Below are 57671 nucleotides of genomic sequence, written 5' to 3'. Positions count from 1 at the left end.
GGAGAACTTCTCCTTCGGGATGAAGCCGGTCTCCTCGAGCAGCGGGAGATAGCAGTAGGCGTCCGAGTCGATCTGGATGCCTGGATAGCGGTTCCAGTACCAGACGCCACCGAAGTCGCCGCCCAGTTCCAGGATTTTGAAGTCGGAGATCCCCTTCTTCTGTAACCGGTCCGCGGCGATCAGTCCCGAGAAGCCGCCACCGAGGATCACCACCTCGATCTCAAGGTCGATCGGCGTGCGGGGCGTGAGCGGCGTGTGCGGATCGGCTTCGTAGAACTCGGCGAACTCGTCACCGGACTCGACGTACTGCTTCTGGCCGTCAGTGCGCAGCCGCCGGTCCCGCTCGGCGAGATACTTCTCGCGAAGCGCCTCCTGATCGACCTCGGGGGTGATCGTCGGCGCACAGTGATCCAGGGGCGATCGGTACATGAGAGATCCTCGGTCCTGCTCGTGGTCACGGTCGGGAACGGCGGGTCCGGTCATGGCCGGCTCCGCGGGATTTCGATCGGCCGGGTCGGTATGTCCACGGCGCGGCTGCTCAGCGTTCCGGCCGGAGGGCCAGGACGCTGCCCTCGGCGTCCGCCGAGACGTACAGGGTGCCGTCCGGGCCGGCGGCGATACCGGCGAACGGGCCCTGCGGCCCCGAGAACGGCGGCTGCCCGCGCAGCGGCTTGGGGGTGACGCCGGGCGGGGCACCCACGGGGAGGTCACGCGCGATCGTGGTGCGCGCCCCGGTGCCCGGGTCGACGTCTAGCAGCGTCTTGGCGCCGGCGTCGACGATCAGCAACCGCCCGCCCCGGGCCAGGATGCCCTGCGGCGTGTCCAGACCGTCGACGACGGTCTCCGCGCGTGGGCCGCCGACCGAGACGATCCGCCCGGCGCCGGCCTCGGACACCAGGCAGGCCCCGTCGGAGCCGAAGGTCACGCCGACCGGCTTGTCCAGTCCGGTGGCGAGGACCTCGATCTCGCCGGCTCGGACAGCCAGCACCCGGCCGCGGCCGAACTCGGCCGCCACCACCGCGCCGTCCGGCGCGATCGCGACACCGTAGGGCTGGTCCAAGCCCTCCGCCAGCACCTCGCTCACGAATTCCGCGGGCCGGAAGCGCGCGATCGTGCCATTGCCCGTGGTGACGATGAATTCGCCAGGCCCGGTGGTGGTCACCCCGCGGACGAAGCCGGGGCTGCCGGGGCTGAACAGCATGCCGACGGTTCGCGGGGAGCCGCCCGGGCTCAGCGCGTAGAAGAACGGACCGTCGGCGATGTAAAGGGTGCCGTCCGTGTCGAGGGTCAGGTCCAGCGGCCAGTTCAGGCCCCCGGGCAGCGTGGTCCGGGTCTCGCCGCCGCCCAGCACCTCCGTGATCTCTCCGGTGAAGTTCGAGACGAACAGCCGGCCGTCGAGAAAGGTGCAGTTGTCGAGGCCGGGCTGGAGTTTGGCGAGCACCTCCCGATCGCCCGAGCGCGGGTCGATGCGCAGCACCTCGCCGGTGTGTACCTGGGTGGACACGATGAATCCGGCGTCGTCGAACTTCACCGAGTCCGGCACACCCAGGTCGCCGGCGACCCGCTGCGGCTCGCCGCCGTCGGGGTGAATACGCCAGATGTCGTTGGTGGCCATGGCCGGGTAGTAAAGAAAGCCGTCCGGGCCGACCTCCATGGCGTTCGGCATGCCCAGGTTGTCCGCGAGCACCCGGGGCGCGCCGCCACCGAGCGGCAGCTCCATCAGCCGGCCGCCGGGGCGGCACTCGTTCACGAACAGGCGGTCCTGGTACACGGTGATGCCGTTGACGGCGGGCATGTCCTCGCCCACGACCCGGACCCGGCCGTCGGTGCCGAGGACGCTCACCCGGTCGTCCATGTACTCGGTCGCGTAGATGTTGCCGGCCGAGTCGAACGCGACGTCGTCCGGGCCGACGATGTCGCCGCCCTTGGGGCTGACGGCCTCCACCGCCCCGGTGTCGACGTCCAGCGCGCTGATCTGACTGCCGGTCACCTGGGCTATGTATATGCGGCCGTCGGGACCGGTGCGCAGCCCGTTCGCACCGAAAAGCCTGCTCGTCGGCGTAAGTCGGTCCAAGGTCCAACCCGCCGCGAGGGTGGTCGGAGCAAGGCTGGTGTAGCGCGCCCCTTGAGCCAAGGTTGAGACCCCCTGTACTGAGGACATCGGTGTCCGCGAGACGTGTCCGCCGCCTGCCGTCGGATGGCAGGCGCGCGGACCACCTCTGTACTGGTTATGTGTCTGGTTTATGACCGTATATCTTTACAAGGATAGCAATGCTGGCCGCCATCCTCAACAGCCATCTCGAGAACAGCGGCGCCTGGTCAGAACGACCCATTGTTTGCTGAAAAGCTAATGGGTGGAAGGCGTCGCCTCCTGTAGCACACCCTCGTCGACCAGGCGCTCGATTTCCCCCTCGTCGAGGCCGAGCAGCTCGCGGGCGATCCGGCGGGTGTGCTCGCCGAGCATCGGCGCGGGGCGCAGCTCGACGTCCGGGATGTTCCGGAAGTGCGCGGGGGTGTTCTCGCTGGGCATCGGCCGCGGGATCAGCGGGTGCCGCGCGGTGCGGAACGCCCCGCGCGCCCGGAGGTGCTCGTCGTCCAGCAGCTCCGTGAGCCGCAGCATCATCCCGGCCGGCACGCCCGCCGCCTGGAGCTCGGACGCCGCGACGCGGGGCGGGCGCAGGCGGGTCCACGCCGCGATCAGCTCGTCGATCTCCTCCGAGCGGGCGAGGCGGTCCTGCGTGGTCGCGAACCGCGGGTCCGCGGCGAGGGACGGGCCACCGATCACCGCGGCGAGCCGGTGCCAGTCCGCGGAGTCCCGCACGTCGACGACGACCCACTCGTCGTCACCGCCGCACGGGTAAACGCCCCGCGGCGCGTGCCGCTGCGAGCCCTCGGCCCGGCCGAGCGACGCCGCGGCGTACAGGTCGGGATTCTGGCCGAGGATGACCTCGGCCTGGGCGACGCTCACGGTCCCGCCACGGCCGGTGCTGCGCCGCCGGACGAGCAGAGCCAGGACGCCGATCGCCGCGACCCGGGCCGCGACGTGGTCCGGGTAGATCGTCGACGCGTCGGCGAAGCCGCCCGAATCACCGGCGAAGCCGCCCGGATCACCGGCGAAACCGTCCGGGTCGTCGGAGGTGTCGTCCCGCCACAGCAGGCTGATACCGGTCGCGGCGCGCACGAGGGGGCCGTAGCCGAGCCAGTCGCCCCACGGGCCGTCCGCCCCGAAGGCGCTGGAATCGGCCACCACCAGCCGCGGGTTGACCCGGTGCAGCTCGGCCACACCGAGCCCCAGCTTCTCCATCGTCCCCGGCTTGAAGTTCGACAGCACGACGTCGGACTGCCGCGCGAGCTCCAGGAACAGCGCCCGGCCACGCGGGTGGCGCAGGTCCAGCCCCAGGCTCGCCTTGTTGCGGTTGCCCCAGGCGAAGACGGGGCTGATCGGCTCCACGGTGAGCGACTGCCGCGAGCCGTCGGGGAACGCCGCGCTCTCGATCTTGATCACCTCGGCCCCCATGTCGGCCAGGAGCCGCCCACTCTCCCCACCCACGACGATCACGCCGAGATCGAGCACCCGGAGTCCGTCGAGCGGCCGGCGCGACGCGGGAGGCGCCTGAGGCGCAGGAGGCGCAGGGGGCTCGGTGGTGCCGGCCGCATCGGGTCCCGCCACCGCCGCCGGACGATCACCGGGGGCCCCGCTGTCCGGCGGCTCACCCGCCGGTTCAGCCGCCGACTCACCGGCCCGCAGTGCCGGTGTGCGCAGGCCGGCCCGGTGGCCGTCGATCCCGAGCAGACAGTCCGGGACGAGCATCTCCCCCTCCGGCGTGGCGACGCCGGTGAACGTGCGGCGGGCGGCGAAGTGGTCCGCGCGCAGGACCCCGGTGAGGTCGAGCACCGCCGCCGCGGGAATCCCCAGCCGCTGGAGCTCGGCCGCGACCTCGTCGCGTTTCCGGTTGGCGAGCAGGCGACCGATCTCGGGATGCAGGACGTCCGCGACGGCGAAGCGCCGGGACATGTCCGCCAGCTCCGGGTCCGCGAACCGGGCGGGACGGCCCATCCACTCGAACACGGCCCGCCACTGCCGGGGCTTGAGGATGCACAGCCGGACGTAGCCGTCCGCGCAGCGGAACACCGGATAGAGATGGCCGGCGGCCGGGCGGCCCCGGGGGCCGTCGGAGGTGGGGATGCCGCTCGTCGCGGAACCCGCCATCCCGTAGCCGGGGTCGATGACCTGGACGGCGGTCTCGAAGACCGACACCTCCACGTCGTCGCCGACACCGGTGACCAGCCGGTTGTGGTGGGCGAGCAGCGCCGACCACGCCGCGACCAGCGCCGAGGACTCCGTGGGCAGGGCGGCCGGTGGGAGCAGCGGTGGCCGGCCGGGCAACCCCGAGCGGGAGAGGAAGCCGGCGAGCGCGGCGTGCACGGCATCGGTGCCGGCCCAGTCCCGGTAGGGCCCGGACCGGCCGAACTCGGTGACGGAGACGACGACGAGCGCGGGAAACCGGCGCCGGAACTCACCCGCGTCGAGGCCCAGACTGTCCGGGAGCGACTCGGTGAGCCCCTCGATGACGATGTCGCTCCTCGCGAGCAGGCCCAGTAACCGCTCGCGGCCGCCGGCCGCCGCGAGATCGAGCGCCAGGGCGCGCTTGTTGAAGTTGTGCGTCTCGTGCCGGACGTCCGTACCGGGCGCCCGACCAGGAGCGTCGAGGGTTCCGGCCGGCTCGACCCGGACGACGTCGGCGCCGAGGTCGCCGAGCACCCGCGAGGCGAGCTCCGCGCCGCCGCGGCACAGGTCGACGACCCGGACGCCGGCCAAGGGCAGCTCGGCGCCGCCGCCCGACAGCCCCGTCACGGTCGCTGCCCCGTCCGGTCGGGCGGGGACCCGGCGCTGCTCTCCGGGGCGAAGCACGGCAGGGCGCCGCCCTCGCAGTCGAGGAACCGCACCCGGACCGGCAGGCCGACGGCCACCTGGTCCGGATCACAGTCCACGATGTTGGTCAGCATCGTCCACTCGCCGTCGACCTCGACGGTGGCGAGGACGAACGGGGTCGCGAAGTCCGGGGACAGCGCCCGGTGCACGACCGTGTGGGCCACGACCCGGCCCGTCCCGGTGCTCTCCACGTAGTGCCAGCCGGGCTCGCCGCATCCCGGGCACAGGCGTTCGGGGGGGAAGTACCGGATCCCGCAACCGCCGCAGTAGGGGACGAGCAGGCGATGCTTCGCTGCGGCGGACCAGAACTCGACGGAGAGCTCGGAGGGCGTGGGTGTCGATCGTGTCATTTCAGGCCTTCCCCAGGACGACGACCTCGTAGTGCCGGGTGCCGGACCCGGCGTTCGCCACGACGGCGACCTCGGCCCCCGGCACCTGGTGGACCGCCGTGCCGCGGATCTGCCGGACCGCCTCGGCCACCTTCAGCGTCATGTGCTGGGTTCCGTTCCAGGAGTAGGACAGGCAGCCACCCTCGGGGTTGGTCGGGTACCGGCCGTCGAGGGCGATGTGCCCGTCGTCGACGAACGCCCCGCCCTCCCCCTCGCCGCACAGCCCGATCACCTCGAGCTGCCTGAGGAGCTCGAACGAGTTGGGGTCGTAGAGGGCGAGCACGTCGGCGTCCCGCGCTGTGACGCCCGCGGCCCCGAACGCCCGCTGCGCCGCGGCGGCGCCCAGCCGGCCCACCGTCCGGTAGTCCAGCGGCGGCATGCCGTGGTTCCCGGCGAACTCCATCCCGGCCCCGAGCACGGCGACCGGCTGGTGGGGCAGATCGCGCGCCCGTTCCAGCGAGGTGAGCACGACGGCTCCGCCGCCCTCACCGGTGATGCACACGTCGAGCAGGTGGAACGGCGTCGCCACCAGGGGCGAGGCCAGGATGTCGTCGACCGTGTACGGGCCCTTCCCGTACATCATCGCCTCGGGATTCGACGAGCCGTTGTTCCGGATCGTGGCGGCGACGGTCGCCAGCTGCTCCGGGGTGGTCCCGAACCGGCGGATGTACCCCTGGGCGACCAGGGCGAACAGGGGAATGGAGTAGGCGCCCCAGACGTCGACGAACTCGACCTCCGCCACCGCCACGCCCACCGGCCCGCGGCCGCCGAACCTGCCCGACAACCCGCCGCCGACGACGGCGACGTCGCACAGGCCCGCGGCGATCGCGGCAGCGGCCTTCATCACGCCGCGGGCACCGGCCGTGTCGAGCATCCCCTCGCCGACCCAGTTGAGTGACCGCCCCAGCGAGCGCGACCACGAGGCGCTCTCGTCGACCGTCCCGCCGGGGCCGGGCCAGTCCGCGGCGACCCCGTCGACGTCCGCGGGCCGCAGGCCGGCGTCGGCGATCGCGCCGAAGACGGCCTCCTGCGCGAGATCGAGTGCGGTGCGGTGCGGCAGCCGACGCGCCTGTTCGGTGGCGTGCAGCCCGACGATCGCGACGTCACGCAGTGCCATCTGAGCCCGCCTCCTCGCGGCCGAGCCACTCCCGGGCCCGCGTGTAATGACTCATCTCGCGTTCGACCAGGAGCGCCGTCGCGTGCGCGAGCTCAGTGCCGCTCGACGCGAGGTGGATGCTGCCCTCGACGGTCCATTTCCCGCCGTCCTTACCGGCGAGCCAGGCCCGCGCGGTCAGCGGCCGGTTGATCGGCACCGGCTTGCGGTAGGTGACGCTCAGCGCCCCCGTCACCGCGAGCTGTTCCATCTGCACGGCGAGGTGGCCCACGATCTCGACGAACACGCCCGAGATCCAGCCCCCGTGCGCCACGCCCGGGCCGCCCTCGTGCTCCGGGCCGCAGCGCAGGCGGTAGTGGGCCGACCCGTCCGCGGCCAGCGTCTCTTCTTCCATCCCCATCCGGCAGCGCCCGAGCTGCCGGCAGGGGGGACACAGGACTGCGAACAGGTCGTCGCCGACCGGTTTCCAGTTCGGTTCGGTTCCGTTCGGCTGCACTGTCAGCTCTTCCGGCTGCTCCGTCAGCTCTTTCGGCTGCTCTGTCAACGTGACCGCCCTACCACTCGACCGGGAGCGACTCCGGGGCCCGCACGAGCAGGCCGGACTTCCATGGCAGTTCCTCGACCGGCACGCCCAGCCGCAGCGAGGGGAACCGGCGCAGCAACGCGGCCAGCGCGACCTGCAGCTCCATCCGGCCCAGCTGGGCTCCGAGGCAGTAGTGCGCGCCGTACCCGAAGGCAAGGTGATGGTTGGGGTGACGAGTGAGATCCAGTTCGTCCGGATGGTCGAAGACGGCCTCGTCACGGTTCGCGGACTGCGCGAACACGATCACGGCCTCGCCGGCCGACACCGTGACGTCGCCCAGCTGGACGTCCTCGGTGGCCACCCGGGGGTTGTTGCCGCCGGTGGACAGCTGGACGTGTCGCAGCAGCTCCTCCACCGCGCCGGGTATCAGCTCGGGCCGCGCACGCAGCGCCTCCCAGTGCCCGGGCTCGGTGAGCAGCACGTAGATGAAGTTGGACAGCTCACTCGCGGTGGTCTCGTGACCGGCGATCAGCAGGGTGATGCCGATGTCGATCAGCTCCTCCTCGCTGAGCCGATCCTCGTCGTCCCGCGCGGCGACCAGAGCACCCAGCAGGTCGTCCGTCGGGTGCGCCCGGCGGAGGGCCACCAGCTCGGCGAGGTAGCCCGCGAGCCTCGCCCGGGCGTCGACGACCTGTTCCTCGGTGTAGGCGGTCGTCGACAGCATGACGTCGGCGAACTCACGGAACCGGTGCTGATCTTCCGGCGGCACGCCGAGCATCTCGCAGATCAGCGTGACCGGCAGCGGCAGGGCGAAGCCCCGAACGAGATCGGCGGGCGGCCCCGATCGCTCGATCTGCTCCAGGTGTGCCTCGACGATCTCCTGGGCACGAGGGCGTAACTGCTCGACGCGACGGCCGGTGAAGGCTCTGGAGATCAGCAGGCGTAACCGGGTGTGCTCCGGCGGGTCCATGCTCAGCAGCGCGGACGGCTGCGCCGGCCGCGGGGTGGTCCGTGGGACGTCCTCCCGACCGACGGCCGCGGCGCGGCTGAGTCGCGGGTCGGAGAGCGCCTGCTTCATGTCGTCATAGCGGGTGACCAGCCATCCCTCGCCGCCGTAGGGCAGCCGTACCCGGGCGACCGGCTCCTCCCGGCGGATCTTCGCCCACAGGGGATGGACTTCGAGGCCGGCCGATGGACCGAAAGGGAACCGGTGGACCTCGGTGTCGTCGGGCACGGCTTTCCTCCGTTCTCGCCGTCGCAACACAGACAGATCAGGTAAGTGGACAGGGCTCGCGGATCGTCAGGTTCGGGTCCGGGTCAGGACCCACCGGCGGCGCGCGGGAGCCGGCGACCGTCCGACTGCTCCGAGTCGTCGGTCACGAAACCGGAATCCGGGTCAAGGGAGGATTGGGCCGGGTGCACTACGCCCGGACCGGGAAGTTCACCGTGCTGAGCTGTCACCGGCGGCACGGTGCTGAGGAAATCACCCCGGCGTCCTGCCGTGGTTCACCGGCACGCAGCCACGACGCACGGCACCTTACGGAACCAGAATGCTGCCTGCTCTTTGTCAAACTCCGGCGGAAAACACGCAGCCGCCAGCAAACACCGCGCCGGCGCCCGTCAGTTCTGCGCGATCCGGAACTCGCCCACCACTGCGACCGGAGACGGAGTCGCCCTTTCCGACACCGCCTGCCGACTCGCCGAGGGCCGCCCCCTGGATGGCCGCAGCCGCCGACCAGATTATAAACGATCTTCGGACGCTAACATTGACAAGATTAGAAGCCTTATCTCGATGTGTCTACTCCCATCTCGACACCCGGCGCGGATCCCGCGGACAGGAGCTGACCGGATGGAAGGTTGACCAGGCCGCAGGCAACCTCACCCTGGCCGCGCAGCCAGAATCGTTCCAGCAGGTCAGGAGCACTTTCCGACGATTTCACCGAGGACCGCGCGCGAGCTCACCGGCGTCGGGCGAGCGCGCAGCACGAGGGTCTCCGGCCCCGCTCGCAGTTGGCGGCCGGCCGGACTTCGAGCGGGTGAACGGGGCCTGGAACGGCGGAGCCCACCGCCACCCGACAAGCTCCGTGTACGGACCACTTTCGGAGCAACAAACAGGCCCGGGCTGGCCTGAATCTGCTTTGCGACAAGCAATGGAGCGTCCGGACGGATGAGGGCCTGCGCGGCAACTAAATACAAAGACGCAGTTGACAGGCCGTAGGGGCCGGTGGGATATATCGGTACCGACGTGGCGCGACGGGAGGCGGCGCAGATGGCTCGACCGATGGAGGGCGTCCGAGTGCTGGAGGTCGCCCAATACACTTTCGTCCCCGCCTCCGGAGCGGTTCTGGCCGACTGGGGCGCGGACGTGATCAAGGTCGAACACGCCGAGTACGGCGACGCCCAACGCGGGCTGATCCGGCTGCTGGGTCTCGATGTCTCCAGCAACGGAAACGCGTTCTTTCCCATCATGGAGGCCCCCAACCGCGGCAAACGCAGCATCGGGCTCGCGCTCGAAAAGCCCGGCGCGCGCGTCGTTCTGGAGAAGCTCGTCGCGCGGGCCGACGTGTTCGTGACGAACTTCCTGCCCAGGTCACGGTCCCGACTGAAGATCGACCTCGAGGACATCAGGGCAATCAATCCCAACATCATCTATGTGCGGGGCAGCGGTTTCGGCCAGCGTGGCCCGGAGCGTGACAAGGGCGGGTACGACGGCACCGCGTTCTGGGCCCGGGGCGGCAGCGCGTCGGGCGTCACCCCACCCGGAGCCGAGCGGATGACGAAGATGCCAGCCGGCGCCTACGGCGATTCGATGGGCGGGCTGACGATCGCCGGCGGCATCGCCGCGGCCCTCTACCGGCGCGCGGCGACCGGTGAGCCCTCGGTGGTGGACGTGTCCCTGCTCGGCGTCGGAGCATGGACCACCCAGTTCTCGGTGAACCTGGCCCTGCTGGCCGGCGGACCGCTGCCGGACGTCGAGGAGCCCCGGCACGGCGCGCCGACGAACCCGCTGATCGGCGCCTTCCGGACCGCGGACGACCGGTGGCTCCAGCTGTCGATGCTCCAGCCGGGGGTGTACTGGCCGGAGTTCTGCACGGTCGTCGGGCGCCCGGAGCTCGCCGAGGACGAACGGTTCAACTCGACCGAGAAGATCATGGCGAACGCCGCGGAGGCCGCCGATCTGGTGGCCGAGATCATCGCCTCCCTGACCTACTCCGAATGGCTCAAAACCGTCGAGGGGATGAAGGGCCAGTGGGCCGTGGTCCAGGACGCCTGGGGCGTCGGCCAGGACGTTTCGCTGCGCGCCAACGGCAACATAGGAACCCTCGTCGACGCCGAGGGCAGGAACCGTGAACTCGTCGCGAACCCCGTCCAGTTCGACGAGACACCCGCAGACCTCGGCCGCGCGCCGCGCTTCGCCGAGCACACCGACGAGATCCTGCAGGAGCTGGGTTGGTCGGAGGAGGAGATGATCCAGCTGAAGATCGACGGCGTGGCAACCTGACCCGGGCCGCGGGAAAGTCCGAGGTATCACCCACCCGATCAGCACCAGGCCCCCGGCCTGCGCCCGGTCGGCGAACTCCGCGCATTCGCCCACTACTCGCCGCCTGCCGCCGAGAAACCCGCCACGCACCGCACCGTAAGCACCGATCACATGATCGGAAGCACTGCCGTCACCCATCCGACACCGAAAACTCTCCACGGAGAGGCTCACCGCAACCCACACCGGTTCCCGGGCCGTTTCAGAATGTGCCGGCAGACGCCGACGTCGATGTCGCTCCCCGCCGGGCCCTGCCCGCCGTGCGCTGTGTCCTGACCCCGCCGCCAGACAACGGGATCGCATCCAGAACACCCGGATCAGACCGGAACAAACCCATCCCGAATCGCACCACGACTCGGCGGACTCATCGGTGGTTGACTTCCGCCTGGGCCGCGGGCCGGCGTGCCCGTGTACCCAGAACCTGATTCCGGTGTGCCGCCGCGCGCATCACCGAATGTGTGGCGGCAGCGGTCCGCTCGCCTCAGCCCGTCAACTCGGAGCATCGCCACCTGCATATTTCTCCAGATTCCGCTTGTGAAACGGACAGGCGGTCCGTACCGTGGCCGTTCATATCGGACCGGAGGTCCGATTCGACAGATCGACCGGCCGGGGACCCGGCCGCACCGCCAGGCGGGTGCGGCCCGGCGGCCTGCGATCTCGCCACGAACCACACCGTCCCGGCCGACGGAAGTACAGATCACCTATCGCGAGACGAGGGACATCAACATGCGGAATTCGGGGATCCTGCTCGGCAGGTCGGCATGCGGACGGCAACCGCGACAGCCGGTGGGCGTGCGCTTAGCCGCGTTAGGAGCTTTAGGTGCTCTGGCCGCGAGCCTGTTCCTCGCCGGTTGCGGCGACAGCGACGACAACGGGAGCAGCGGGACGGCGGGCGACACCGGGACCGCCGCCGAAGTTCTGGGCCCGGTGGCGCAGGCAAAAGGTGACCCGGTGAAGATCGGAATCATCTCGGACGGCAAGGGCCCCGCCGCGGACCTCTCCTACGAGTTCAAGGTCTCCGAGGCGACCGTCAAATACCTCAACGAACACCGCTCCGGAATCGCGGGCCGGCCCATCGAGCTGGTGGAGTGCGAGGCGCTGGCCGACCCGGCCAAGGCCACCGACTGCGCGAACCGGATGGTCGAGGAGAACGTCGCCGCCGTCGTCGTCGGCTCGGCCGGGGCCGGGGAGCAGATCTGGGAGCCGCTGCACGCCGCGCACGTCCCGGTGATGTTCTACACCGCCAACGGCGCCGGGTCGCTGGGCGACCGCGAGTCGACCTTCGTCCTGGCCGACCAGTTCTTCCCCCTGGTGACCCTGCCGGTCAAGGTCGCCAAGGACGAGGGCGCCAAGAAGGTGACGGCCATCGCGATCGACCTGCCCATCACCAAAGGCCTCTTCCAGATCATCAGGCCTCAGCTCGAGCAGCAGGGCCTCGCGCTCGACGTCATCCTGATCCCGCCGGGCACCGCCGACATGACGCCGCAGATGCAGAGCATCATCAGCGGCGATCCCGGGATCGTGCACGTGGTCGGCAGCGACGCCTTCTGCATCAGCGCCTTCAACGGACTGCGCGCGGTCGGGTACGACGGGCCGCGCACGGCCATCGCGCACTGCGTCAGCGACGCGACCCGGGAAGCCGTACCCGGCGACTTCCTGGAAGGCATGACGATCACCGCGACCGCCCCGATCGGCTCGGACGACCCGGCGATCCGCCTCTTCAACGCCGTGGTGGAGACCTACGGCAAGGACATCGACGTCACCGAGGCCGGCGCCGCGGCCATGTACCTCACGGTCTCCGCCTTCCACTCCGCGCTCGAGGGGATCACGGGCGACATCACCCCGGCCACCGTCACGGCCAAGATCAAGGCAATGCCGGAGAAGGACCTGCCGGGCGCGACCGGACTGCGGTTCCGGTGCAACGGCAAGGCGTATCCGGCATCCCCGTCGGAATGCTCCCGAGGCGGTCTCCTGACGACCCTGGACGAGAAGGGCCGGCCCACCACGTACGAGGCGGTCGGAGTGACGCCGATCGAGGACTGAGACGACGGCCAGCTCGCTGTCACAGCCCTCGACCGGGACGACGTCGGGAGATCGTCATGGATCATGTCGCCTCGCTCCTCCTCGGGCTCGGCAACGGAGGGGTGTTCGCGGCGTTGGCCGTGGCACTCGTGCTGACCTACCGCAGCTCGGGTGTCATCAACTTCGCGACCGGAGCGATCGCTTCCTACGTCGCCTACACGTACGCCTGGCTACGGGACGGCGAGCTGCTCGTGCTCGTGCCCGGCCTGCCGACGTCGGTCGGCCTCGGCAGGCCGCTGGGCTTCGCCGCGGCGGCGCCGATCGCCCTCGCGATCGGCGCGCTGCTCGGCGCGCTGCTCTACCTGCTGGTGTTCCGACAGCTGCGCGAGGCACCGCCGCTGGCCAGAGCGGTCGCCTCCCTGGGTGTTCTCCTCGTGATCCAGTCGCTGTTGGTGATCCGGGTCGGCGTGGCACCGGTGAGCGTCAAGACGATCTTCCCGGGAGAGCGCTGGCGGCTCGGCTCGTTGACCGTGCTCTCCGACCGCTTCTACCTCGCGTTGTCAGTGCTGGTGCTGACCCTCGCGCTGACCGCCGTCTACCGCTTCACCCGCTTCGGGCTGCTCACCCGGGCGACCGCCGAGTCGCAGACCGGCGCGTACGTGAGCGGCGTGAACCCCGACCGGGTGGCCCTGCTCAACTGGATGATCAGCAGCGCGGTCGCCGGCGCGGCCGGGATCCTCATCGCCCCGTTGACCCCGCTCGCGCCGGCCACCTACACCCTGTTCGTCGTTCCGGCGCTGGCCGCCACGGTCGTCGGTGGCTTCCAGCATCTGCTTCCGGCCGCCGCCGCCGGGCTTGCCATCGGCATGCTCCAGGCGGAGGCGATCGCGCTGGCCGCAGACCACTCCTGGCTGCCGCAGAGCGGGTCGGCGGAGCTGGTGCCGCTGGTGGTGATCCTGGTGGCGCTGCTGGCCACCGGACGGGGCCTGCCCGTGCGTGGCACTCTCGTCCGCCAGCCCCTCGGCCGGGCGCCCCGGCCACGTTCGCTGCTCCTGCCGACCGTCATCGGCACCCTGATCGGCGTCATCGCGCTGCTCGCCACCGACGGAACCTGGCGCAGCGCCGTCATCGGCACGTTCATCGCGGCCGTCATCGGCCTGTCCCTCGTCGTCGTCACCGGCTACGCCGGCCAGGTGTCGCTGGCCCAGCTCGCCCTCGCCGGCAGCGCCGCCTTCACCCTGTCCGGCCTCACCCGGAGCTGGCATGTGCCGTTCCCGTTCGCGCCGCTGCTGGCCGCCCTGGTCGCCGCCGTCCTCGGTGTGCTCGTCGGGCTGCCCGCCCTGCGGCTGCGCGGCCTGACCCTCGGGGTCGTCACCCTCGCCCTCGCCCACGCCATCGAGGCCGTCTGGTTCCGCAACACCGACATCGTCAGCGCCAGCGGCGCCCTGGTGACCCAGCCCTCGCTGTTCGGCCTCGACCTGAGCATCGGCACCGGTCACGCGTTCCCCCGCATCCAGTTCGGTCTGCTCTGCCTGGCCGTGCTCGTCGCCACCGCGTGGGGCGTCGCCCGCCTGCGGAGAAGCGCGCTGGGGTCGGCCATGCTCGCCGTCCGCGCCAACGAGCGGTCCGCGGCCGGCATCGGCGTGAACGTCGTGCTCATCAAGGTCGTGAGCTTCGCGCTGGCGTCCTTCATCGCCGGTCTCGGCGGCAGCCTGCTCGCCTACCGGCAGAGCACGGTCACCTACGAATCGTTCACCGCGATCAGTGGCCTGACTCTGCTGTCGACGGCGTACCTCGCCGGAGTGACCTCGGTGTACGGCGGCATTCTCGCCGGTGTGACGGCCGGGACCGGCATCATCTTCATCGCCCTGGACCGGTGGGTCGACCTCGGGGACTGGTTCCCCGTCCTCTCCGGGCTCGGGGTGGTCGCCGTCGTCCTCGTCCACCCCGAGGGGGCGGCCAGCGCCGGCCACCACCTCGCCGACCGCCTGGCCCGCCTTCGCGGCGGACGGAGCCGGAGCGGCGGAAAGCCGGCACCGTCCGCGCCGGCACAGAGCGTGGCAGCGGGGGACGTGGCAGTACAGGACATGGCGGCGCAGCACGCTCCGACCGGGGGGAAGCCGGCGGCGGTCGCAATGGCGGACGCGACCTCGGGGACGGCAGCTGCCCCGGAAGCCGGCACCGCTGTGGACGCGGCGGCGGAAGGGGCGCCGGGTCTCGACGTCACCGGGCTCACCGTGCGCTACGGCGGCACGGTCGCGGTCTCGGACGTCTCGCTGGGGGTGCCAGCCGGGCGGATCGTCGGCCTGATCGGCCCGAACGGCGCGGGCAAGACCAGCGTGATCGACGCGGTCACCGGCTTCACCCGAGCTCAGGGCGAGGTGCGGTTCGGCGGGCAGCGCATCGACCAGCTGGCGCCGCACCAGCTCGTGCGGCGCGGCCTGGCCCGGACCTTCCAGTCCCTCGAGCTCTACGACGACCTCACCGTCGAGGAGAACGTCGGCGCCGCTTTGTTCGGCACCCGCGGCGAGGGGCTGCACCGTGCCCTGCACGCCGCGCTCGACCTCGTCGGCATCGGTGACCGGGCCGACCGGCCCGCCGGTGAGCTCAGCCAGGGTGAACGCCAGTTGGTCTCGATCGCCCGTGCCTGTGCCACCGGCCCCCGGATCCTCCTGCTCGACGAACCGGCCGCGGGACTCGACTCCACCGAGACCGCGTGGCTCGGCAGGCGCATCCAGGCGATCGGCCGGTCCGGCGTCGGGCTGCTGCTCGTCGACCACGACATCGCCCTCGTGCTCGGCGTCTGCGACTACATCTACGTGCTCGACTTCGGAACGGTCATCGCCGAAGGCACCCCGGCCGAGATCCGCGCCAGCCGGGCCGTCGCCGATGCCTACCTCGGCACCACCCACGACACCCCAGCGGTGATCTCGTGAGCTCGTCGTGAACCCCGTCCAGTTCGACGAGACGCCCGCGGAACTCGGCCGCGCGTCACGCTTCGCCGAGCACACCGACGAAATCCTGTGGGAGCTGGGTTGGTCGGACGACGAGATGATCCAGCTGAAGATCGACGGCGTGACGACCTGACCCGGGCCGCGGGAATGCCAGAGGTACGACCTACCCGATCAGCATCGGGTAGGCGGAAGCATCTCTCCGGAAAGACCCTCCCAGGAACCCGGACCGGTTCCTGGGCTGTTCCAGGGTGCGTCGGCCGACGCCGATGCCGGAGCCGTCCGCTATCGGGCTCCGCCCTGCGCGCGCTGTTTCCCGGCCCCACCGCCGGACAATGGCGCGCACCCCGCCCGGAACCAGACCGGAAGCCGGCCCGACTCCGATAACGCGACCGCTACCCGGCGGACTCGTCCACGGGCGCATCACCCGCGCCCAGTATCCGGGCAGCCGCCGTCGCCGTGCTGATCGCCGAACGGCCACCGGCAGCGATCCGTCCGCCTCGGCTCGCCCGTGCAGACCATCGTCACCTGCGTCTTTCTTCGGATTCCGCTTGTGAGGCGGACCGGTGGTCCGTACGGTGGCTCCCTGCATACCGGACCGGCGGTCCGATTCGACGGGATCGGCTGGCCGGGAACTCGACCGTGCCGGCGGCGGGTGACCCGGGGACCTGTGGTCTCGCCACGAACCACACCGTCCCGGCCGGCGGCGGTACAGCACACCCAACGCGAGACGAGGGACATCAACATGCAGAAGTCGGGGATCCTGCTCGATAGGTTGACGCGCAGGCGGCAACCGGGACAGCCGGTAGGCGTGCGCTTAGCCGCGTTAGGGGCGTTAGGCGCCCTGGCCGGGAGCCTGTTCCTCGCCGGCTGCGGTGACAGTGACGACAACGGGGGCGGCGGGACGGCGGGCGACACCGGGACCACCGCCGAGATCCTGGGCCCGGTGGCCCAGGCAAAGGGCGACCCGGTGAAGATCGGTATCGTCTCGGACGGGCAGGGCCCCGCCGCGGACCTGTCCTACGAGTTCACCACCGCCGAGGCCACCGTCAAGTACCTCAACGAGCACGGCTCCGGCATCGCGGGCCGGCCCATCGAACTCGTGCAGTGCGAGGCGCTGGCCGACCCGGGCAAGGCCACCGACTGCGCGAACCGGATGATCGAAGAGGACGTCACCGCCGTCGTCATGGGCTCCTCCGGGGCCGGGGAGCAGATCTGGGAGCCCCTGCACGCCGCGCACGTACCGTCGATGTCCTATACCGCCAACGGCGCCAAGTCGTTGGCTGACGGCGATTCGACCTTCGCCCTCAGTGACCAGTTCTTTCCCCTGGTCACCATGCCGATCACGGTGGCCAAGGACGAGGGCGCCAAGAAGGTGACGGTCATCGCGATCGACCTGCCCGTCACCACCGGTCTCTACCAGCTCACCAGGCCTCAGTTCGAGCAGCAGGGCATCGCGCTCGACGTCATCCTGGTCCCGCCGGGCACCGCCGACATGACGCCGCAGATGCAGAGCATCGTCGGCGGCGACCCCGGGATCGTGCAGGTGGTGGGCAGCGACGCCTTCTGCATCAGCGCCTTCAACGGACTGCGCGCGGTCGGGTACGACGGGCCGCTCGCGGCCATCGCGCACTGCATCACCGACGCGACCCGCGAAGCCGTGCCCGGCGACTTCCTGGAGGGCATGACGGTCACGGCGACCGCCCCGCTCGGCTCGGACGACCCAGCCGTCCGCCTCTTCGAAGCCGTGATGAAGACCTACGGCAAGGACATCGACACGACCGAGGCCGGCGCGGCCGGCATGTACCTCACGGTCTCCGCCCTCCACTCCGCCCTCGAGGGGATCACGGGCGACCTCACCCCGGCCACCGTCACGGCCAAGATCAAGGCAATGCCGGAGAAGGACCTGCCGGGCGCGACCGGACTGCGGTTCCGCTGCAACGGCAAGGCCTATCCGACCCTCCCGGCGGAATGCTCCCGAGGCGGTCTCATCACGACCCTGGACGAGAAGGGCCGGCCCACCACGTACGAGGCGGTCGGAGTGACGCCGATCGAGGACTGAGACGACGGCCAGCCCGCTGTCACAGCCTCAACCGGGATGACCGGCCTGCCGATGTCACTCGGCGTCGGCAGGCCGCCGGCCTGCACCCTCGGGACCACGGGTGTCCCAGCGCAGCTCGACCGTGAGCCGCCCGTCGTCGACATCGACGATCGCCTGGACGGCTCCGGTCAGCGCGGGGGGCTCCGTCTGGCCCGGCCAGGCTGCCGAGACGAAGACGCTGCCGCCCTCGGCGTCACTCCACAGCGTGAGCAGCACCCGGTTCTCCGGCAGCACGGCGAGCGTGCGGTCGAGCAGGTCGACCAGCCCGGCCCGCAACTCCAGCGGAATGTTCGCCGGCTCCCCCGCGACCTGCACCTCGACGGTCATCCCGCGGCCCTCCGCGGCGGCGACGACCGCCTCGATGTCGGCGGCGAGCATGGCCAGGGTGGAGCCCGCACCGTCCTGGACGAGCATGCGGCGGATCGCCCCCGCCTGCCGGGCACACTGCCGACGCCACCGGCGGTCCCGCGGGTCGGCTGTCCCGTCGGCGAGCGCGTCGAGGGTCGGCAACACGTCGTCGCGGATGGCGCCCAGCCACCGCGCCCGCTCCCGGCGGATCATCACGTCGGAGTCCCGGCCGGCGGCCGTCTCCGCCTCGGCGCGGGCGGCCCGCGCGGTGGTGTCGGCGGTCCGCCGCAGCAACGGTCCCATCATGGCCACGATCAGCTGAAGCCCGGTGATTCCGTACGCGAGCGAGAGCAGCCGCGAGACGGTGAGCGGATCCATCACGCCGCGGACGACGACGGTCGCGACCACGGCGGCCACGACGACGGCCATCGCCGCGAGCGACTCCACCGCCCGCCGGGACGCCGTCACGAACGCGACCAGCAACCCCACCGCGATCAGCGGCCAGTTCACCACCCGCAGCAGGTCGCCGTCGTCGACGTTGGCGCTGGCCAGCACCGCCCCGATGGCCAGCGCCGTCACACCGGCCGCCTCCGGCCCCGACAGCGGACGGCGGCGGACCACCGACGCGACGGTGACCGTCGCGGCCGCGAGCACCAGCCAGACACCGACAGCCGTGGCCGCGGAGTGGACCCGTCCCAGCGTGACGAGCAGCGGCAGCAGCATCAGGACCTGCCAGGCGATGGCGAGGGCGGCGATCACCACGCGCAGGCCGGCGGCGTAGTCGTGCCGAAGGTCCGCCGCGGTCGTCTCACGCGTGGTCTCCGCACCGGCCCGGCTACCAGAGGCGCTGCCGGCGCTGCTGCCGGCGGCCGGGCCGCCGGCTGCCGGGCGCGGGTCCGCGTTCGCGCCGTGGTCCGGCCAGGTCAGCGTCACGGTGGTGCCGCGCCCGGGCGCGGAGTCGATCGTCGCCAGGCCGCCGGCGTCCCGGACCCGCGCGAGGACGGACTGACGCACCCCGAGCCGGTCGGGAGCGAATCTGCCCGGCTGGAAGCCGGCGCCCCGGTCGCTCACCCGGATCGTCAGCCGCCGTGGCGACCGCTCCAGGCACACCCACGCCTCGCCCGTCCCCGCGTGCCGCTCGACGTTGGCCAACGCCTCACCGGTGGCGCCGGCCAGCGCGGCCACGACCGCCGCCGACGGCCCGCCGGCCTCCTCACCGGCAGCGGGATACCCGGCAGCGGGATGCCCGTCGGCCGGCTGCCCGTCCTCGAGCGGCGCCGTTCCGGTCAGGTGCACGGTCAGGCCGCGTTCCCGGGCGCTGCTCACCACCGCGGCGAGAGCGGCGTCCAGGCCGATGGCCGGTGGGCCGTGATCGTGGGCGAGCAGGTGGCGCACCGCCGCGGCGCCGGCCGCGCACCGGCGCCGCGCCAGCGCGAGATCGTCCCCGCCGCCCCAGGCGATGCCCGTCAGGATGTTGAGGACAGTGTCGTGCAGCAGCCGTTGACGCTCCCGCCGGTCACGGTCGAGCGCGAGCACGAGCACCCTGGCCCGGTGGCCGAGCATCGCCGAGGTGAGGCGGTCGTCCGCCCGTCTGGTCGACTCGCGCAGGCGGCACACGGCGAGCGCGAACAGGACGGGCACGACCAGGGTGAAGGTGACCGCGGTGAACACCTGGGGCCGCCCGTCATGTCCGCCGACGACGACCGACACCACCAGAACGGTCTCGGCGGCGGCGAACGCGCGCGGCGGCAGCGCCCACGCCGCCGTCAGCCCGGCGTGGAAGACGGCGAGCATCACCCAGCTCCCGGTGTCACCGGCGGACGCCGGCGGCAGGCAGACCGAGCTCAGCGCCGCGGGGGCGGCCGCAGCCACGACGGTGCCGGCAGCGAGCGGCACGCCCACACCGTGGCGCAGGCTGACGACCACGAAGAGGACACCCCACGCGGAGGCCGCCACGACGACCGCCACCGCGGCGGCCTCGTGCGCGTACCAGGAGTTCCACACCGCGAGGTAGACCGGTGTCAGGACGAGGCCGGCCGACCGCAGCGCCGCGAGCGCCCGGACGGTCGACCGCTCCAACGCCGCGCTGGCCCGGGATGACGCCGCGCCGGCCAGGTCGTCGCGGTACCCGGGACGGCCGGTCGCGAACGGAACCGATGGCCACGGTGCCGACATCGACGTGGCCGGGGTAGCCGCGAGAGCCACGGGCGAGGCCCGGTTGCCCGACGGCAGCGGGCGTTCGTGGCCCCCGCCCCCGTCTGACGTCCCCATGACGCCACCCTGCCACGAAGCTCACCGGGCATCCCAGCAACCACCGAGTGGCCGAACGTCCCTGGGTATCGGCGCACCGGATGATGCCGCCGTGGAATCATCGCAGGGTGGCCACGCCGTCGCTCGTCCTGTGGGACATCGACCGGACTCTGCTCACCGTCGGCCCGCTCGGCCGGGAGATCCACGCCGCCGCCTTCGAGGCTGTTGTCGGCCGTCCGCTCGGCGAACGGGCGGACACGACCGGCCGCACCGAGCGCGCGATCCTCCGCGACACTCTGCGGCTCAACGGCGTCGCCGTGGACGAGGCGGTTCTCAGCGCCCTCTACACGGCGATGGGGCTGGCCGCGGAGCGGCTCGAGGCACGCATGCGACAGATCGGCGAGCCGATGCCCGGCGCTCGGGCGGCCGTCGCGAGCCTCGCCGACCACGCGGGCCTGCCGAGCGGGACCGTCGTGCAGTCAGTGGTGACCGGCAACCTCCGTTCCGTAGCGGCGGCGAAGCTCCGCGCCCTCGGCCTGACGGAGCACCTCGACCTCACCATCGGCGGCTACGGGGATGACGACGGCGACCGGGCCGTGCTTGTCCGGCAGGCGGTCAAACGGGCCGAGGCCGCCTACGACCTCACCTTCGAGCCGGCCCGCACCGTCGTCATCGGCGACACCCCGCACGACGTGAAGGGCGCCCGCGACGCCGGCGTCCGGGCCGTCGGCGTCGCCACCGGCGCCACCACCGCCGCCGCTCTGGCCGCCGTCGGCGCCGACGCCGTCCTGGCCGACCTGACCGACCTCGACGCCCTGCACAGCGCCGTCCTCGGCGTCGGCCCGGCGGAACGCCGCGCATGACCGTCGACGTCCACACCGTTGGTGTCCAGGTAGCGGCCGGTCTCAACGGGGTCCCGAGGTCCGTGCTTACGGCCTCGGGCCGGGTCGCACCCGGCTGTCAACTCCGTATCGTCTGGCCCCGGTAAGCTGGGTCAACCGCAAAAACTGGTCCACCGAGCGGTGTCGAGTCATAGCGGGCCGTCGAGGCATAACAGCGGGTGCACCACCCTGCACATCAGGTCCATGTCGGCTACCGGAAGCGGCCGAGGGAGAGAAGGTCGATCATGGTGGCCGAGTCGAGAAAAACACGGAATCGCGACCGGGCGACGCTGCGCGAAAAGCCCCAGCGCATTGCCGACGAGCTTCGACAGCTCATCGTCCAGGGCGATCTTTCGGAGGGAGAATCGCTCGGCCACGAGCCGGACCTGGTGGAACGCTTCGGGGTCTCCCGCCCATCCCTGCGCGAAGCACTGCGCATACTCGAGACCGAGGGGCTGATCTCGGTCAAACGCGGTGTCCTCGGCGGAATCGTCGCCCATCGGCCCGACCAGCGGATGACGGCGCGCACCGCGGCCCTCGTGCTCCAGGCCCGCAACGTGCCGCTCGCGGACGTCCACGCTGCCCGTAGCCTGCTCGAACCGGTCGCCGCACGGCTTGTCGCCACGTCCCGGGGTCGTCTCGCGGCGGCCAACGAACTACGGCGGCTCACCGCCGAGCAGCTCGAGGTGATCGACGACCCCGAGGCGTTCGGGAACGCCAACTCGCGTTTTCACGCCCGACTCGTCGAACTGGCCGGAAACCAGACCCTGGGCATTGTCGCGGAAATGCTCAACGAAATTGTCGGCCGAGCCGTCGCCGCGGTCAGCCAACCCGAGGACGGAAAAGACACCACGGACACCCGGCTACGTGGGCTGCGTTCCCAGGCCCGACTGGCAGCCCTAATCGAGGCGGGCGACGCCGCCGGCGCGGAAGAACACTGGAAAGAACACATGACGACGGTGGGAAAGGTGCTGCTTGCCCAGGGCGCAAAATCAGTCATCGACCTGATGCAACATCAGTACTGATATTCGTCCGCACGCAGCGGCTGGTTACCGGCCCAGCGGACCTTCATCTTGTCCAGCAGCATCAGGATCGGCAGGCCGGACTCGCTGAACGCATGACCGTGACCGTGGTCTCCCCCGCCGCCCGGCCACTGCCGTCGCCGAGATCGACACCTCGTGGGCGCGGCGTCTGTCAGCCGGACGGGTGCCGGCTCCGGGGCAGGCGGCAGGCCTGCGCAGCGATGATGTTGCGCTGGATCTCGCTGGTGCCCGCGTAGATCGCCGTGCCGAGCGAGAACCGCAGGGCGTGCTCGATGCGGCCGTCGGCGAGCGCCGTGGGATCGAGCCGGCTACGCAGGGCGTCCGGCCCGACCAGCTCGGTCAGGTCCTCGGCGGCGTCAACCAGGGATTCGGTGCTGAACAGCTTCGACATGGGGCCCTCGGCCACCGGGACCTGCCCGGTGGCGCTCATCCAGGTGGTGCGCAGCTCCAGCAGCCGGGCGACCTCGAGCGCGGTCGCCCAGCGACCGAGCCGCGCCTGCACATCGGGCTCGTCCAGCCGCCCGCTGGCGCGTGCCCACTCCTCCACCGCCCCGAGCAGGCGGTCCAGGTGCGGGCTGAACGCGGCGGAGTGCTCGTCCTGGAGCGCGAGCATCAGCGCCCGCCACCCGCCGTCGACCTGGCCGATACGCCAGCGGTCCTCGACCGCCACCCCGCTGAGGAACACGATGTTCGTCCGCTCCCCGGAGAGGGTGTACACGGCCTGTACATCGATGCCGGGCTGGTCGAGCCGCACCAGGAACAAGGTGAGGCCGGCGTGCCTCGGGCCGTCGGGACGGGTGCGGGTGAGCAGGAAGATGTAGTCGGTGACGTGACCGTTGGTCGTGAACATCTTCTGGCCGTCCACGATCCAGCGGTCGCCGTCGCGGCGGGCCCGGGTACGCACACCGGCGACGTCGGAGCCCGCCTCGGGTTCGGTCATGCCCAGCGCGATGGTGAGCTCACCGCGCAGGAACCGCGGGAGGATCTCGGCCCTGAGCTCCGCCGAGCCGACCACCCGGATGACGTTGGCGACCATCTCCGTGGTGGCGACGGCGTAGATCGGCGCCTCCGCCCTCGTCAGCTCCTCCTCGAGGACGTGAACCTCGTAGGGGTTCAGCCGCCGGTGGCCGTCGTCACGCTCCCAGCCCGGACCGACCCAGCCGCGCTCGGCCAGCCGCCGGGCGAAGGTCGCGTCGTGTGACACGCCGCTGCGGTACACCCGCTCGTCGAGTTCGGGCGTCAGCTCCCGCGCGAGGAACTCCTGTACCTCGGTACGGAACGCCGACACGGATTCGTCCAGTTCGAAATCCACGCGCTCAGACCTCCGTGTCGCCGCCGTACCGGGCCCGGGCCGCCCGCCGATAGGCGTCCCGCGGCTCGCCCCACACACGCGCCCAGCCCCTCGCCCGCCGGTAGTACAGCTGGAGGTCGTACTCGAACATGAAGCCGTAGCCGCCGTGAAAGTGGACGGCGTCGTAGGTCACCTGCCGGGCGGTCTCCGCCGCGAAGGCGAAGGCCATCGCGGCCAGCTCGCGGGCGCGAGGCGATCCCCGCCCCGGCTCCGCGGCCGCCCTGACCGCCAGCAACCGGGCGCCGTCCAGGGCCGTCGCGCCGTTCGCCAACGGATGCGACACTGCCTGGTTGGCACCGATCGGCATGTCCCACGCCCGCCGCTCCCGCGCGTACTCGCAGGTGGCCCGGTGCGCCGCCGCGGCCACCCCGACGAGCCCGCCGGCGGTCAGCACCAGCCAGTCGTCGAGCGCGGCCTCGAAGGCGGCAACCGCCGCCGGGCCGCGCACGAGCTCGACCGCATCGGCGTCCAGGGTGACGTCCGCGAGCGGGGCGGAGGCGAGGTTGGCGACGGCGCGGCGCGTCCCGTCGCGCAGCGGCACGAGCAGCAGCCGCTCGCCGTCGAGGACGATGGTGTCGTCGGCGACCGCCGCCGCCGGCACGAGTGACGCCGTGCCGCCGTGCGCCGGGCGCACGGCCAGCGTCACCAGCCGCTCCCCGCGCAGGGCGGTCGTCAGCGCGGTACGCGCCGCGTCGGTGTCGACGTCGCTGGCGTCGACGGCGCCGGCCAGGCCGACGCCGGCCAGAACAGCGAGCAGCGAGGCTGCGGCCTGCGTCTCGACGACGGGCGCCGGCGCGACCGCGGCTCCGACCTGCTCGGCCACCAGGACGAGGTCGAGAAGCGCCGCTCCCCAGCCACCGTGCTCCTCCGGGACGGCCATCTCGACCACTCCGACGTCGCGCAGCACCGCCCAGAGCACCGGATCGAAGCCCACCGGCTCGGCGGCCCGCACCCGTTCCGGCGGGGCATGCTTCGCGAGCAGCTCGGCGAACGAGGCGACGAGCGCCCGCTGTTCCGCACTGAGCTTCAGGTCCATGGCTTCAGGTCCATGGCAGCACGATCCGCACAGTCAGAGGCTACCAAAACATATACATTTTTTCCAGGCGGTGCGATCCCGACTCGGCGACGGAGCAGGCCGGCCGCCACAGAAACCTGGTGAGCGGACGCCGTCCACCCAACCCTCTGCCACCGCATATATATAGATCTATTGGCTTCGATGCGGTAACGTCGGCCGCCAGTCCACGACGTCAGCTTCCCTGGAGGACTGATGCCCGAGCACCGCATGCTGATCGACGGCAGCCTCGTCGAGGCCACGAGCGGCCGCGTCTTCGACAACGTCAACCCGGCCACCGAGGAGGTGCTCGGCACCACGGCCGACGGTTCCCCCGCCGACATGGCGCGGGCCGTCGCCGCGGCCCGCGCCGCGTTCGACCAGACCGCGTGGTCCCGTGACCACGCCGGCCGCCACGCCGCTCTGCTGCAACTGCAGGCGGCCCTTGAGCGCGAGGCCGAGGACCTGCGCGCCGAGCTCGTCGCCGAGGTCGGATGCCCCGTGATCACGACCTACGGGCCGCAGCTCGACGCCCCGCTGCGTGAGGCGTTGCGCTGGCCGGCGGAGATGATCGAGTCGTTCCCCTGGTCGCGCACGCTCCCCCCGAAGGACGCCTTCGGGTTCGGGTTCCCGTCCGCCCGCGAGGTCTGGAAGGAGCCCCTCGGCGTGGTCGGCGTGATCGTGCCGTGGAACTTCCCGTTCGAGATCGCGCTCAACAAGCTCGGGCCCGTCCTCGCCATGGGTAACACCTGCGTACTCAAGCCGGCGCCGGACACCCCCTGGAACGCCACCCGCATCGGCCGGCTGATCGCCGAGCACACCGACATCCCACCGGGCGTCGTGAACATCGTTCCGTCCTCCGACCACCTCGTCGGCGAGGTCCTGTCCACCTCCCCTCTCGTCGACATGGTCGCCTTCACCGTTCGACGGCGACCGGGCGCCGCGTCATGGCCGCGGCCGCCGGCACGGTGAAGCCCACCTTCCTCGAGCTGGGCGGCAAGTCGGTCAATCTCGTCCTCGCCGACGCCGACCTCGCCAAGGCCGTACCGCCCGCCGCGATGGTCTGCATGCACGGCGGTCAGGGCTGCGCGATGCCGACCCGGCTGCTGGTCCCGAACTCGCGCTACGACGAGGCGGTCGAACTGGCCCGGGCGGCGTTCGAGGACGTCCGGTACGGCGACCCGACCGATCCGTCCGTGCTGCAGGGTCCGCAGGTCTCGAAGCGGCAGCAGGAGCGGGTCCTGGGCTACATCGAGAAGGGCCGCCGGGAGGGTGCGCGCGTCGTGGTGGGCGGCGGCGTGCCGTCGGACCTCACCCGCGGGTACTTCGTGGAGCCGACGCTGTTCGCCGACGTCGAGCCCGGGATGACGATCGCGCAGGAGGAGATCTTCGGGCCGGTCCTCGTGGTGATCGGCTTCGAGGACGACGAGGACGCGATCCGCATCGCCAACGACTCCCCGTACGGGCTGTCCGGGGTGATCACGTCGGGTGGCCTGGACCGGGCCAAGGCGGTGGCACGCCGGATCCGCACCGGGACGCTCGGCATCAACGGCGGCCTGTGGTACGGCGCCGACGCCCCGTTCGGCGGCTACAAACAGTCCGGTGTCGGACGTCAGTGCGGCATCGAGGGCCTGGAGATCTTCACCGAGACCAAGACGGTGGCGTGGCCCGCCTGACCAACCTCGCCACCGGTCGCCCGGGCGGCGACTCGGCCAGGGCACCGGGGTGACCGCGCTGCCCGAGCGACCGCGCCGTCAGAGCGGCGCGGAGCCGAGGAGCTCGATCGCGTTGTCCCGCATGATCCTGCGCACCTCGGCCCCGCTGAAGCCGTCGAGCTCCTTGAGGAAGTCCAGGGGCTGCTCGAGCCCCTCGCCGTGCGGCCAGTCGGAGCCGAACAGCACGCGCTCGACCCCGATGAGCTCGGCCAGCACCGGCAGGTCCTCCTCGTAGTACGGGGTCACCCAGACACTGCGGCGGATCGCCTCGAGGGGCTCCTCCGGGAAGTCCCACGGCGTCTGGTTCGCCTGCTTCCGCAACCGCCTGACCAGCAGCGACACCCAGTCAGAGCCGTTCTCGACACTCGCGACGCGCAGGGTCGGATGGCGGTGGAGGACCCCGTCGACGACCAGGGAGGCGACGGTGTCGTGGATGGCCCGGTCGGAGACGAGGATCTTGCTCAGCGTGTTGACCCTGCCGTAGCCCTCGAAGTTGGCGGACCCTCCCCACATGGCGGTGAAGGCGTTGTAGCCGCTGTCCCCGAGATGGAAGGCCACCGGGATCGAGGCCTCCGCCAGCCTGGCCCAGACCGGGTCGTGCGCGCGGTCACCCAGCGACCGCGACGTGCCGTGCCGGCCCGGCACCGGCGCGGGCCGGATGTGCACGATGCGGGCGCCACGTTCGACGAGGCTGTCAAGCTCGGCCAGCGCCGCCTCCGGATCGGCCAGCGAAAGCATGGGCGCCGACACGAGACGGCCGCGGTGGACGAAGCCCCAGTCCTCCTCGAGCCACCGGTTGAACGCCGACAGGCTCGCCATCGTCGCGTCCACGTCGTGCTTCAGCGCCTCCTCGACGCCGCAGCCCAGGGTCGGGAACAGCAGGACGGCGTCGAGGCCCTGGCTCTCCGCCACCGCGACGCGCTCATCACGGCCCTGGTACTCCCCCTTGAGCGGCTCGACCCGCATCAGCGTTCTCGGGTCGACCCCCTCGGGCACCTGGCCACGGAACAGCGGGTCGAGGCAGCCGGGCACGACGATCGGGTTGAACGTCGGGTTCGGGATGAACCGATTGACCCGCCCACCGATGAGGATGTGCGTCCGCCTACCTTCGGTGACGACCCGGACGCCCCGGGTCTTGAACCGGGGGTCGAGGTGCCGGGTGAACGCGTCGATCGACTCGTAGTAGTGGTTGTCGGCGTCGATCGCTCCGAAGTCGAGCTCCATCGCGCGTCCTCTCCGTTTCGGCCCCCGCGGACTCCTCGGTCACCCGGAGTCTAGGCGATAATATCTAAACTTTTCCAGTCGCATTCGGAGGCATCCGGTTCGCCACGGCGACCCGCGCCACCATCGCCGGAACTCCGCCGGCCACGCACAGCCGGACGGTGCCCGCCATCCACCGGCCCCACCGCGATCCGGTCCGCGCCGATCCGGCCACCCCATTGCGTTCACGTTAACCTCTAGATATCTTGCGTACCCGCGGCCAGGTAACGGGCCTTGGCGGCAATCGCGGACACGACTCATCCGGTCGTCCGGGCGAGAGCGACGACGCGGACTCCCGCACACCGACGGCCCCGGCGCGGCCGTCGCGGTCGGCGCCCCGGCCAGGGTCAGATCCACAACGGGACCGGGAGGTGGCTGTGCTTCGAGTGATCCAGTGGGGGACGGGAAACGTGGGCCGGCACGCGGTCGCGGCCCTCTGCCGGCATCCCGAGCTCAAGCTGGTGGGCGCGCTGGTCTACAGCGACGCGAAGGCCGGCCGGGACGTCGGCGAGATCTGCGGCGTCGGCGACCTCGGGGTGCCGGCGACCCGGGACCGGGACGAGATCGTCGCCCTCGACGCCGACTGCGTCCTGTACATGGCACAGGGCGAGATGAACCCGGCCGGAGCCCTCGACGACATCTGCCGGCTGCTCGCGGCGGGCAAGAACGTGGTGTCGACGGCGGTGACGGCGCACATCTACCCGCGCAGCGCGGGCCGCCGCGTCGTCGAACGGCTCGAGGCCGCCTGCGCCGAGGGCGGGACGTCCTTCCACGGCACCGGCATCGAACCCGGCTGGGCAGCCGAGGTGCTGCCCCTCACCATGTCCCCGCTGTTCCGGCGGATCGACTCCCTGCTCGTCCAGGAGCTGCTCGACTACTCCACCTACGACAGCGCCGACATGCTCTTCGACATTATGGGCTTCGGGCGGGCACCCGGCGCCGCCGTACCGATGTCCGACCCGGTGTTGGCCGGAGGCGTCTTCCGGGCACCGATCATGATGGTCGCCGACGGCCTCGGGGCCACTATCGACGACCTCGTCTACGACCGGGCGGTGGCCGTCACCGACACGGCGTTCGACATCAGTGCCGGTCGCATCGAGGCCGGAACCGTCTCGGCGCAGCGGTTCTCCTGCACCGCCGTCATCGGGGGCCGCCGGGCGCTGACCATCGAGCACGTCACCCGCGTCGGACACGGGCAGGCACCGGACTGGCCCACCGGCCGGGGCTGGCGGGTCACCGTCGAGGGCCAGCCGTCGATGGTGCTCGAGTCCAGGATCGCCGTCCACGGCGAGGACGAGAACGACCAGGGCTGTCTCGGCACGGCGATGCACGCCGTGCACGCGATCGGGCCGGTCTGCCGGGCGGAGCCCGGGATACGCACCTTCCTCGACCTCCCGATCATCAACGGCCGGCATGTGTTCGGGGCGGGCCTCGCCGCGGGCGGCCCACCGCGATGAGCAGCCCCGCCAGGACGGACGAAGGCCGGGAGCCGGCCCGGTAGGTGGAGTCAACCGAAGGGCAGGACGACCGTCCTGGTCTCGGTGTAGGCCTCGACGCCCTCGGGGCCCATCTCCCGGCCGATCCCGGACTGCTTGAACCCGCCGAACGGGCTGCGCGGCTCGACGATCGCGATCGAGTTGACCGCGCAGGTGCCGGTCCGGATCCGGCTGGCCAGCGCGACGCCGCGGGCGGTGTCGGCGGTCCACACCGAGCCCGACAGACCGTACTCGGAGTCGTTGGCGATCGCCGCCGCCTCGTCCTCGCCCTCGCCCTCGTACCGGATCACCGTCACCACCGGCCCGAAGATCTCCTCCCGGGCGATCCGGCTGGCGTTGTCGACGTCGGCGAACAGCGTCGGCTCGACGTAGAAGCCGGGGTCGAGGCCGGCGGGGCGGCCGCCGCCGACCACCAGCCGGGCGTCACCGGCCCGGCCGTCGGCGATGTAGCCCTCGACCCGGTCCCGCTGGCGGGCGGAGACGACCGGGCCGACGTCGGTGCCGGGGTCGCGCGGGTCACCGACGACCAGCGCCCGCACGTGGTCGGCGAGCGCGTCGACGACCTCGTCGTAGCGCGCGGCCGGGGCCAGCACGCGGCTCTGCGCGGCGCAGACCTGACCGTTGTTCTGCAGCGCGGAGTCGAGCAGCTGTGGGACGACGGTCGCCAGGTCGGCGTCGTCGAGAATGATGCCGGCCGACTTGCCGCCGAGCTCCAGCGTGCACCGCTTCACGAGCTCCCCGCAGGTGGCCCCGACCGTCCGGCCGGCCGCGCTGCTCCCCGTGAACGACACCTTGTCGACACCCGGGTGGGCGACCAGGTACCGACCGAGGTCGGCACCGCCGGGCAGCACGCTCACCACACCCGCCGGGATGCCGGCGTCGAGGAGCACCTCGGCGAGCAGGAACGAGCTCAGCGGCGCCTCCGGGGCCGGCTTCAGGATGATCGGGGCGCCGGCCGCCAGCGCCGCGCCGAGCTTCATGCACGAGATGAAGATCGGTACGTTCCACGGCACGATCCCGGCCGCCACCCCGACCGGCACCTTCTGCACCAGGCAGGGCCCCATCACGCCGGCCCGCTCCTCGGTGAAGGCGAACCGCTCGGCGACGTCCGCGAAGCCGTCCAGGATGAGCGCGGGGCTGATGGCCTGGCCGAAGATCGAGAACTTCGCCGGCGCGCCCATCTCGTCGGTGACCAGCCCGGCCAGCTCCTCGGCCCGGGCCTGCAGCCCGCCGGACACCTTGCGGATCAGGCCGGCGCGTTCGCCGCCGGTGGTCGCCGCCCAGTCGCCATCCGCCAGGACGGCCCGTGCCGCGGTGACGGCCGCGTCGACGTCAGCCTGGCCGGCCTCCGGGACGGTGGCCACGAGGCGCTGGTCGTGCGGCGAGCGGACCTCGATCAGGCCGGGCGAGGCGGGCTCGCGCCAGCGGCCGCCGACGAGCAGCCGGTCGCGTTCGATCACAGTGGTCACGCGGTAACCTCCGGGGGTAACAGGCGCCGCGCGACCTTGCCGGTCAGCAGGCGCGGCAGCTCGGCCAGGAACACGACCGAGCGGGGACACTTGTAGTGGGCGACGCGGTCCCGGGCGAACGCGATGAGCTCCGCCTCGAGCACAGCGGTGTCGGCGGGGGGCTCCGCCGGCTGGACGACCGCGCGCACCGACTCGCCCATCTCGGCGTCCGGCACGCCGATCACGACGACATCCGTGACGGCGGGGTGGAGGATCAGCACGTCCTCGACCTCGCGTGGGTAGATGTTCACGCCACCCGAGATGATCATGTTCGACACCCGGTCGGCGAGGTAGAGGTAGCCGTCCTCGTCCACCCAGCCGACCTCGCCGAAGGTGCCCCACCCGCGTTCGTCGAACGCGCCGGCCGTCCGCTCCGGGTCACCGTGGTACGCGAACGGCCGAGCCACCTCGAAGTACACCCGGCCCTCGGTGCGCGGCGGCACCTCGTTGCCGTCCCCGTCGACGATGTGCACCGGGGCCAGCAGCGACCTGCCGACCGAGCCCGGGTGGGCGAGCCACTCCTCGGGACCGATGGCGCAGAACCCGACTCCCTCGCTGCCGGAGTAGTACTCGTACACGACCGGCCCGAGCCAGTCCAGGACGGCCCGCTTGACCTCGGGCGGGCAGGGCGCCGCGGCGTGCACGAGCGTCCGCAGGCTGGACAGGTCGAACCGGGCCCGGTCCGCCGCGGGCAGCTTCAGCAGCCGGACGAGGTGCGTCGGTACCACCTGACTCAAGGTCACCCGGTGCCGCTCGACGAGCCGGAGGAACTCGAGCGCGTCGAACCGCTCGGTGGCGATGACCGTGCCGCCGATCCGGTGGACCGCGGTCGCCCAGGCCAGCGGCGCGGCATGGTAGAGCGGCGCCGGGCTCAGGTAACGCGTCGACTCGTCGGCGCCGTACAGGAACCTGACCATCCCGGTGAACTGGTCGCCCGCGCCGACCGGGCCACCGACACTCGCCGGTGTGATCCCCTTGGGCCGGCCGGTGGTGCCCGACGAGTAGAACATCCAGTTGCCCTCGCACTCGTCGTCGACCGGCGACGCCGGTTGGGCGCCGGTGACCTCCTCGTACGAGTCGAACCCTTCGACCGGCCCGCCGACGGCGAGCCGCACCTTCAGCGCCGGGGCGTCGATCCCGGCGGCCACGTCGGCCCGGGGCGCGGACACGACCAGCGCGGCGGCACCGCAGTCGGAGACGATGTACCCGGCCTCGGCGGCCGACAGATGCCAGTTGATCGGAGTCACCAGGAGGCCGGCGCGCAGTGCCGCCCAGACCACCTCGAAGTACTCCGTCCGGTTCTCCATCAGTACGGCGAGGTGGCTGCCGACGCCGAGCCCGGACGACCTCAGCGCCTGCGCCACCTGGTTGGATCGCCGCTCCAGCTCCCCGTACGACAACACCCGATCGCCGATGATCACAGCTGGCCGGTCCGGCGCGGACGCCGCGAACCGCTTCGGATGCTCGATGTCCATGCACACTCCTCCGGTGCGGACTCCCTCAGCGCGGACCGCCTCGGTCCGGGCCACCTCGGTGCGGACTCGCCCGCGCCGCTGCCGTCGACGGATCAGGCCTGCCCGGACGGGAGCAGGACCGGCTTGACGACCTTGCCCGACCGCGAGGCCTCCTCCGCGGTGTTGATCGCCTCGAGCGGGTAGGTCTCGATCAGCCGGTCGAACGGGAAGCGGCCCGCCCGCCACAGTTCGATGAGCCGCGGGATCACGATCTGCGGGTCGGCGCCGCCCTCGAGGATGCTCGACACCGTTTTGCCGAGGAGCGCCACCGGGCCGAAGGTGATCGGCTCGGTCTGGATGCCCACCAGCCCGCAGTGCCCGCCCATCCGCAGCGCGCCGACGGCGGTCGCGATGACCGCGACGTTTCCGGTGGTGTCGAAGCCGAACCGGGCCCCGCCCCCCGTCAGTTCCTGGATCCGGGGGATGAGATCCGTGCCGGCGCCGTCCAGCACATGGGTGGCACCGAGCTCGGTGGCGAGCTCCAGCCGGTGCCGGTGGAGGTCGACCGCGATGATCGGGCCCGCGCCGGCCACCCGCGCCGCCATGATCGCCGCGAGGCCCACCGCGCCGGCGCCGAACACGGCGATGCTGTCCCCCTCCCCCACGTTCAGGTCGACGAGCACGGAACCGGCGCCGGCGAGGATGCCGCAGCCCAGCGGGCCCAGCTTCGCCAGCGGCAGGTCCCGGTCCACCACGACGACGCCGCGCTCCGCGGCGACGCAGTGGGTCGCGAACGAGGACTGGCCGAACCAGCGCGAGGCGATCTCGCCCCCGTCGGCGTCGCGGACACCGGTGGTGCCGTCGAGGCGGCGGCCGAAGAAATTGCGGAACAGGAACAGATCGCAGTAGGGCGGGGCGCCCCGGCGGCAGCTCGGGCACTCGCCGCAGGAGTCGAACGAAAGCACCACGTGGTCACCGACCGACACCCGCGCCACGCCCTCGCCGACAGCCTCGACCACGCCGGCGCCCTCGTGCCCGGTGATGATCGGCGGCGGCGCCGGCGCCCCGTCCTGGCGCGGCACGACGTCGGTATGGCACATGCCGGCGCTCACCACGCGGACCAGCACCTCGCCGGGTCCGGGCGGATCGAGCTCGACCTCCTCGAGCACGTAGGGCCCGTCCGCCTGCCGGAGCACCGCCGCAGTCGCCTTCATCCCGCGCTCTCCCAGTTCCAGTCGTCCGCTCGTCGGCCTGCCGGCGCGTCTCCGGCACGCGGGCCGTTCACCCGGAACCCTAAGTCATAGATCTAGATGTTTCAATATCACCAGAAGTAGGAAGATGCGGCGGCCGCCGGCGCGGACGCACCACCGGACGCTCCCGGCCTGTCCGCGCCCACAGCCCGTCCGGCCGCCGGGGACGCCCGCGGCGCGACGGGGACGCCCGCGGCGCGACGGGGAGACCGCCGCACCAGGCGGCCCGCGGCGGCCCGCGCCCGCGACTCCCCGGTCCGGATTACATGTAGACCTTTTACCGCCTGCGGGCGTAGGCTGCGCCCACTGGACACCCAGCGGCCCCACCGCCCGTCAGCCCCGCGGTGCAGCACCGCCACGGCGACGGCGCCGACCTCGGGCACCGCCCCAGGAGGACGATGTTCACCCAGACCGCGGACCAGGATCTGCTCGGGAACACGACGGCGCAGTACCTGGAGGCGAGATACCCCCCGTCCCGCGTGCGCGAGCTGGCGCGGCAGGACGAGACATTCGACGGCACCCTGTGGAAGCAGGGTGCCGAGTTCGGCTGGACGACGCCACTGGTCCCGGAGCACGCCGGCGGTGGTTCCGTCAGCGGGAACGGGCTGGCCGACCTGCTGGCGGTCACCTTCCAGTTCGGCCGGCACGCCGCGCCGGGGCCACTGATCGGGACGAACGTCGTCGCGGCGGCGCTGGGCCGGTGGGGCTCGGCGGAGCTGCACGCCGGCCCGCTGGCGAAGCTGCTCGACGGAGGCGCCACCGCCGCCTGGGGGCACTCGCCGCGGACCGGAGGGCGCGCGGGCGCGCAGGTTCGGTCCGCCCGCTCGGGCGACCGGGTCGTCCTGGACGGCACGGTCCCCTGCATCGAGCGGGGAGGTCCGAACGGCTACCTCCTCGTCGCCGCCACCGGTCCGGACAACGCCACCGGCGACGGCGCGCGGTCGCACTTCCTCGTCCCGCTCGGCGCTCCCGGCGTGGAGACGACCCCGCTCGACAGCATCGACCTGACCCGCCGCTACCAGGCGGTGACGCTGCGGGCGGTGACCGTGCCGGTGACCGCCCGGGTCGGCGAGCCGGGCACCGCCGACGCCCACGACGCCGCGCTGCTCGACATCAGCGCCGTGCTGCAGGCCGGTGAGATCGTCGGGGCGACGCACCGCGCGTTCGAGCTGACCCTGCGATGGACCAACGACCGCTACTCCTTCGGCCGGCCGCTGGGGTCGTACCAGGAGATCAAGCACCGGATGGCCGACCTGCGCACCCAGCTGGAGGCGAGCGCGGCGGTCACCGAGAAGGCGGCGCGCCTGGTCGGCACCGGCCGTGCCGACGCCCGCACGTGGGCCAGCACGGCCAAGGCCTACGTCGGGCGGGTCGGCCCCGAGGCGATCCAGGACTGCGTCCAGCTGCACGGCGGGATCGGCGTCACCTACGAACACGACCTGCACCTTTACCTGCGCCGAGCTCTGGTCGACGCTCAGCTGTTCGGCACGCCGGCCTACTTCACCGAACGGCTCGTGCGCCTCGTCGAGGCCGCCGTGGCAGACGGAGGACGAGCGTAATGATCACAGTCGAGGAGTTCACCGCGCGCGCCCGAAGCTGGCTCGCCGAGAACATGCCACCCGCCGATCCGGACACCACCGAATTCTTCCTGACGGCGACCCAGCGCCCCGAGGCCGAGGAGCTGGCCCGCGTCGCCACCTGCCGCGAGTTGCAGCGCCGGCTGTTCGACGGCGGGTTCGCCGGCATCTGCGTGCCGGCGGAGTACGGCGGGCAGGGGCTGACACCGATGCACCAGGCCGCCTTCAACCGGGAGATCCGCGGCTACGACTACCCGGCGGAGATCCAGGCGTCGACGTTCATCCCGTGCATGGCCGTGTTGCTGGAGTTCGGCACCCACGAACAGAAGCTGCGCCACATCCCGGCGATGCTGCGCGGCGAGGAGATCTGGGTCCAGCTCCTGTCGGAGCCGGGGGGCGGGTCCGACGCCGCCGGCGCGGTCACCACCGCGACCCGCGACGGCGACCGGTGGATCCTCAACGGATCGAAGATCTGGACCACCTCCGCCTGGTACGGCGACTGGGCGCTGTGCCTGGCCCGCACGAACTGGGACGTCGGGAAACACATCGGGCTGACCGTGTTCAGCCTGCCGGTCAGCGCCCCGGGCGTCGACACCCACCGGATCGAGCTGGTCAACGGCTCGAAGGAGTTCTGCCAGGAGTACCTGACCGACGTCGTCGTACCCGACCACGACCGCGTCGGCGACGTCGACGCCGGCTGGGGCGTCGTCACCCGCTGGCTCCACCACGAGCGGACCATCTCCGGGGGCTCGCCCTACGTCACCGGCAGCGGCAACCGCCCGAACGACGGCCCCTACGAGCCCCGGATGATGCTCGAGACCGCCCGGCGCCTCGGCACGATCGACGACAGCCGCACCCGGGACCTCATCGGCGAGGGGCAGACACTCGCCCTCGTCACCAGGGCCCTCGTCGAGTCGGTCACCCGCAAGATGGCCACCGGCGCCCTGCCGCACCACGCCGCCGCCATGTGCCGGTTGTTCAGCGGCACCGCGACCAGCCGCCGCGCGGCGATAGCGACGGAGCTGTGCGGTGACACCGGGGTGGTCTGGGCACCACACGACGAGACCTCCGCCCAGGTCGCGCGCGGCTACCTGGCCAGCCAGGCGGCCTGTATCGGCGGCGGCACGACCGAGATGGCCCGCAATGTGATCAGCGAACGGCTGCTCGGCATGCCCCGCGAGCACCGCGCCGACACCGGCCCCTTCCGGGACGTCCCGCGCGGGCCACAGGCGAGCGGCGGACGGAGCAGTACCTGATCCAGCTGTGGCCTGCCTGCGTCCTCCACGAGTTCACCTGGGGGTGCCGCAACCGAGAGACCGGTTCGTCGAGGGCCACGTCCCCGTGGCGGGCAACGGTCCCGACACCGACTCCTGGAGCCACATCGAGAAGCACGGCAGCCAGGGCGGCATCATCCTCACCCATCCCGAGTCCGGGCTGCTACAAGGCGCCGAGGGCTAACTACGACGCATAGCCTGCCGCCGGGGCCTCGACGCGGACTTCACGCAACGACTCCAGGCAGCTCTCGACGCATGGGACGCCTACTCCCCTGCCTGACCCGGTAGAGGCGTGACCTTGTAGCTCGTCGCGGTCACGTACTCGTCCGCCGGCGTCGCAGAACCGGACCGCTTCACTGGCCCGGCCGGAGTGGTGCCGCGGCTGCCGTCTGCGGGCCGGTGTGCGGCACCAGCCAACGTGGGTCGACCTGTGCCCGTCCGGGCTCGGGCATCATGTCCGCGGCCCTGCTCGCGATGGCCTCGACCAGCCGGATCGCCTGAAGGACAGACAGATTCAGAACGATCTCGGCGCCGGCGTCCGCCTGCAACCGCACCGATACGTCCGCCATCGTCACATGCCCTTCGTCGCGAATCTGATCGCCCCCTGTACCGAGGGGGTCATGCTGACGCTACGTGGGAAGCCCCCGATGACGTCGGGAAAGGTGGCCAGCGGCACTACCGCGGTCGTGGGACAGGCCGGCACGACGAGCCCACTGACACCGGCAGCAGTATGCCTCTCACGCGCCGAAGTCACCGCCACAGGACTGGGCCTCAACCATCCGTCGTCGGTCACCGCCAGCCGGCCGGTGCTCGCCGTCGAGCACCTGGACCACGGAGCGTCCGGGCGGCTGCCGAACTGCGCTCGCTGGCGATATGGCGGGTAGTGGCACCGGGGCAGGGAGGTAGCGGCCGCTACCCCTGTCCGCTACCCACCGTGGGCGGTCCATGCCGGGTGGAGGCGTCGGGGTAGCAGGAACGGCACTGGCGGCTATGCCGGTCGATCCGGGCCCAGTGCGGGCCGGGCTGGGGCGAGCGTCCAAATCGCGACGTCCCACCCCAGGAACTGTCGGCCCCATGTGCGACGCTGAGTTCGTGGTCGTCGTTTTCGAGGGTGAGCTGTGGATTTGGGAGACCCGGCGCGCTGACAGCTGGACGTTCGTCAGCTTGCCCCCCGAGGCATCCGAAGAGATTCGCGACCGGACTGGCGGACAGCGCCGTGGCTTCGGGTCGCTGCGGGTGCGGGTCACGGTCGGCGGCAGCACGTGGACGACCTCGATCTTTCCCGACAGCGGGCGTGGCAGCTATGCGTTGCCCATCAAGCGCGCTGTTCGCGAGGCTGAGGCCCTGGACGCGGGTGGCATCGCGGCCGTGACCGTTGAACTCATCGATCTTTGATCGTCCCCGGCAGGGGCCGCACCTTGGACGGATCATGAATGCGGGTATGCGCCACGCGCCCCCGGATTCATGATCCAGTGGATGCACCCGCGCGTCGCGGAACCCCTGGACGAGCTTGTCGGCCCGGAACCGGGCGAGCACCGCCGGGTCCCAGCCGTTGACCCGCACCAGGATGTCGCCGGAGCCGAGCAGGTAGGTGGCCAGCCGGCCCACGGCCCGGCGCTCCGGTGTTCCGGCGCGATGTGGTCGCCGACGGTGACGAGGACCGACCAGATCCGGATGCCGTGCGGGTCCCGGACGGCTGTCCCGCAGCGGCCCGGCCATGTCCTTGAGCTGGGCGCCGGTGACCGGGCTGAGCCCGACCCAGGTCCAGAACTGGTCGAAGCCGAACTCGGTGAGCTGGTCGGTCGTCATGGGGATGGTCTCCCTACCGGCCCGGCTTGCGCTCCGCGAAGAAGAAGGACTGGGCGTTGTCGTGGAGCCAGGCCTGGCGGACCTCGTCGGTCAGGTCGAGGTTGGCGACCTCTCCGGTGCACCGGGACATGGACAGGACCGGGTGGTCCGAGGCGAAGATGATCCGGTCGCGGCCCCGGGTCGACAGGTAGTGCAGCAGCGACGCCGGCAGCCGCCTGGGAGACCACGCCGACGTCATCAGCCGCAGATTGCGATATTTGATCATCATTCGGATCGCGGTGTCCCACCACGGATCAGCCCCGTGGATCATGCACAGCCGCAGCTCCGGGAACCGGATACAGACCCGGTCGAGATGTATCGGGTTCTGCGGCTCCGCGGGGATCGGCGGCCCCGGGATACCCGTGTTGACGCACAACGGCAGGTCGAGCTCGCAGCACTTGGTGTAGAGCGGGTAGTAGACCGCGTCGCTGGGCGGGTACATCCCGTCCCCCCAGAAGCTCGGCCCGACCGTGGCGTACACGACCGGGTAGTCCCGGACGAACGACTCCAGCGCGCGCAGCGCGCTCATCGGACGCAGCAGGTTGAAACCGCCGATCCCGAGCGCGAAACGGTCCGGACGCTCCTCGGCGTAGCGCCGCGCCCGGTCGTCCTTCCGCCCCGCCTTGGAGATCAGGATCGCCCGCTCGACACCGGCCGCGTCCATCGCGTCGACCAGCTCGGGAAGCTCCGGGCTGCGCAGGAAGTCCGCCCCGCCCTTGAAGTAGTCCTCCTTCACCCGGATCATCCAGTCCGGCGGCGCGCTGTCCCCCATGTCCACGTTGACCAGGCAGTCGATGGCCTTCACCTTGACCTCACCTTCCGGGAACCCGCGGTGCCCTCCTCGACGAGGAGGCGGCGGAGCGCGTCGATGTCGACCTTTCCGCTGGCCAGCCGCGGCACCCGGTGGGGGGCGCGGACGATCAGCCAGCGGGTCGGGATCTTGAAGCTGCTCAGGTTGGCCCGGGCCTGCTCGGCCAGCTCGTCCGGGTCGTCGAGTGAGCTGGCGACGACCACCGCCGCGACCTCCCGCGCCCCCACGGCCCCGGCGGCGCCCGCGGCTCCCGGTCCGGTGGAGACGTCCGTGACTTGGGCGGCAGTGACGTCGGTGACGTAGGCGTCGGTGACGCCGGGCAGCGCACGCAGCGCCGCCTCGACCTCCATCGGGTAGACCGTCGCGCCCCGGACCTTGAACATGTCGTCGAGGCGGCCTCTATACCAGAGGTAGCCGTCGGTGTCGAGCAGGCCGCGGTCCGCGGTGGGGTAGAACCCGTCGGCGTCGAACACGTCCGCGCGGTGCCGGCCGGCGATGCCGCGCATGACGTTCGGCCCACGCAGCCGGATCTCGCCCTCGGTACCGGGCGGGAGGACGGTTCCGGTCTCCGGGTCGGCGATCCGCACCTCGACACCGGTGAACGGCCGGCCACAGCTGCCGTGCTTGCCGGCGGGCAGGTCGGTGTCGAGCCGGGAACCGCAGTACGGCCCGAAGGTCTCGGTCATCCCGAACAGGTTCGCCCGGGCGCCCGGCCCCGGCCGCGCCGCCGGTGGCAGCACCGCGCCGAGGCTCGCGGGCCGCAGCGTCGACAGGTCGGTGGTGGCGAACGCCGGATGCGCGGCGAGCCGTGCTGCCTGGTCGGGCCAGCCGCGGAACAGCGTCACCCGTTCGCGCTCCAGGAACCGCAGCGTGCGGGCCGGTTCCGGCACGGCCTCGGTGAGCAGGGTGGCGCCGGCGACGAGCGCCGAGAGCAGTCCGCCGCCGAACCCACCGGTCCAGAAGAACGGCATCGGGATGTAGAGCCGTTCGCCCCGCCCGATGCGGCGGCTGTCCAGGCTGGACGCGACGGCCCGCAGCCCGTTGCCATGGGTGTGGAGCACCCCCTTCGGGGTGTCGCGGCTGCCCGAGGTGAACAGCACGGCCAGGTCGTCGGCCGGGCGGACGGCCCGGCCGAGCGCCTCGACGAGCGCCTCGACGAGCGGCGCCGGTGCGGCGCCGGCGGGCAGCTCGTCCGAGGTCCACTCGTCCGAGGTCCAGATCCGGCGCAGTGACGGGAGATCCGGGTGCGGGCGGCCGCGCCGGGCATGCTCGGTCAGCCCGGGCGCCGCCGACGCCAGTTCGTCGAGGTGGTCGCGGCCGCGCAGCCGCGGCACCACGACCAGCTGGGTGACGGCGGCGGCGCGAAGCTGGGCGAGCAGCTCCGGCGGCCGCAGCAGGGTGCTCAGCGGGACGAGCACGGCACCGACGCGCATCACCGCCAGCGCGGCGGTCGCCCACCCGATGCCGTTCGGCATCACCAGCCCGACCCTGCTGCCTTTGGTGACGCCGGCGCCGACCAGCCGCCCGGCCAGGGTCCGGCTCGCGTCGTCGAGCTCGGCGAAGGTGATCTCCTCGTCGTCGCTGACGAACGCCTGGACCGCGCCGTCGAGGCGCCGCCGGGTCGCGAGCAGCGCCGGGATGGTCAGCTGGCCCGGCAGCACCGGCGCATGGGGCAGCACCGCCTCCTCAGGCGTCGCTTCGGGCAGCACCGCCTCTTCAGACAGCGCGGGGTCGGGCAGGGAGTCATCCGGCGGCACGGAGCAGCTCCTTGAGCGCGGTCATGTCGATCTTGCCGCTGGACATCGTCGGCACCTCGTCGTCGGCGATCGGCACGATGCGCCGGGGGACCTTGTACGCGGAGAGGCGTTCGGTCAGCCGGCGGCGCAGCCCGTCGGGGTCGACGGTCCGCCCGGGGGGCACCCGGACCGCCGCGGCGACGATCTCGCCGCGGGCCGCGTCCGGCAGGCCGACGACGTGCGCGGTCAGCGCGGCGACGTCCCGGATGGCGGCCTCGACCTCGAGCGGCGAGACGTTGGCGCCGGCCGTCTTGATGACGTCGCCACCCCGGCCCTTGAAGTAGAAGAACCCCTCGTCGTCGACGACGAACAGGTCACCGGAGTGGTACCAGCCGTCGGCGTCGAACGCCTCGTGGCGTTCCCGCCCGTAGTAGCCCTCCATCAGGAACGGGCCCCGCAGCCACAGCTCCCCCACCTCGCCCGCGCCGAGCACCCGCCCGTCCTCGGGATCGACGATCCGGGCCTCGAAACCCGGCGCCGGACGTCCGAACGAGCCGCGCCGGTGTTCGGGCTGGTCGCCCTCGTCCTCGCTGACCAGGCACACACTGCCGGTCTCGGTCATGCCGAGCATCTGGTGGCGCAGCTGCGGGTCGGCCGGCCGGACGTCGCTCGGCATGAGCGCGTACAGGTTCCCGCGCCGGATCGAGGAGAGGTCACGGCGGGCGAACGTCGGGTCGGCGGGCAGGCGCGCCACCGACTGCGCGTAGCCGTTGACCATCGTCGGGCGCTCGCGCTCGAGCACGTCGAGCACACCGGCGGCGCTCGGCGCGTTGGAGCACACCAGCCGGCCGCCGGCGAGCAGCGTGCCGAGCAGCGCGTAGGCGAACCCCCCGATCCAGAAGAACGGCGAGTTCGAGAACAGCACGTCGTCGGCGGTGTAGCGGCGGATCTCGTTCAGGTTCGCGAGGTGGCGGATCAGCGCGCCATGGGTGTGGATCACACCCTTCGGCACACTCGTCGACCCCGACGTATGCACGATCACGAGCCGGTCACTCGCGTGCACCGCGTCCTCGGCCGCGCGGGCGACGTCCTCGCCCACCTCGGTGCCCCGGGTCAGCAGGGCGTGCACCTCCCAGGCGGGACCGGCACCGCCCCCGCCGTCGGTTGCCATCCCGGGCTCGGCATCCGCCGTCGAGCCGACGAAGACGTGCCGAAGCACCGGCATGGACGGGGCGAGCAGGGGTGGTGCCGCGGCCTCACCGAACTCGGGGACGGCGTCCCGCAGCGCCGCGACGTAGTCGTGGGAGCGGTGGGAACGCGCGCTCAGCAGCACCCCGACGTCGGCGTTGCGCAGCAGGGTCCGCAGCTCGGCGCCGGTGGAGAAGGTGCTCAGCGGCACGCTCACCGCGCCGATCCGCGCGACGGCGAGCCAGCCGACGACGAACTCGCTCCCGTTCGGGTACAGGAGCCCGATGTGCGTGCCGCGGCCGGCACCCACCGCCAGCAGGCCGCGGGCGAGCGCCCTTGACCGCCGGTCGGCGTCGGCGTAGGTGAGCACGTCCTCGTCGCAGGCGAGCAGGACCCGCGGGCCGTACCGGTCGGCCTGCCGGCGCAGCAGCGCCGGGACGGTCAGCGGCGTCCCGTCCCCGGCGTCGACGGTCGTGGCGATCATGACTGCGCCCTCCGCGGTGAGACGTCCGGCAGCCGGGCCCGGTCGCCCTTGACCGCGTCCAGCTCCGCCTCGCACAGCACGACGTCACCAGCGGGGTCACCGGCGGGGTCACCGGCCAGCAGCCGGCCGGTGGTCCTGATCCGCGGCCCGTCGGCCGACCGGGCCAGCACGAAGCGCAGATCGGTGCGCAGCGGGACGGGCCGCCGGTAGCGCAGCGCGAGCCCCGCCGTCTTCCCGGCCAGGCCGAGGTCGCAGTTGTGGTGCTGGATCACCGCGTCGAAGAACAGCGCGAGGAAACCGCCGTGGACCAGGCCCGGCGGGCCCTCGTAGGCGATCGGGAAGTTGACCGTGCCCTCGGCACGGTCGCCGTCGACGGCGATCTCGTAACCGGGGAAGCAGGGATTGAACGCGCCGATGTGGCGGGAGTGGTCCAGGTAGACGCGGCCGTCGCCGTCCGCCGCCGGGCCGACGCGGGGCGCCGGGTCGGCCGGGACGCGCCGGCCCAGCAGCCGCTGCGCCACGTCGAGGGCGGCGAGCAGGGCGTCCACCGCCGGGTCGGGATACTCGAGCGCGAGCAGTAGACCGATGACCTGCCGTAACCGCTCCGCCGCCTCGACGGTCTCCGGGAGCGGCTCAACGCCGAACGTCCAGGGCGAGGGCGGGGCCGGGGCCGGGGTCAGGTCGGTCACCGCAACCTCCACGGCCGCCCGGCCGTCGGGTTCCCGTCCGGCGTCCCGCCCGTCCCGCCCGTGCCACCCGCGGGCGACTCCTTGGCATCCGCCTCCGCCTCGGCCATCCCGATCGGGTTGCCGAGCCGGGTGTAGATCAGCGACTGCTCCATCGCCGCGCGGTACGGCCGGTCCAGCGACTCCCAGATGGCGCGCACGGTTCCCTGCGTGGCGGCCGACGGCTTGCGCGCGATCCCCGCCGCGATCTCGTGGGCACGCTCCCAGAGCCGCGCGCGGTCCACGACCTCGGTCACCAGGCCGATGCGCAGCGCGGTCTGGGCCGAGACCCGCTCGTCGTTGCCCGACAACGCGATCCGCAGCGTCTCCCCCAGCCCGATCTTCCGCATCAGCCCGATCGGTTCCACCGCGCACACCCGACCGTAGGTGACATGCGAGTCGAAGAACGTGGCGTCCGACGAGCAGATCACCACATCGGCCTCGTTCAGGAAGTAGAACGCACCAGCGGTGCAGATGCCCTGAACCGCGCACACCACGGGCTTCCAGCACTTCTGCCACTTCGGGCTGAGCAGCTCGCCCGGGTCCTCGTGGTTCCACACGTCCTCGGGCTGGCCGAACGGCTTCTTCACGTCCAGCCCGGCGCAGAACGCCCGGTCCCCGGCCGCCCGCAGCACCACCGCATGCACCTCCGGGTTCAGTTTCACCCGTTGCCAGACGTCGCGGATCTCCCCGCACATCCGCCGGTCGAAGGCGTTCAGCGCCTCGGGCCGGTCCAGAGTGATCGTCGCGACCCGGTCAGGCCCCGTCTCGTACCGGATGGTCGAGTAGGTCGACGTCATGTGTCCCGCCACTCCGCCTTGTCGGTGTATCGCGGCGATGGTAGCTCGCAACCCTCAAAATATATAGAGATATAGCATAACCTCGCGCGTCCGATCAACGAGAGGGTGTACCGGCGGGCGAGAACCTCGGGCGTGTGACTGCGACCGCCGACCCGTGGCATATATATAGAGATTTAGGTTAGGCTGCGGTCGGATCATTCCCGACGCGCAGGAGAGGGACAGCGTGGAACTGAAGGGGTTGCGGGCGGTCGTCGTGGGCGGCGCGTCCGGGATGGCCAGGGCGACGGCCGAGCTGATCGCGACTCGCGGTGGGCGGGTGGCGATCCTGGACCGGGACAGCAGCGACGGCGCGGCGGTGGCCGAAGGTCTCAAGGGCAGTTTCCACGCCTGTGACGTCACCGACTTCGCGGGGATGGAAGGCGTCATCGAGACTGCGGTGGCCGCGCTGGAGGGGATCGACGTCGTCGTGAACACCGCCGGCGGGGCGACTCCCGGGCGCACGCTGAGCAAGGACGGCCCGCTGTCGATAGAGACGTTCCAGGGCATCATCGATCTCAACCTGACGGGCACGTTCAACGTGGCCCGCCTCGCCGCGTGGCACATGAGCCGCAACGCGCCGAACGCCGACGGCGAACGAGGCGTGATCATCAACACCGCGTCGATCGCCGCGTTCGAGGGGCAGATCGGACAGATCGCCTACACCGCGGCGAAGGGCGGGGTGGCCGCGATGAGCCTGACGATGGCCCGTGAGCTCGGTTCTCTCGGGATCCGGGTGAACGCCATCGCACCGAGTCTGTTCCAGACCGGCCTGACCCGGGGCATCCCGGAGGAGTACGAGAAGGTCCTCACCAAGGACGCCGCGTTCCCCAAGCGGATGGGGCGGCCCGAGGAGTACGCGCGCCTCGCCCTGGGCATCATCGAGAATCCCATGCTCAACGGCTCCACCATCCGCCTCGACGGCGGCCAGCGCTTCGCCCCGAAGTAGGTCAGGGCATGGTCCGCTACGTACTCTTAGGCGATCGACGCGAGCCAGCCGGTGACAAGCGTGTTGAACTCGGCCGGGCGTTCCTGGTGCAGCCAGTGGCCGGCACCCTCCCAGGTCACCACGCGTGATCGGGGGTCGGTGAAGACGGCCCGCTCGACCGCGGCCCGCGCCGGGTCGGCGTAGAAGGTCAGCACCGGGCAGCGCCGCCGGCGCAGATACGGCTCGCTGCGCGAGTGCAGGGCCATCCCGGTCGCCTGCGCCTCCAGCGACTGCCGCAGCACGTGGCCGGCCATCCCGGCGATCCGGCGCACCTGCCAGGTCCGCAGGGCCGGCAGCCGCGCCGGCAAGTCCATGCCGCCCACCAGCTGCTGGACGAACGGCACCGGGTCGGTGTCGACGAGCAGGTCGAGCATCGGCCCGATCGCGCCGGCCGTCTCGTCCGGGAGCAGGTAGGCGGGATCGACGGCGACGACGGCGGCGACCCGGTCCGGGTACTCGACGGCCAGGGCGCTGACCACGCTGCCTCCCATCGAGTGCCCGACCCCGACGACCCGTTCGATCTCCAGGTGGTCGAGCAGCCCGGCCAGGTCGGCGGCGAACTGCGCCGTCGTGTAGCCCCCGGCCGGCGCGCTGGACCAGCCGTGGCCGCGCAGGTCGACCGCGATCACCCGGTGGTCGGCGACGAGGTGCGGGAGCTGCCAGCTCCAGTCGTGGGAGTCGGCGGTGTAGCCGTGGACGAGCAGCAGCGGTCGGTCGCCGCTCCCCTCGTCGGTGTAGAACAGCCGGACGTCGCCGAGCTCGACGAAGGGCACCGGATCCCCCTAGGAGAGCTTGAAGCCGGTGTACCTGACGCCGGTGCCGCCGCCGGCCGCGATCTCGTCACAGCGCCGCCGGTACTCGGAAGACCGCCCACGTACGTGGTTGTACATGCGCTTCTTGCCAGGCACGTTGGCGCCGTTCCACCAGGAGTTGCAGTCCGGGTGGACCAGCACGCTGCCGGTGACGAACGAGAGGACCTCGTCGATCCACTCGGCCTGCGCCGAGGGCAGCGCCTCGATCGTGCGGCCGCCGCCGTCACGCAGGTGCGCGACGCAGTCGGCGATCCATTCGGCATGGTGTTCCATGGCTGCGAGAAAGTTCGAGGCGGCCGACGGGCTGCCCGGCCCCTGGATCATGAACAGGTTCGGGAACCCGGCCACCTGCAGGCCGAGGTAGGAGACGGGGCCCTCGTCCCTCCAGAGCTCGCGCAGCAGCGCACCGCCCCGGCCGCGGACGTCGATACGCGACAGCGCGCCGGTGAGCGCGTCGAAACCGGTCGCGAACAAGATGACGTCGACGTCGTAGGAGCCCTGCCCGGTGCGGATGCCGGAGGAGGTGATCTCCTGGACCGGGCCGGCGCGGAGGTCGACCAGCGTGACGTTGTCGCGGTTGAACGTCTCGTAGTAGCCCACGTCGATGATCGGCCGCTTGCAGCCGAACGGGTACGTCGGCACCAGCGACTCCGCGGTCCGCGGGTCCCGCACGATGCGCGCGACCGCCTCGCCGTACAGCGCCGTCGCCAGCCGGCCGGCCTCGGAGTCCACGAGGACGTCGCTCCGGTAGAGCGCGCCGAGGACGCCGCGTTCCTCGACGGCGCGCGGCTGCTCCTCGCGCGACGCCGTCCGCAGGGCCGGGAAGCCCGCCATGTCGACCAGCACCGAGAACGCGCTGGTCCGGGCGGCCCCCACGTGCGCCGCCCGCTGCGCCGCCCGGATCTCGTCGTACCGGGCCCTGAGGCCCTCGAACTCACCCGGCTCGTAGGCGCGCGCGGGCGAGGGCAGCGTGTAGGCGGCCGACCGCTGGAACACGTACAGGTGGGCGGCCTGCTCAGCGACCACCGGGATGGCCTGCACACCGGTCGAGCCGGTGCCGACGACGGCCACCCGCTTCCCGGTGAAGTCGAAGCCCTCCCGCGGATACCGGTTGCTGAACAGCACGGTGCCGCCGAAGGTGTCGAGCCCCGGGATACCGGGGTCGAGCGGCGCCGAGAGGATGCCGGTGGCGGCGACGACGAAGGGGGCGACGAACAGCTCGCCGTCCGCCCGTCTCCACCAGCCACGACGCTTCGTCCTCGTTCAAGAAATGTTCCAGGACCGCGGACGATGATCGACTACTTGCCGATCCGGGCCTTCATACCGTCCAGGAGCAGGAGAAACGGCAGCCCGGACTCGCTGAGCGCATGGCCGTGACCGGTCTGGTGGATGTCGAACACGGACTGGACGGCCGCGTAGAAGCCCTGCACGTCGAGGGTCTGGTTGACCGCCCGCTTCGCCTGTCGCAGCGCGAACGGGTGCATCTGGGCGATCTGCTCGGCCAGCTCCCGGGTTGCCGGGCGCAGCTCGTCGAGCGGCACCACCCGGTTGACCATCCCGACCCGCTCGGCCTCGTAGGCGTCCATCTTCCGGCCGGTGAACAGCAGTTCCTTGGCCTTGCGGGCACCCAACTCCCAGGTGTGGCCGTGGTACTCCACCCCGCCGATACCCATGTTGACCACCGGGTCCGAGAAGGTCGCGTTGTCCGCCGCGAGGATCAGATCGCACGGCCAGCACAGCAGCAGGCCACCCGAGATGCACACGCCCTGCACCGCGGCGATCGACGGCTTCGGCACGTTGCGCCAGCGCAGTGAGTACTCGAGGAACCGTTTCGCCTCGATCTCGTAGATCCCGGCAAGTGTCCAGCTCGGCTGCTGGCCGTTCTCATTCCCGTCCCCGGTCCCGCCGACGTCGCCGCTGGCACCGACGCCCTTGATGTCGTGCCCGGCGGAGAAGTGCCTGCCGTTGGCCTGCAAGATGATCACTCGGACGTCCGGGTCCGCGGCCGCCCGCCGCCAGGCCCCGTCGAGTTCGTCGAGCAGCTCGAGCGTCTGCGCGTTCGCCGCCTGCGGCCGGTTGAGCGTGATCGTCGCGATCCGCTCGGCCGCCTCGTACTCGATGAAGCTCTCGCTCACGATCGCTCTCCTCGCACAGTTCCGGGCCGGACCGGTGGCCCTGGCCGTCCCAGGTCCACACCCGCCCGGACCCAAGATATATATATGTTAAGCGGGCAGTCGCGACGAAACCAGCAGCGCTGCCGCTTCGCGCGGAGCCGCCAGCACTCCGCGCGGAGCCGCCAGACGACCGGCGAAGTTCCCTGGCGCGAGGCGTCCGGGGTTGCGTCGCCCGACTACCCGCCCTTACTTTCAACATCTAGATATTTTGCCCAGCACATGCTGCCATCGGCCCCCACAGAGAGTGACCGGCTGAGATCATGGCCACGACCCTCGACTTCCCGGTGTTCGACGCCGATCACCACCTCTACAAGACGGAGGACGCGTTCACCCGGCACCTGCCGGCGCGACACAGAGACCTGTTCCGCTTCGTCGAGCTGAACGGCCGGAAGAAGCTGGTCGTCCGCAACCTCCTCACCGAGTTCATCCCGAACCCGACCTTCGAGGTTGTCGCCCGCCCCGGCGCCCACATGGCCTTCTACTCAGGCGACAACCCGGAGGGGAAGTCGCTGCGGGAGCTCACCGGGACGCCGATGCGCAGCATCCCCGCCTTCCGGGAGCCGAAGGCCCGCCTGGAGGTGCTCGACGAACAGGGCGTGCACGCCTGCCTGCTGTTCCCGACCCTCGCCAGCCTCGTCGAGGAACGCCTGCGCGACGACCCGACGCTGACTCAGGTCGCCATCCGCGCCTTCAACGACTGGCTCCACGACGACTGGACCTACAACTACGCCGACCGCATCCTCACCACGCCGATCGTCTCGCCCTGCGACGTCGACGCGGGCATCGCCGAACTCGACCGGGTCCTGCGACGTGGCGCCCGTGCCATCCTCGTGCGCCCAGCCCCCGTAGCCGGCCTACGCGGCCCGCGTTCCCCGTTCCTCCCCGAGTTCGACCCCTTCTGGGCCCGCGTCCAGGAGGCCGGCGTCCTCGTCGCCCTGCACGCCTCCGACAGCGGCTACCAGGAGTACCTCAACACCTGGGAGGGCAGCAGCGGAGAATACGTCGCCTTCCGCCCCAGGACGTTCGCCCACGTCGCCGACGGCGGCCGCACCATCCAGGACACCCTCGCCTCCGCCATCTGCCACGGCATGCTCGACCGCTTCCCCCGCGTACGGCTCATCAGCGTCGAGAACGGCGGCAGCTGGGTCGGCGTCCTCGCCCGCAATCTCGAGCTCGCCCGGAAGAAAATGCCCGGGGAGTTCCCCACCCACCCCCTCGAACTCCTGCGCCGCAACATCTGGATCAACCCGTTCTGGGAGGACTCCCTCGAGGGCCTCATCTCCCTCATGGGCTCCGACCGCGTCTGCTTCGGCTTCGACTACCCCCACCCCGAAGGCCTCGCCGAGCCCCTCTCCTTCACCGGACAGCTCACGGGTCTCGCCCCGGCCGACATCGAACGGGTCATGTCGACCAACATGTTCGAGCTCCTCGGCCTCCCCCGGCCGGCCCCCACCGGCGACCCGCTGTAGTACCAGGATGTCTTTCAAGCGACTGACGGTAGGTGATGACGTCCCATGCAGTTCCGCCTCGACGAGGACCAGCTGGCGATGCGCGATGCCGTCCGGGCGTTCTGCGCGGACCGGTTCGGTCTCGCCGACATCACGGCCCGCGACGGCAAGCCCACCGACCCTGGACTGTGGGCGGCTCTCGCCGAGCTCGGTGTGCTGGGCGTCCTCGTCGACGAGGCCGGTTCCGGGATCGGCATCATCGAGGCCGCCATCGCGTTCGAGCAGTTCGGCGAGCATCTCGCCGGCGGGCCGGTGCTGTGGTCGACCCTCGCCGCGCCGTTCGTCCCCGGCGCCGCCGACGGAAGGGTCCGGGTCGCCGGCGTCGAGCTGACCGGCACCGACCTGGCGAACGCCGAGCCGGCCGACGGGACGAACGGCTCGCTGGTCGTCGAGCACGCCGACGAGTGCGACGTGCTCCTGTTGCTGCGCGACGACCGGGTGGAGGTGTGCCCGCGCGCCGGCCTGCCACCGCCCGTGGGCGGCACGCCACTCGACCCGCTGACGCCCGTCGCCGTGTTCCCCCACATCCCCGCGGGCCAGGTGGTCGGCACAGCGGCGGACGCGCGGCGCCTGCGGCGGTCGGGAGAGATCCTCAGCGCCGCGCTGCTGGTCGGCGTCGCCCAGGGCGCGCTCGAGACCGCCCGCGGCTACGCGCTCGAGCGGGTGCAGTTCGGAGTTCCCATCGGCTCGTTCCAGGCCGTCAAGCACCTGCTCGCCGACATGTACGTGCGGGTGGAGCTGGCGCGGACGGCGACCTACGCCGCCGCCGCGATCGCGGCCGACCCGCGCGCCGGTGACCCGGACCGCGCCGCGAACACGGCGAAGCTGCTCGCCGGCGAGGCGGGCATCGCCAACGGCCGCGCGGCCGTGCAGGTCCTCGGCGGCATGGGCTTCACCTGGGACATGCTCCCGCACTACTTCCTGAAGCGGGCCTGGGTCCTCGAGAACGGATTCGGCACCGCGTCCTGGCACGCCGCCCGGCTCGGTGCCGCGGTCGGGGACGAAGTCACCGCCCCGTGACCGGGGCGCAGACACCGACCCGGTCCGCCCGCCGGTAGAGCGAAAGGCTGTTCGCATGGGATTCGACACGATCCAGTACCAGGTCGAGGAACGGGTGGCCACGATCACCTTCGACCGGCCCGAGGCGCTCAACGCGCTGAGCCCGGCGATGGTCAAGGAGCTGCGGCAGGCGTACGCCGACGCCGAGGCCGACGACGAGGTCTGGATCCTGCTCGTCACCGGGAACGGCCGGGCGTTCTGCGCCGGCGCCGACGTCACCGAGATCCCCGACGACGGGCGGGTCGTCTACGACGAGCCCTACCTGTCGACGTTCCCGCAGTGGGAGGCGCCCCAGGAGGGCACGCCGCCGTTCCGGACGATGACCAAGCCGATCCTCACCGCCGTGAACGGCCTGTGCTGCGGCGCCGGGCTCGACCTCGTCACCACCGGCGACATCGTCATCGCCTCCGACCGGGCCGAGTTCTTCGACCCCCATGTCAGCATCGGCCTGGTCTCCGGCCGGGAGGTGGTACGGCTGGCCCGCGCCCTGCCGACCAACATCGCCATGCGGATGGCGCTGATGGGCCGGCACGAGCGGATGAGCGCGCAGCGCGCCTACGACCTGGGGCTGGTCTCCGAGGTCGTCGAGCACGACCGGCTGCTCGAGCGGGCCCGGGAGATCGCGCGCACCGTCAACCGCAACGCGCCGCTGGCCGTGCGCGGCACCCGGCTCGCCATCCGCCGGGGCCGCGACCTCCCCCTGTACGAGGCCGAGGTCATGGCCGAGACGTTCCGGGAGCGGGTGGTCCGCACCGAGGACGCCAAGGAGGGCCCCCGCGCCTTCATGGAGAAACGCCAGCCGGATTGGAAGTGCCGGTGACATTCTCTGGAATGGCCGAGCTTCCCGCGCTCAGCGAGCGTATCGGGAGGGTGCTCGCTCTCGACCCGTCGGCGCCCGCCGTCGAGTTCGAGCGCCACTGGCACACCTGGGGCGAGCTGGCCGCGTCGGCCGACGCGGTCGCGCCGCACGTGCGGCCGGGCGAGCGCGTCGCCCTGCTGCTGCGCAACCGGCCACCGCAGCTCGGCCTGCTCCTCGGTCTGCTCCGGGCCGGCGCCTGCGTGGTCGCCGTCAACCCCGGACGAGGAGTCGAGCGGGTCCGGGCCGACCTCGGCTCGCTCACCGTCACGACCGTCGCCGGCTCCCTCGAGGATCTCCAGGCCTTCGCCCCGCGGATCCGCTGGTTCGCCAGCGACACTCTCGGCGCGCTGACGGTCAGCGGTGAGGCGCCGGCGCGTGTCGCCGGAGCGGGCGAGGACGACCAAGACCCTGACGGGCTGCGTCCCGAGGTGGCGGTCGAGATGCTGACCAGCGGGACGACCGGCCCGCCCAAGCGGGTTCCGCTGACCTACGAGACCTTCCGGCGGGTGCTCGCCGGGGCCAAGCACTACGAACGCAGTCCCGACGCCGGCCTTCGGCTGCGCCGTGGCGTGGTCGTCGTGAACGCGCCGCTGGTGCACCTGGGCGGGCTGTTCCGGATCCTGCAGTGCGTCAACGACGGCCGCTCCTTCTGCCTGCTCGAACGCTTCCGCGTCGAGGAGTGGGCGGACGCCGTGCGCCGGCATCGACCCTCCACCGTCAGCCTGGTCCCGGCCGCGTTGCGGATGGTCCTCGACGCCGACCTCGATCCCACCGACCTGTCCGGCGTGCGGTCGGTGATCTCTGGTACCGCGCCGCTGTCGCCCGAGGACGCCGACGCCTTCCAGGCGAGGTTCGGGGTGCCGGTGCTGACCTCGTACGCGGCGACCGAGTTCGGCGGCGGCGTCGCCGGCTGGAACCTCGCCGACCACGAGCGGTACTGGGCGGCGAAGCGCGGCAGTGTCGGGCGCGCCCACGCCGGCTGCGCGCTGCGCGTGGTCGACCCCGACACCGGCGCACCCCGCGGACCGGACGAACCGGGGCTGCTGGAGGTCCGGGCGGCGCAGCTCGGTGCCGACAGCGGCTGGACCCGGACCACCGACCTCGCCCGGATCGACGCCGACGGCTTCCTGTGGATCCTCGGCCGCGCCGACCAGGCGATCATCCGCGGGGGGTTCAAGATCCTGCCCGACGAGGTGCGCGTCGCCCTGGAACGCGACCCGCGGGTACGCGGCGCCGCCGTCGTCGGCCGTCCCGATACCCGCCTCGGTGCCGTTCCGGTGGCGGCCGTCGAGCCGCGCCCCGGGGTCACGGTGACCGCCGAGGCCCTCCTGGCGGCGGCGGCAGGCGTCCTGGCCCGCTACGAGCTGCCGGCCCAGCTGCGAGTCGTCGAGGCTCTTCCCCGGACGCCCTCGGGCAAGGTCGACCTGGCCGCCGTGCGCGAGCTGTTCACCCAGCAGCCCTGAGCACCCCGCACCCCGCACCCCGCAGCCCTCAGCCCTCAGCCCTCAACCGGCCGAGGGGCCGGCGCCCCCGAACAGCCGGAGACGCACGAACAGCCGGAGACGCACGAACAGCCAGCGGCCCACGAACAACCGGAGGAGCGCGGTATGGACCTGACCTACAGCGAGCAGGACGAGGCGTTCCGCGCCGAGCTCCGCGCCTGGCTCCAGGCGGAGGTGCCCGCGCACGGCCCGCCCCCACCCCCCGGGGACTGGCCGGCGCGACGCGCCTACGACACCGCCTGGCAGCGCAGGCTGTACGACGCGGGATACGCCGGCCTGCACTGGCCCAGCCAGTTCGGCGGCCGCGGCCTGCCCGTCACCCAGCAGCTCGTCTACCTGGAGGAATACGCCCGCGCAGGCGCCCCCTACATCAGCGTCAACTTCGTCGGGATGATGCACGCCGGCCCCACGCTGATCGCCGAGGGCACCGACGAGCAGCGGGCCTACCACCTGCCGCGCATCCTGCGCGGCGAACACGTCTGGTGCCAGGGCTTCTCCGAGCCACAGGCCGGCTCCGACCTCGCCTCCCTGCGCACCAGCGCGGTGCGCGAGGGCGACGAGTACATCGTCAACGGCCAGAAGATCTGGAGTACCCGGGCGCACGTCGCCGACTACGGCGAGCTGCTGGTCCGCACCGACCCCGACGCCCGCAAACACCGCGGCATCAGCTGGCTCATCCTCGACATGCACTCCCCCGGCGTCGAGGTCCGCCCGATGCGCACCATCGACGGCGAGAGCCACTTCTGCGAGGTGTTCCTCACCGACGTCCGGGTGCCCGTCGCCAACCTCGTCGGCGCGGAGAACGACGGCTGGCGGGTCACGAACGTGACCCTGCGCTTCGAGCGTGGCACCGCCTTCGCCCAGCACATCATCACCCTGCGCTCCCAGCTGCGGGACCTGGTCAGGGCGGCCCGGCTGGTGCCCGCGCCGGGCGGCGGCACCGCCTGGGACGACCCGGCGCTGCGCGGGCATGTCGGCCGCCTGGATGCACACGTCGACGGGCTGTGGCGGATGACCCAGCGCGACATCACCGAGGCCGAGGCCACCGGACTGCCCGCACCCACCGGCTCCGCCGTCAAGCTGCGGTTCAGCGAGCTCAGCCAGGAGCTGAGCGAGCTCGCGGTGCGCGTTCTCGGCCGCGCGGCGACGGGCGGCGTGCGGGGCCACGGCCTCGACGGCACCGAGATCGCCCGGGCCTACCTCTGGTCGTTGCAGTACACGATCGCGGCCGGCACCTCGCAGATCCAGCGCAACCTCATCGCCGAACGCATCCTCGGGATGCCCCGCGTGGCCTGACGCCGGGTCCGGGCGCAGAACGGGAAAGCGACCAGTCGTTCCTCCACCGGCGGCGGCCTCGGCCCCCGCCCGCAACGGAGAGGGTTGAGATGGACCTCGGTATACGTGATCGTGGTTTCCTCGTCGTCGGCGGGACGGCGGGCATGGGTCTCGCCGCCGCGCAGGTGCTGGTCGCCGACGGCGCGCGCGTGGCACTCGTGGGGCGGGACCCCGACCGGGCGCGGGCGGCCGTGGAGCGGCTGGGCCGGCGGAACGCGACGGCGGTCGTCGGCGACGTCAGCCGCCCCGGTGAGGCGGAACGGATCGTGAGCGAGGTGGTCGGGACGCTCGGCGAGCTGGCCGGTGTCGCGGTGACCACCGGCACGTCGACCGCAGCGCACGCCAGCCTCGACGCTGCCTCGGACGCGGTGTGGGCGGACGCCGTCGACGACGTGCTGATGGGGACGGTCCGCACCGTCAGGGCGGCCGTCCCGCACCTGGTCGCCGGCGGCGGGGGCACGGTGGTCACCACGGCGGCGTACGGAATGCGCGCCTATCATCCCGACCGGCTGCCGTACGTCACGCTGAAGAGCGGGGTGGCCGCGCTCACCAAGACCGTCGCCAGGGCGTACGGCGGCTCGGGGGTGCGGGCGAACTGCGTCTGCCCCGGTGCCATCGAGACCGGGTCGCTCGCGGCCCTGCGCGGGGCGCTCGCCCGGGAGCGCGGCGTCCCGCCGGCCGGCCTCCTGGAGCAGGTCATGGTCGACGAGTGGCGCATGGACGTCGCCCTGCGCCGGCCGGGCACACCGGGTGAGGTCTGCGACCTGTTCGCCTTCCTCCTGTCGCCCCGCGCGGGGTACCTGACCGGCGCGGTCATCAACATCGACGGCGGCACCCAGTTCTGATCCGGCCAGTTCTGATCCGGACCGGTTCCGAACAGGGCGGGAGACGAAACGCCCGGTCAGTCGCGGGTCACCCGCCAGCTGTCCCCACCCACCCGGTTACCGGGATTCCACCTGAAGATATAGCCGCGGTCGCCGTCGTGGTTGTAGGCGGCCGCGTAGAGCCAGCCGTCCTTCTGCCTGTTCTGCAGGCCGATGTGGTCCCCGTCGCGCAGGACCGTGCTGCCGGCGATGGTGAACCCGCACTGTTCCAGCACCCGGACGGTGCTGTTGATGGTCAGATCCTCGCCGTAGGGCCCCCGCAGCTCACGGATACGCACGATTTTTCCGCTACCGACGAATTCGGCGCCGCCATCGACCGAAAGGTCGTGCAGCACCTTCAGTCCGTTGTGACCGTAGGTGCTGATCTTGTCGCCGACGTCGATGTCCTCCCCGAACCGCGCGCCGTTGATGCCCTGTGTGCTCAGCTTGCTCCCGACCGTCAGGTCGTCGTTGGCGCTCAGCAGCCCGTTCACGTCGAGCCGGGACCGGGCGGTGAGATTACCCGAGACCGTCAGCTCCTCCTGGACCGTCGCGTCGTTGTGGGCGGACAGCGACCGGTACACGTCGAGCGTGGACTCGGCGGTGACCGAGCCGGAGACGGTCAGGGTGGACGTGGCGGTGACCGGGCCGGAGACGGTCAGTCCGGTCAGGGTGGGGTTGTTGACGGCGATGGTGAGGTTGGCGTACTGCTCGACCGATTCGAAGCCTTCCGCGGCCTGCTGTCCGCCGTCGACGGCGGACGCCTTCACGATGAAGGTGGTGTCGCGCAGGATCGTGCCCGACGGGGCGGACCACGAGGTGCCGGTTCCCTCGAACACGGGGGCCGCGTTGCTGCCGTCGTACAGCCAGAAGTAGGAGCCGTTGCTCTCCCAGGAGAGCTGGAGGGACTCGCCGGCGTCGATCCTCGTCCTGGGGACGGTCGGCCTGTCCGTGCTGCGGGCCAGAAAGTTGCGCAGGTAGAAGATGGGCTCGATGACGGGCAGGGTCAGGGTCCGCGGATTCTTGCGGGTGAATTTCTGCGGTTGCGTGTTGGAGGATTCGACGATCTGCACGAGGAGCGGGTCACCGGTGGCGGTGGCGATCAGGCCGCTGATGCTGAAGGCCAGGGGGTAGGTGACCGGATCGTTGGGGTTGGCGTTATGGAAGGTGAGCTGATGATGCTCGGTGAGCTCCTGCTCGGTGTTCGCCGCCAGCGACACCGGCTTCCATCTGTCGTCGTTCACCGCGATGCGCGGATTCTCGGTGAAGTACGCGGTGCCGCTCTGCGGGTTGACCGGCACCGAGATCGCGATCCTGTCGGCGTAGATGTTCTGGTCGCCATGGTCAACGGAGATGTTGATGCGGGCCTTGGTGCCCTTCTCCGGGTCACCGCCCGCCTCGAGCGGTGATGGGCTGGTGGCGGGTAGGTAGTCGAACAGAGGGTTTGCGGCCATTGCGAATCCTCCTGGCGTGCGGGTCCTTACTGCGGTGTCCTGACGTGCGTCGGGGAGGGAACGTGGTTACTGCTCCGGGTCGGCGAGGAAGCGGAGCAGGCCGTCCTCGAGAAGAACGGGGCTGTCCGGGAACCGCGCCTCCAGCGGTGCCGGGATCAGCGCGTACGGCACCCAGGGAGCCTCGCCGGGCGCCGGGCGCAGCCAGGACCACGAGCCGTTCTTCTCGGCCGGCCGGGGGAAGGCGAGGGTCCCGGCCTCGGAGTCGTGGTCGGAGCCGTGGTCGCGGTCGGGGTCGGGCTGGCTGGTCGGAGCGTGTTCGGTGGTGAGGACGGGGCCGAAACGGAAGAGCGCCTGCAGGTGACGCAGCGCGTCGTCGGTGTGCCGGGGCGGGACGGTGACAGTGGCGGTGGGGGTGATGCCGCTGGTGGCGTGCACGGGGGCCCGCGGATCGAGGAGCAGGAGCAGCCGGGTGGGCGCCGGGTCGCCGAACGTCAGCGGGACGTAGTTTCCGGCAGGCACGGTTCCGGCAGGCACGGTTCCGGCAGGCACGGTGCCCGCGGCGCCGGGCGGCCCGATCTGGGTGGCGTAGTCCTGCTCGTCGTCGGGAGCGGTGACGCTGTGGAAACAGTCGTAGTCGTAGGCCCCGTGCGGGTCGGTGGCGAAGTAGCCGATGAGGCCGTCGTCGCGGGCGGCCACGTCGCCGAGGCGGATCTCGAACCGGTCGCCGGTGAAGGCCGGCGGCGGCGGGTCGAGCGTGGCGGCCCAGCCGGTGTCGCGGATGGGGGGTCCCTCGAGGGTCAGCCGGAGCTGCGCGGGGACGAGGGCCAGCGGGCGCCCGAGGAGGAGGGACAGGTTCTGGTCGGCGCGCCGGCCGAGCGGGTCGGTGGTCCACAGGGTGGAGTCGATGACGTCGAGGAAGGCCGTGAAGTTCGCCTCCGCGGCGAGCTTCGGGGAACCGATGAGGGCCGCGATCTCGGGGGCGTGGGCGGCGAGCTGGTCCGGGGTGGTGATGGCGCTGCCGGGCGGGGGCTCCCACTGGCCGGTGCGCCGGCCGTCGGCTCCGGTGAGCAGCCGGTAGGTGCCGAGCAGGAGCCCCGCCGGGTCGTAGAGCAGCAGGCTGTGGTCGAGGTGGTTGGGGAGGATCCAGCCGCTGATGGGGCTGGGGTCGGCCGCGGTGCCGACGACGCGCGTGCCGGTCCGGGCATCCAGGAGGTCGAAGTCGAGCCGGGCGGGTTGCAGAGGGCGCGGGGGTAGCTGGGCGACGGAGGCGATCGCGGGCGTCAGAGAGGTCCCGACGGCGAGGGCGGTGTCGACGGTGAGCGGGAAGTTGCGGTAGTCGTGCAGGCCACCGCTCTGGGTGTCGCCGCTGACGACGTCCAGGACTCGGCCGAACTTGTCGTAGAGGAAGAGCTCCTCGACGCAGATCTGTCCCTGCCGGGTCTCGTGGAAGGGGGCGCTGG

At 71.7% G+C, this 57671-nt stretch carries 43 protein-coding genes and 3 pseudogenes (2 of these 46 cut by a window edge); 21 read left to right on the top strand and 25 right to left on the bottom strand.

What is annotated here, in order from left to right:
- The 7 genes from E0504_RS41845 to E0504_RS41815 all read right to left on the bottom strand — a co-directional run.
- Nucleotides 1-429, bottom strand: partial view of an NAD(P)/FAD-dependent oxidoreductase gene (locus E0504_RS41845; protein WP_112105486.1) — the 5' end (the start) only. Its footprint begins 1413 nt before the window's first position; only the first 429 of its 1842 coding nucleotides appear in the window; its start codon is at nt 427-429; its stop codon lies beyond the left edge, outside the window.
- 109 nt (nt 430-538) lie between these two features.
- Entirely contained in the window at nt 539-2161 is a 1623-nt protein-coding gene (locus tag E0504_RS41840; protein ID WP_112105457.1) for an SMP-30/gluconolactonase/LRE family protein, read from the bottom strand.
- A 186-nt stretch (nt 2162-2347) separates the two neighbouring features.
- Complete coding sequence (locus E0504_RS41835; protein ID WP_235013797.1) at nt 2348-4855, bottom strand: CoA transferase; 2508 nt, start codon at nt 4853-4855, stop codon at nt 2348-2350.
- Nucleotides 4852-5283, bottom strand: a complete 432-nt coding sequence (locus E0504_RS41830; protein ID WP_071065666.1) for a Zn-ribbon domain-containing OB-fold protein — start codon at nt 5281-5283, stop codon at nt 4852-4854. Before E0504_RS41830 ends, E0504_RS41835 begins: the two co-directional genes overlap by 4 nt.
- 1 nt (nt 5284) lies before the next feature.
- The gene (locus tag E0504_RS41825; protein ID WP_071065667.1) at nt 5285-6439 is read right to left on the bottom strand and encodes a thiolase family protein; all 1155 of its coding nucleotides are present in this window, start codon (nt 6437-6439) and stop codon (nt 5285-5287) included.
- The gene (locus E0504_RS52830; RefSeq protein ID WP_131627132.1) at nt 6426-6980 is read right to left on the bottom strand and encodes a PaaI family thioesterase; all 555 of its coding nucleotides are present in this window, start codon (nt 6978-6980) and stop codon (nt 6426-6428) included. The genes E0504_RS41825 and E0504_RS52830 overlap by 14 nt, the downstream gene beginning before the upstream one ends.
- Before the next feature lie 10 nt (nt 6981-6990).
- A complete protein-coding gene (locus tag E0504_RS41815; RefSeq protein ID WP_112105459.1) occupies nt 6991-8193 on the bottom strand; it encodes a cytochrome P450 in 1203 nt (400 codons plus the stop codon).
- Between the two features lie 1035 nt (nt 8194-9228).
- Here E0504_RS41815 and E0504_RS41810 point away from each other — a divergent pair.
- The 5 genes and pseudogenes from E0504_RS41810 to E0504_RS41790 all read left to right on the top strand — a co-directional run bounded on the left by E0504_RS41810 (nt 9229) and on the right by E0504_RS41790 (nt 17532).
- Nucleotides 9229-10461 (top strand): CaiB/BaiF CoA-transferase family protein, encoded by a 1233-nt coding sequence (locus E0504_RS41810; protein WP_071065669.1) that lies wholly within the window; start codon nt 9229-9231, stop codon nt 10459-10461.
- 762 nt (nt 10462-11223) lie between these two features.
- Nucleotides 11224-12540 carry an ABC transporter substrate-binding protein gene (locus E0504_RS41805; RefSeq protein ID WP_373693993.1) on the top strand — a complete coding sequence of 439 codons (1317 nt, stop codon included), beginning with the start codon at nt 11224-11226 and terminating at the stop codon, nt 12538-12540.
- Between the two features lie 56 nt (nt 12541-12596).
- Complete coding sequence (locus tag E0504_RS41800) at nt 12597-15455, top strand: branched-chain amino acid ABC transporter permease/ATP-binding protein (RefSeq protein WP_131627128.1); 2859 nt, start codon at nt 12597-12599, stop codon at nt 15453-15455.
- Nucleotides 15451-15606: pseudogene (locus E0504_RS41795) on the top strand (CoA transferase); the annotation flags it as partial. The gene E0504_RS41800 and the pseudogene E0504_RS41795, both read left to right, overlap by 5 nt.
- Before the next feature lie 609 nt (nt 15607-16215).
- Entirely contained in the window at nt 16216-17532 is a 1317-nt protein-coding gene (locus E0504_RS41790; RefSeq protein WP_165938786.1) for an ABC transporter substrate-binding protein, read from the top strand.
- Nucleotides 17533-17586: 54 nt separating this feature from the next.
- Here E0504_RS41790 and E0504_RS41785 read toward each other — a convergent pair whose 3' ends face one another.
- A complete protein-coding gene (locus tag E0504_RS41785; RefSeq protein WP_131627126.1) occupies nt 17587-20190 on the bottom strand; it encodes an ATP-binding protein in 2604 nt (867 codons plus the stop codon).
- 107 nt (nt 20191-20297) lie between these two features.
- Between E0504_RS41785 and E0504_RS41780 the strand changes: the two genes are divergently transcribed.
- Nucleotides 20298-21032 (top strand): HAD hydrolase-like protein, encoded by a 735-nt coding sequence (locus E0504_RS41780; protein WP_200835213.1) that lies wholly within the window; start codon nt 20298-20300, stop codon nt 21030-21032.
- Between the two features lie 263 nt (nt 21033-21295).
- Nucleotides 21296-22075, top strand: coding sequence for a FadR/GntR family transcriptional regulator (locus E0504_RS41775; RefSeq protein WP_112105466.1), 780 nt, complete (start codon nt 21296-21298; stop codon nt 22073-22075).
- A gap of 169 nt (nt 22076-22244) precedes the next feature.
- Here E0504_RS41775 and E0504_RS41770 read toward each other — a convergent pair whose 3' ends face one another.
- A complete protein-coding gene (locus tag E0504_RS41770; RefSeq protein ID WP_112105467.1) occupies nt 22245-23405 on the bottom strand; it encodes an acyl-CoA dehydrogenase family protein in 1161 nt (386 codons plus the stop codon).
- 4 nt (nt 23406-23409) lie between these two features.
- Nucleotides 23410-24480 (bottom strand): acyl-CoA dehydrogenase family protein, encoded by a 1071-nt coding sequence (locus E0504_RS41765; RefSeq protein ID WP_112105468.1) that lies wholly within the window; start codon nt 24478-24480, stop codon nt 23410-23412.
- Between the two features lie 231 nt (nt 24481-24711).
- On the opposite strand from E0504_RS41765, the pseudogene E0504_RS41760 reads away from it, so the two are divergent.
- Nucleotides 24712-26171 (top strand): annotated as a pseudogene (locus E0504_RS41760) (aldehyde dehydrogenase family protein).
- Between the two features lie 78 nt (nt 26172-26249).
- Here E0504_RS41760 and E0504_RS41755 read toward each other — a convergent pair.
- The gene (locus E0504_RS41755) at nt 26250-27434 is read right to left on the bottom strand and encodes an amidohydrolase family protein (RefSeq protein ID WP_112105469.1); all 1185 of its coding nucleotides are present in this window, start codon (nt 27432-27434) and stop codon (nt 26250-26252) included.
- Nucleotides 27435-27841: 407 nt separating this feature from the next.
- On the opposite strand from E0504_RS41755, the gene E0504_RS41750 reads away from it, so the two are divergent.
- Nucleotides 27842-28927, top strand: a complete 1086-nt coding sequence (locus tag E0504_RS41750) for a dihydrodipicolinate reductase (RefSeq protein WP_243657861.1) — start codon at nt 27842-27844, stop codon at nt 28925-28927.
- Between the two features lie 50 nt (nt 28928-28977).
- Here the strand turns inward: E0504_RS41750 and E0504_RS41745 are convergent, their stop codons facing one another.
- From E0504_RS41745 to E0504_RS41735, 3 genes are all read right to left on the bottom strand, one after another.
- Entirely contained in the window at nt 28978-30435 is a 1458-nt protein-coding gene (locus tag E0504_RS41745) for an aldehyde dehydrogenase (RefSeq protein ID WP_131627125.1), read from the bottom strand.
- On the bottom strand, nt 30432-31949 hold the full coding sequence (locus tag E0504_RS41740) for an acyl-CoA synthetase (protein WP_165938785.1): 1518 nt from the start codon (nt 31947-31949) through the stop codon (nt 30432-30434). The genes E0504_RS41745 and E0504_RS41740 overlap by 4 nt, the downstream gene beginning before the upstream one ends.
- A 92-nt stretch (nt 31950-32041) precedes the next feature.
- A complete protein-coding gene (locus E0504_RS41735; RefSeq protein WP_112105471.1) occupies nt 32042-33142 on the bottom strand; it encodes an NAD(P)-dependent alcohol dehydrogenase in 1101 nt (366 codons plus the stop codon).
- A 434-nt stretch (nt 33143-33576) separates the two neighbouring features.
- On the opposite strand from E0504_RS41735, the gene E0504_RS41730 reads away from it, so the two are divergent.
- The 3 genes from E0504_RS41730 to E0504_RS50870 are packed head-to-tail and all read left to right on the top strand — an operon-like array spanning nt 33577 to nt 36213.
- A complete protein-coding gene (locus E0504_RS41730) occupies nt 33577-34737 on the top strand; it encodes an acyl-CoA dehydrogenase family protein (RefSeq protein ID WP_112105490.1) in 1161 nt (386 codons plus the stop codon).
- Nucleotides 34737-36011 (top strand): acyl-CoA dehydrogenase family protein, encoded by a 1275-nt coding sequence (locus E0504_RS41725; protein ID WP_131627123.1) that lies wholly within the window; start codon nt 34737-34739, stop codon nt 36009-36011. Before E0504_RS41730 ends, E0504_RS41725 begins: the two co-directional genes overlap by 1 nt.
- Before the next feature lie 43 nt (nt 36012-36054).
- A complete protein-coding gene (locus tag E0504_RS50870) occupies nt 36055-36213 on the top strand; it encodes a hypothetical protein (RefSeq protein WP_160144243.1) in 159 nt (52 codons plus the stop codon).
- A 169-nt stretch (nt 36214-36382) separates the two neighbouring features.
- Here the strand turns inward: E0504_RS50870 and E0504_RS41720 are convergent, their stop codons facing one another.
- The gene (locus E0504_RS41720) at nt 36383-36598 is read right to left on the bottom strand and encodes a hypothetical protein (RefSeq protein WP_112105491.1); all 216 of its coding nucleotides are present in this window, start codon (nt 36596-36598) and stop codon (nt 36383-36385) included.
- A gap of 78 nt (nt 36599-36676) precedes the next feature.
- Here E0504_RS41720 and E0504_RS41715 point away from each other — a divergent pair, with 78 nt between their 5' ends.
- Both E0504_RS41715 and E0504_RS41710 read left to right on the top strand, forming a co-directional pair.
- A complete protein-coding gene (locus tag E0504_RS41715) occupies nt 36677-36913 on the top strand; it encodes a hypothetical protein (protein WP_131627121.1) in 237 nt (78 codons plus the stop codon).
- A gap of 208 nt (nt 36914-37121) precedes the next feature.
- Nucleotides 37122-37424 (top strand): DUF1905 domain-containing protein, encoded by a 303-nt coding sequence (locus E0504_RS41710; protein ID WP_112105492.1) that lies wholly within the window; start codon nt 37122-37124, stop codon nt 37422-37424.
- A gap of 427 nt (nt 37425-37851) precedes the next feature.
- On the opposite strand, the gene E0504_RS41700 is transcribed toward E0504_RS41710, so the two are convergent.
- From E0504_RS41700 to E0504_RS41680, 5 genes are read right to left on the bottom strand one after another with little or no spacing between them, the layout of a single operon-like run.
- Nucleotides 37852-38649 (bottom strand): amidohydrolase family protein, encoded by a 798-nt coding sequence (locus E0504_RS41700; RefSeq protein ID WP_112105493.1) that lies wholly within the window; start codon nt 38647-38649, stop codon nt 37852-37854.
- Nucleotides 38650-38678: 29 nt separating this feature from the next.
- Nucleotides 38679-40445: a class I adenylate-forming enzyme family protein gene (locus E0504_RS41695; RefSeq protein WP_235013799.1), complete on the bottom strand. Its 1767-nt coding sequence runs from the start codon at nt 40443-40445 to the stop codon at nt 38679-38681.
- Nucleotides 40432-42096 carry a class I adenylate-forming enzyme family protein gene (locus E0504_RS41690; protein WP_131627119.1) on the bottom strand — a complete coding sequence of 555 codons (1665 nt, stop codon included), beginning with the start codon at nt 42094-42096 and terminating at the stop codon, nt 40432-40434. The genes E0504_RS41695 and E0504_RS41690 overlap by 14 nt, the downstream gene beginning before the upstream one ends.
- On the bottom strand, nt 42093-42785 hold the full coding sequence (locus E0504_RS41685) for a hypothetical protein (RefSeq protein WP_112105495.1): 693 nt from the start codon (nt 42783-42785) through the stop codon (nt 42093-42095). Before E0504_RS41685 ends, E0504_RS41690 begins: the two co-directional genes overlap by 4 nt.
- The gene (locus tag E0504_RS41680) at nt 42782-43621 is read right to left on the bottom strand and encodes an enoyl-CoA hydratase/isomerase family protein (RefSeq protein ID WP_071065687.1); all 840 of its coding nucleotides are present in this window, start codon (nt 43619-43621) and stop codon (nt 42782-42784) included. The genes E0504_RS41685 and E0504_RS41680 overlap by 4 nt, the downstream gene beginning before the upstream one ends.
- Before the next feature lie 223 nt (nt 43622-43844).
- On the opposite strand from E0504_RS41680, the gene E0504_RS41675 reads away from it, so the two are divergent.
- Nucleotides 43845-44606, top strand: a complete 762-nt coding sequence (locus E0504_RS41675) for an SDR family NAD(P)-dependent oxidoreductase (RefSeq protein WP_112105475.1) — start codon at nt 43845-43847, stop codon at nt 44604-44606.
- Between the two features lie 26 nt (nt 44607-44632).
- On the opposite strand, the gene E0504_RS41670 is transcribed toward E0504_RS41675, so the two are convergent.
- The 3 genes and pseudogenes from E0504_RS41670 to E0504_RS41660 all read right to left on the bottom strand — a co-directional run bounded on the left by E0504_RS41670 (nt 44633) and on the right by E0504_RS41660 (nt 47592).
- Nucleotides 44633-45418: an alpha/beta fold hydrolase gene (locus E0504_RS41670; protein ID WP_112105476.1), complete on the bottom strand. Its 786-nt coding sequence runs from the start codon at nt 45416-45418 to the stop codon at nt 44633-44635.
- 9 nt (nt 45419-45427) lie between these two features.
- A pseudogene (locus tag E0504_RS41665) lies at nt 45428-46721 on the bottom strand (flavin-containing monooxygenase); the annotation flags it as partial.
- A gap of 34 nt (nt 46722-46755) precedes the next feature.
- Nucleotides 46756-47592: an enoyl-CoA hydratase gene (locus tag E0504_RS41660; RefSeq protein ID WP_131627117.1), complete on the bottom strand. Its 837-nt coding sequence runs from the start codon at nt 47590-47592 to the stop codon at nt 46756-46758.
- Nucleotides 47593-47891: 299 nt separating this feature from the next.
- Here E0504_RS41660 and E0504_RS41655 point away from each other — a divergent pair, with 299 nt between their 5' ends.
- The 6 genes from E0504_RS41655 to E0504_RS41630 all read left to right on the top strand — a co-directional run bounded on the left by E0504_RS41655 (nt 47892) and on the right by E0504_RS41630 (nt 54739).
- Nucleotides 47892-49100, top strand: a complete 1209-nt coding sequence (locus E0504_RS41655) for an amidohydrolase family protein (RefSeq protein WP_131627115.1) — start codon at nt 47892-47894, stop codon at nt 49098-49100.
- Between the two features lie 45 nt (nt 49101-49145).
- Nucleotides 49146-50159: an acyl-CoA dehydrogenase family protein gene (locus E0504_RS41650; protein ID WP_131627113.1), complete on the top strand. Its 1014-nt coding sequence runs from the start codon at nt 49146-49148 to the stop codon at nt 50157-50159.
- Between the two features lie 55 nt (nt 50160-50214).
- The gene (locus E0504_RS41645; protein ID WP_112107692.1) at nt 50215-51018 is read left to right on the top strand and encodes an enoyl-CoA hydratase/isomerase family protein; all 804 of its coding nucleotides are present in this window, start codon (nt 50215-50217) and stop codon (nt 51016-51018) included.
- An 11-nt stretch (nt 51019-51029) separates the two neighbouring features.
- Nucleotides 51030-52520: a class I adenylate-forming enzyme family protein gene (locus tag E0504_RS41640; RefSeq protein ID WP_131627158.1), complete on the top strand. Its 1491-nt coding sequence runs from the start codon at nt 51030-51032 to the stop codon at nt 52518-52520.
- Nucleotides 52521-52664: 144 nt separating this feature from the next.
- Nucleotides 52665-53855 (top strand): acyl-CoA dehydrogenase family protein, encoded by a 1191-nt coding sequence (locus E0504_RS41635; protein ID WP_112107694.1) that lies wholly within the window; start codon nt 52665-52667, stop codon nt 53853-53855.
- A gap of 89 nt (nt 53856-53944) precedes the next feature.
- The gene (locus E0504_RS41630) at nt 53945-54739 is read left to right on the top strand and encodes an SDR family NAD(P)-dependent oxidoreductase (RefSeq protein ID WP_131627111.1); all 795 of its coding nucleotides are present in this window, start codon (nt 53945-53947) and stop codon (nt 54737-54739) included.
- Nucleotides 54740-54795: 56 nt separating this feature from the next.
- On the opposite strand, the gene E0504_RS41625 is transcribed toward E0504_RS41630, so the two are convergent.
- Both E0504_RS41625 and E0504_RS41620 read right to left on the bottom strand, forming a co-directional pair.
- Nucleotides 54796-56211 carry a hypothetical protein gene (locus E0504_RS41625; RefSeq protein WP_131627109.1) on the bottom strand — a complete coding sequence of 472 codons (1416 nt, stop codon included), beginning with the start codon at nt 56209-56211 and terminating at the stop codon, nt 54796-54798.
- Nucleotides 56212-56277: 66 nt separating this feature from the next.
- Nucleotides 56278-57671: the 3' end of a hypothetical protein gene (locus tag E0504_RS41620; RefSeq protein WP_131627107.1), read on the bottom strand. 2488 nt of this gene lie beyond the right edge of the window; the window shows 1394 of its 3882 coding nt (coding positions 2489-3882); the start codon falls outside the window, past its right edge; its stop codon occupies nt 56278-56280.

Source organism: Parafrankia sp. BMG5.11 (assembly GCF_004337455.1).
The sequence above is the reverse complement of the archived record's forward strand: the minus strand, read 5'-3'. Positions and strand labels throughout refer to the sequence as shown.

Coding starts and splice junctions, on each gene's coding strand:
- E0504_RS41840 (WP_112105457.1), bottom strand. CDS start 2,161: ATGTCCTCAGTACAGGGGGTCTCAACCTTGGCTCAAGGGGCGCGCTAC.
- E0504_RS41830 (WP_071065666.1), bottom strand. CDS start 5,283: ATGACACGATCGACACCCACGCCCTCCGAGCTCTCCGTCGAGTTCTGG.
- E0504_RS41825 (WP_071065667.1), bottom strand. CDS start 6,439: ATGGCACTGCGTGACGTCGCGATCGTCGGGCTGCACGCCACCGAACAG.
- E0504_RS41810 (WP_071065669.1), top strand. CDS start 9,229: ATGGCTCGACCGATGGAGGGCGTCCGAGTGCTGGAGGTCGCCCAATAC.
- E0504_RS41805 (WP_373693993.1), top strand. CDS start 11,224: ATGCGGAATTCGGGGATCCTGCTCGGCAGGTCGGCATGCGGACGGCAA.
- E0504_RS41800 (WP_131627128.1), top strand. CDS start 12,597: ATGGATCATGTCGCCTCGCTCCTCCTCGGGCTCGGCAACGGAGGGGTG.
- E0504_RS41790 (WP_165938786.1), top strand. CDS start 16,216: ATGCAGAAGTCGGGGATCCTGCTCGATAGGTTGACGCGCAGGCGGCAA.
- E0504_RS41785 (WP_131627126.1), bottom strand. CDS start 20,190: ATGGGGACGTCAGACGGGGGCGGGGGCCACGAACGCCCGCTGCCGTCG.
- E0504_RS41775 (WP_112105466.1), top strand. CDS start 21,296: ATGGTGGCCGAGTCGAGAAAAACACGGAATCGCGACCGGGCGACGCTG.
- E0504_RS41765 (WP_112105468.1), bottom strand. CDS start 24,480: ATGGACCTGAAGCTCAGTGCGGAACAGCGGGCGCTCGTCGCCTCGTTC.
- E0504_RS41755 (WP_112105469.1), bottom strand. CDS start 27,434: ATGGAGCTCGACTTCGGAGCGATCGACGCCGACAACCACTACTACGAG.
- E0504_RS41740 (WP_165938785.1), bottom strand. CDS start 31,949: ATGGACATCGAGCATCCGAAGCGGTTCGCGGCGTCCGCGCCGGACCGG.
- E0504_RS41735 (WP_112105471.1), bottom strand. CDS start 33,142: ATGAAGGCGACTGCGGCGGTGCTCCGGCAGGCGGACGGGCCCTACGTG.
- E0504_RS41730 (WP_112105490.1), top strand. CDS start 33,577: ATGTTCACCCAGACCGCGGACCAGGATCTGCTCGGGAACACGACGGCG.
- E0504_RS41725 (WP_131627123.1), top strand. CDS start 34,737: ATGATCACAGTCGAGGAGTTCACCGCGCGCGCCCGAAGCTGGCTCGCC.
- E0504_RS41720 (WP_112105491.1), bottom strand. CDS start 36,598: ATGGCGGACGTATCGGTGCGGTTGCAGGCGGACGCCGGCGCCGAGATC.
- E0504_RS41715 (WP_131627121.1), top strand. CDS start 36,677: ATGACGTCGGGAAAGGTGGCCAGCGGCACTACCGCGGTCGTGGGACAG.
- E0504_RS41700 (WP_112105493.1), bottom strand. CDS start 38,649: ATGGGGGACAGCGCGCCGCCGGACTGGATGATCCGGGTGAAGGAGGAC.
- E0504_RS41690 (WP_131627119.1), bottom strand. CDS start 42,096: ATGATCGCCACGACCGTCGACGCCGGGGACGGGACGCCGCTGACCGTC.
- E0504_RS41680 (WP_071065687.1), bottom strand. CDS start 43,621: ATGACGTCGACCTACTCGACCATCCGGTACGAGACGGGGCCTGACCGG.
- E0504_RS41655 (WP_131627115.1), top strand. CDS start 47,892: ATGGCCACGACCCTCGACTTCCCGGTGTTCGACGCCGATCACCACCTC.
- E0504_RS41650 (WP_131627113.1), top strand. CDS start 49,146: ATGCAGTTCCGCCTCGACGAGGACCAGCTGGCGATGCGCGATGCCGTC.
- E0504_RS41645 (WP_112107692.1), top strand. CDS start 50,215: ATGGGATTCGACACGATCCAGTACCAGGTCGAGGAACGGGTGGCCACG.
- E0504_RS41640 (WP_131627158.1), top strand. CDS start 51,030: ATGGCCGAGCTTCCCGCGCTCAGCGAGCGTATCGGGAGGGTGCTCGCT.
- E0504_RS41635 (WP_112107694.1), top strand. CDS start 52,665: ATGGACCTGACCTACAGCGAGCAGGACGAGGCGTTCCGCGCCGAGCTC.
- E0504_RS41630 (WP_131627111.1), top strand. CDS start 53,945: ATGGACCTCGGTATACGTGATCGTGGTTTCCTCGTCGTCGGCGGGACG.
- E0504_RS41625 (WP_131627109.1), bottom strand. CDS start 56,211: ATGGCCGCAAACCCTCTGTTCGACTACCTACCCGCCACCAGCCCATCA.